This is a genomic window from Deltaproteobacteria bacterium, from assembly GCA_018668695.1.
GTDB lineage: Bacteria > Myxococcota > XYA12-FULL-58-9 > XYA12-FULL-58-9 > JABJBS01 > JABJBS01.
Genome location: JABJBS010000095.1, coordinates 1 through 57,671, shown reverse-complemented (window position 1 = coordinate 57,671; position 57,671 = coordinate 1). Strand labels below are relative to the sequence as shown.

52 protein-coding genes (1 of these 52 running past the window's edge) are annotated in these 57,671 nt (G+C 50.5%); 30 read left to right on the top strand and 22 right to left on the bottom strand.

The annotated features are described in order from the left end of the window. From HOK28_05245 to HOK28_05230, 4 genes are all read right to left on the bottom strand, one after another. Positions 1–1,281, bottom strand: the 5' portion of a protein-coding gene (locus HOK28_05245) for a M20/M25/M40 family metallo-hydrolase (protein ID MBT6432476.1). It extends 132 nt beyond the left edge of the window; 1,281 of the gene's 1,413 nt are visible here — the first part of the coding sequence; the start codon lies at positions 1,279–1,281; the stop codon falls past the left edge of the window. Then, positions 1,281–3,332 (bottom strand): ATP-dependent DNA helicase, encoded by a 2,052-nt coding sequence (locus tag HOK28_05240; GenBank protein ID MBT6432475.1) that lies wholly within the window; start codon positions 3,330–3,332, stop codon positions 1,281–1,283. The genes HOK28_05245 and HOK28_05240 overlap by 1 nt, the downstream gene beginning before the upstream one ends. Positions 3,333–3,367: 35 nt before the next feature. Further along, complete coding sequence (locus tag HOK28_05235) at positions 3,368–5,473, bottom strand: ABC transporter substrate-binding protein (protein MBT6432474.1); 2,106 nt, start codon at positions 5,471–5,473, stop codon at positions 3,368–3,370. 77 nt (positions 5,474–5,550) lie between these two features. Further along, complete coding sequence (locus HOK28_05230; GenBank protein MBT6432473.1) at positions 5,551–6,909, bottom strand: hypothetical protein; 1,359 nt, start codon at positions 6,907–6,909, stop codon at positions 5,551–5,553. Here HOK28_05230 and HOK28_05225 point away from each other — a divergent pair. The 3 genes from HOK28_05225 to HOK28_05215 all read left to right on the top strand — a co-directional run bounded on the left by HOK28_05225 (position 6,904) and on the right by HOK28_05215 (position 10,348). Then, entirely contained in the window at positions 6,904–8,103 is a 1,200-nt protein-coding gene (locus HOK28_05225) for a thiolase family protein (protein MBT6432472.1), read from the top strand. The genes HOK28_05230 and HOK28_05225 overlap by 6 nt on opposite strands. A gap of 156 nt (positions 8,104–8,259) precedes the next feature. Next, on the top strand, positions 8,260–8,565 hold the full coding sequence (locus tag HOK28_05220) for an STAS domain-containing protein (protein MBT6432471.1): 306 nt from the start codon (positions 8,260–8,262) through the stop codon (positions 8,563–8,565). A 46-nt stretch (positions 8,566–8,611) separates the two neighbouring features. Next, positions 8,612–10,348 (top strand): fused response regulator/phosphatase, encoded by a 1,737-nt coding sequence (locus HOK28_05215; protein ID MBT6432470.1) that lies wholly within the window; start codon positions 8,612–8,614, stop codon positions 10,346–10,348. On the opposite strand, the gene HOK28_05210 is transcribed toward HOK28_05215, so the two are convergent. Continuing rightward, the gene (locus tag HOK28_05210; protein MBT6432469.1) at positions 10,349–11,293 is read right to left on the bottom strand and encodes a DUF1460 domain-containing protein; all 945 of its coding nucleotides are present in this window, start codon (positions 11,291–11,293) and stop codon (positions 10,349–10,351) included. A 48-nt stretch (positions 11,294–11,341) separates the two neighbouring features. On the opposite strand from HOK28_05210, the gene tsaD reads away from it, so the two are divergent. The 5 genes from tsaD to rpsI all read left to right on the top strand — a co-directional run bounded on the left by tsaD (position 11,342) and on the right by rpsI (position 14,935). Further along, complete coding sequence (gene tsaD, locus HOK28_05205) at positions 11,342–12,367, top strand: tRNA (adenosine(37)-N6)-threonylcarbamoyltransferase complex transferase subunit TsaD (GenBank protein MBT6432468.1); 1,026 nt, start codon at positions 11,342–11,344, stop codon at positions 12,365–12,367. Then, the gene (gene rsmA / locus HOK28_05200; GenBank protein MBT6432467.1) at positions 12,360–13,214 is read left to right on the top strand and encodes a ribosomal RNA small subunit methyltransferase A; all 855 of its coding nucleotides are present in this window, start codon (positions 12,360–12,362) and stop codon (positions 13,212–13,214) included. Before tsaD ends, rsmA begins: the two co-directional genes overlap by 8 nt. A 74-nt stretch (positions 13,215–13,288) precedes the next feature. Continuing rightward, the gene (locus HOK28_05195) at positions 13,289–13,912 is read left to right on the top strand and encodes an RlmE family RNA methyltransferase (GenBank protein MBT6432466.1); all 624 of its coding nucleotides are present in this window, start codon (positions 13,289–13,291) and stop codon (positions 13,910–13,912) included. A gap of 164 nt (positions 13,913–14,076) precedes the next feature. After that, positions 14,077–14,505: a 50S ribosomal protein L13 gene (rplM, locus tag HOK28_05190; GenBank protein MBT6432465.1), complete on the top strand. Its 429-nt coding sequence runs from the start codon at positions 14,077–14,079 to the stop codon at positions 14,503–14,505. Between the two features lie 31 nt (positions 14,506–14,536). Continuing rightward, positions 14,537–14,935 carry a 30S ribosomal protein S9 gene (rpsI, locus tag HOK28_05185; protein ID MBT6432464.1) on the top strand — a complete coding sequence of 133 codons (399 nt, stop codon included), beginning with the start codon at positions 14,537–14,539 and terminating at the stop codon, positions 14,933–14,935. Between the two features lie 94 nt (positions 14,936–15,029). On the opposite strand, the gene HOK28_05180 is transcribed toward rpsI, so the two are convergent. Continuing rightward, positions 15,030–15,839 carry a Nif3-like dinuclear metal center hexameric protein gene (locus tag HOK28_05180; GenBank protein MBT6432463.1) on the bottom strand — a complete coding sequence of 270 codons (810 nt, stop codon included), beginning with the start codon at positions 15,837–15,839 and terminating at the stop codon, positions 15,030–15,032. Between the two features lie 280 nt (positions 15,840–16,119). Here HOK28_05180 and HOK28_05175 point away from each other — a divergent pair, with 280 nt between their 5' ends. Both HOK28_05175 and HOK28_05170 read left to right on the top strand, forming a co-directional pair. After that, positions 16,120–17,544 carry a hypothetical protein gene (locus HOK28_05175; GenBank protein MBT6432462.1) on the top strand — a complete coding sequence of 475 codons (1,425 nt, stop codon included), beginning with the start codon at positions 16,120–16,122 and terminating at the stop codon, positions 17,542–17,544. Between the two features lie 66 nt (positions 17,545–17,610). Further along, positions 17,611–18,258, top strand: coding sequence for a hypothetical protein (locus HOK28_05170; GenBank protein MBT6432461.1), 648 nt, complete (start codon positions 17,611–17,613; stop codon positions 18,256–18,258). On the opposite strand, the gene galK is transcribed toward HOK28_05170, so the two are convergent. Both galK and HOK28_05160 read right to left on the bottom strand, forming a co-directional pair. Next, on the bottom strand, positions 18,248–19,411 hold the full coding sequence (gene galK, locus HOK28_05165) for a galactokinase (protein ID MBT6432460.1): 1,164 nt from the start codon (positions 19,409–19,411) through the stop codon (positions 18,248–18,250). The genes HOK28_05170 and galK overlap by 11 nt on opposite strands. Continuing rightward, positions 19,401–20,810, bottom strand: coding sequence for a family 1 glycosylhydrolase (locus HOK28_05160; GenBank protein MBT6432459.1), 1,410 nt, complete (start codon positions 20,808–20,810; stop codon positions 19,401–19,403). The genes galK and HOK28_05160 overlap by 11 nt, the downstream gene beginning before the upstream one ends. Positions 20,811–20,948: 138 nt before the next feature. Between HOK28_05160 and HOK28_05155 the strand changes: the two genes are divergently transcribed. Then, positions 20,949–21,227, top strand: a complete 279-nt coding sequence (locus HOK28_05155) for a hypothetical protein (GenBank protein ID MBT6432458.1) — start codon at positions 20,949–20,951, stop codon at positions 21,225–21,227. Here the strand turns inward: HOK28_05155 and HOK28_05150 are convergent. The 3 genes from HOK28_05150 to sctV all read right to left on the bottom strand — a co-directional run bounded on the left by HOK28_05150 (position 21,224) and on the right by sctV (position 24,803). Next, the gene (locus HOK28_05150) at positions 21,224–21,889 is read right to left on the bottom strand and encodes a class I SAM-dependent methyltransferase (GenBank protein MBT6432457.1); all 666 of its coding nucleotides are present in this window, start codon (positions 21,887–21,889) and stop codon (positions 21,224–21,226) included. The genes HOK28_05155 and HOK28_05150 overlap by 4 nt on opposite strands. Then, on the bottom strand, positions 21,886–22,365 hold the full coding sequence (locus HOK28_05145; protein MBT6432456.1) for a peptidyl-prolyl cis-trans isomerase: 480 nt from the start codon (positions 22,363–22,365) through the stop codon (positions 21,886–21,888). Before HOK28_05145 ends, HOK28_05150 begins: the two co-directional genes overlap by 4 nt. Positions 22,366–22,652: 287 nt before the next feature. Beyond that, entirely contained in the window at positions 22,653–24,803 is a 2,151-nt protein-coding gene (gene sctV / locus HOK28_05140) for a type III secretion system export apparatus subunit SctV (protein MBT6432455.1), read from the bottom strand. A 35-nt stretch (positions 24,804–24,838) separates the two neighbouring features. On the opposite strand from sctV, the gene HOK28_05135 reads away from it, so the two are divergent. From HOK28_05135 to HOK28_05125, 3 genes are all read left to right on the top strand, one after another. Further along, entirely contained in the window at positions 24,839–25,024 is a 186-nt protein-coding gene (locus HOK28_05135) for a hypothetical protein (GenBank protein MBT6432454.1), read from the top strand. A 67-nt stretch (positions 25,025–25,091) separates the two neighbouring features. Beyond that, positions 25,092–25,856, top strand: coding sequence for a Stp1/IreP family PP2C-type Ser/Thr phosphatase (locus tag HOK28_05130; protein MBT6432453.1), 765 nt, complete (start codon positions 25,092–25,094; stop codon positions 25,854–25,856). A 188-nt stretch (positions 25,857–26,044) separates the two neighbouring features. Continuing rightward, positions 26,045–26,425 carry a response regulator gene (locus tag HOK28_05125; GenBank protein ID MBT6432452.1) on the top strand — a complete coding sequence of 127 codons (381 nt, stop codon included), beginning with the start codon at positions 26,045–26,047 and terminating at the stop codon, positions 26,423–26,425. Here HOK28_05125 and truA read toward each other — a convergent pair. From truA to HOK28_05105, 4 genes are all read right to left on the bottom strand, one after another. After that, positions 26,422–27,213: a tRNA pseudouridine(38-40) synthase TruA gene (truA, locus tag HOK28_05120; protein ID MBT6432451.1), complete on the bottom strand. Its 792-nt coding sequence runs from the start codon at positions 27,211–27,213 to the stop codon at positions 26,422–26,424. The genes HOK28_05125 and truA overlap by 4 nt on opposite strands. A gap of 21 nt (positions 27,214–27,234) precedes the next feature. Then, positions 27,235–28,044 (bottom strand): hypothetical protein, encoded by an 810-nt coding sequence (locus HOK28_05115; GenBank protein MBT6432450.1) that lies wholly within the window; start codon positions 28,042–28,044, stop codon positions 27,235–27,237. Continuing rightward, complete coding sequence (locus HOK28_05110; GenBank protein ID MBT6432449.1) at positions 28,041–29,045, bottom strand: hypothetical protein; 1,005 nt, start codon at positions 29,043–29,045, stop codon at positions 28,041–28,043. The genes HOK28_05115 and HOK28_05110 overlap by 4 nt, the downstream gene beginning before the upstream one ends. Before the next feature lie 178 nt (positions 29,046–29,223). Further along, positions 29,224–30,246 carry an aspartate-semialdehyde dehydrogenase gene (locus HOK28_05105; protein MBT6432448.1) on the bottom strand — a complete coding sequence of 341 codons (1,023 nt, stop codon included), beginning with the start codon at positions 30,244–30,246 and terminating at the stop codon, positions 29,224–29,226. Between the two features lie 196 nt (positions 30,247–30,442). Here HOK28_05105 and HOK28_05100 point away from each other — a divergent pair, with 196 nt between their 5' ends. The 5 genes from HOK28_05100 to HOK28_05080 all read left to right on the top strand — a co-directional run bounded on the left by HOK28_05100 (position 30,443) and on the right by HOK28_05080 (position 38,032). Continuing rightward, positions 30,443–32,419, top strand: coding sequence for a hypothetical protein (locus HOK28_05100; protein MBT6432447.1), 1,977 nt, complete (start codon positions 30,443–30,445; stop codon positions 32,417–32,419). Between the two features lie 132 nt (positions 32,420–32,551). Next, the gene (locus HOK28_05095; protein MBT6432446.1) at positions 32,552–34,084 is read left to right on the top strand and encodes a peptidoglycan DD-metalloendopeptidase family protein; all 1,533 of its coding nucleotides are present in this window, start codon (positions 32,552–32,554) and stop codon (positions 34,082–34,084) included. A gap of 51 nt (positions 34,085–34,135) precedes the next feature. Beyond that, a complete protein-coding gene (gene nagZ, locus HOK28_05090) occupies positions 34,136–35,839 on the top strand; it encodes a beta-N-acetylhexosaminidase (GenBank protein MBT6432445.1) in 1,704 nt (567 codons plus the stop codon). A 28-nt stretch (positions 35,840–35,867) separates the two neighbouring features. Beyond that, entirely contained in the window at positions 35,868–36,968 is a 1,101-nt protein-coding gene (locus tag HOK28_05085) for a YjgP/YjgQ family permease (protein ID MBT6432444.1), read from the top strand. Further along, positions 36,965–38,032 carry an LptF/LptG family permease gene (locus tag HOK28_05080; GenBank protein MBT6432443.1) on the top strand — a complete coding sequence of 356 codons (1,068 nt, stop codon included), beginning with the start codon at positions 36,965–36,967 and terminating at the stop codon, positions 38,030–38,032. The genes HOK28_05085 and HOK28_05080 overlap by 4 nt, the downstream gene beginning before the upstream one ends. Here the strand turns inward: HOK28_05080 and gap are convergent. The 3 genes from gap to HOK28_05065 all read right to left on the bottom strand — a co-directional run bounded on the left by gap (position 38,029) and on the right by HOK28_05065 (position 41,993). Then, positions 38,029–39,039: a type I glyceraldehyde-3-phosphate dehydrogenase gene (gene gap / locus HOK28_05075; GenBank protein MBT6432442.1), complete on the bottom strand. Its 1,011-nt coding sequence runs from the start codon at positions 39,037–39,039 to the stop codon at positions 38,029–38,031. The genes HOK28_05080 and gap overlap by 4 nt on opposite strands. Further along, positions 39,036–40,049 carry an aldehyde dehydrogenase gene (locus HOK28_05070; GenBank protein ID MBT6432441.1) on the bottom strand — a complete coding sequence of 338 codons (1,014 nt, stop codon included), beginning with the start codon at positions 40,047–40,049 and terminating at the stop codon, positions 39,036–39,038. Before HOK28_05070 ends, gap begins: the two co-directional genes overlap by 4 nt. 126 nt (positions 40,050–40,175) lie before the next feature. Beyond that, complete coding sequence (locus tag HOK28_05065) at positions 40,176–41,993, bottom strand: bifunctional metallophosphatase/5'-nucleotidase (protein ID MBT6432440.1); 1,818 nt, start codon at positions 41,991–41,993, stop codon at positions 40,176–40,178. Between the two features lie 517 nt (positions 41,994–42,510). Between HOK28_05065 and HOK28_05060 the strand changes: the two genes are divergently transcribed. From HOK28_05060 to HOK28_05050, 3 genes are all read left to right on the top strand, one after another. Next, a complete protein-coding gene (locus HOK28_05060; GenBank protein MBT6432439.1) occupies positions 42,511–43,296 on the top strand; it encodes a Fic family protein in 786 nt (261 codons plus the stop codon). Positions 43,297–43,562: 266 nt separating this feature from the next. Beyond that, positions 43,563–44,213 carry a GTP cyclohydrolase II gene (gene ribA, locus HOK28_05055; protein MBT6432438.1) on the top strand — a complete coding sequence of 217 codons (651 nt, stop codon included), beginning with the start codon at positions 43,563–43,565 and terminating at the stop codon, positions 44,211–44,213. Positions 44,214–44,228: 15 nt separating this feature from the next. Beyond that, positions 44,229–45,374: a cysteine desulfurase gene (locus HOK28_05050; GenBank protein MBT6432437.1), complete on the top strand. Its 1,146-nt coding sequence runs from the start codon at positions 44,229–44,231 to the stop codon at positions 45,372–45,374. Positions 45,375–45,589: 215 nt separating this feature from the next. On the opposite strand, the gene dacB is transcribed toward HOK28_05050, so the two are convergent. From dacB to HOK28_05030, 4 genes are all read right to left on the bottom strand, one after another. Beyond that, a complete protein-coding gene (gene dacB / locus HOK28_05045; GenBank protein ID MBT6432436.1) occupies positions 45,590–47,125 on the bottom strand; it encodes a D-alanyl-D-alanine carboxypeptidase/D-alanyl-D-alanine-endopeptidase in 1,536 nt (511 codons plus the stop codon). Positions 47,126–47,504: 379 nt separating this feature from the next. Continuing rightward, entirely contained in the window at positions 47,505–48,248 is a 744-nt protein-coding gene (locus tag HOK28_05040) for a hypothetical protein (GenBank protein MBT6432435.1), read from the bottom strand. A 133-nt stretch (positions 48,249–48,381) separates the two neighbouring features. Continuing rightward, a complete protein-coding gene (locus tag HOK28_05035) occupies positions 48,382–49,566 on the bottom strand; it encodes a response regulator (protein MBT6432434.1) in 1,185 nt (394 codons plus the stop codon). After that, the gene (locus tag HOK28_05030; GenBank protein MBT6432433.1) at positions 49,563–50,678 is read right to left on the bottom strand and encodes a response regulator; all 1,116 of its coding nucleotides are present in this window, start codon (positions 50,676–50,678) and stop codon (positions 49,563–49,565) included. Before HOK28_05030 ends, HOK28_05035 begins: the two co-directional genes overlap by 4 nt. Positions 50,679–50,779: 101 nt before the next feature. On the opposite strand from HOK28_05030, the gene HOK28_05025 reads away from it, so the two are divergent. The 8 genes from HOK28_05025 to HOK28_04990 all read left to right on the top strand — a co-directional run. Further along, positions 50,780–51,571 (top strand): HAD-IIB family hydrolase, encoded by a 792-nt coding sequence (locus tag HOK28_05025; GenBank protein MBT6432432.1) that lies wholly within the window; start codon positions 50,780–50,782, stop codon positions 51,569–51,571. Positions 51,572–51,821: 250 nt separating this feature from the next. Next, positions 51,822–52,574, top strand: coding sequence for a YebC/PmpR family DNA-binding transcriptional regulator (locus HOK28_05020; GenBank protein MBT6432431.1), 753 nt, complete (start codon positions 51,822–51,824; stop codon positions 52,572–52,574). 17 nt (positions 52,575–52,591) lie between these two features. Beyond that, complete coding sequence (ruvC, locus tag HOK28_05015; protein MBT6432430.1) at positions 52,592–53,134, top strand: crossover junction endodeoxyribonuclease RuvC; 543 nt, start codon at positions 52,592–52,594, stop codon at positions 53,132–53,134. Continuing rightward, the gene (gene ruvA, locus HOK28_05010) at positions 53,131–53,739 is read left to right on the top strand and encodes a Holliday junction branch migration protein RuvA (GenBank protein MBT6432429.1); all 609 of its coding nucleotides are present in this window, start codon (positions 53,131–53,133) and stop codon (positions 53,737–53,739) included. The genes ruvC and ruvA overlap by 4 nt, the downstream gene beginning before the upstream one ends. A 184-nt stretch (positions 53,740–53,923) precedes the next feature. Beyond that, positions 53,924–54,385, top strand: coding sequence for a ribosome maturation factor RimP (locus HOK28_05005; GenBank protein ID MBT6432428.1), 462 nt, complete (start codon positions 53,924–53,926; stop codon positions 54,383–54,385). A gap of 51 nt (positions 54,386–54,436) precedes the next feature. Continuing rightward, a complete protein-coding gene (gene nusA, locus HOK28_05000; protein MBT6432427.1) occupies positions 54,437–56,233 on the top strand; it encodes a transcription termination/antitermination protein NusA in 1,797 nt (598 codons plus the stop codon). 24 nt (positions 56,234–56,257) lie between these two features. After that, complete coding sequence (locus HOK28_04995) at positions 56,258–56,896, top strand: DUF448 domain-containing protein (protein MBT6432426.1); 639 nt, start codon at positions 56,258–56,260, stop codon at positions 56,894–56,896. Positions 56,897–56,946: 50 nt separating this feature from the next. After that, positions 56,947–57,671, top strand: a 725-nt coding sequence (locus HOK28_04990; protein ID MBT6432425.1) for a hypothetical protein, incomplete at its 3' end; no start/stop codon positions are given.

The following is a 57,671-nucleotide window of genomic DNA, read 5'->3' as shown; positions in this document are numbered from 1 at the left end:
TATTTTATCACTCAATGTACTGAAGTGGCGGCTGTCGGTGGCTCCAACCAAGATACTTGGTGCGACCATCGCGTCTGGGTAAATCTTCTTAATACTATCTTCGATGCGGGTAAAAGCTTTGCAGTCGGCGCAGGAGGTAGGAGATGGATTCTCACCTCGTGATTCACTGTAGGGTTTCACGCTCACCCGTTCATCGGCGATGGTTTCTTTGACGTGTACAAGCACGCTCTCCACGGTGTCGCCTGGTAAAATTCGAAAATTGATAACTGCTTTGGCGCGGTTGGGAAGCACATTGTCTTGAGGGCTTCCTTTGAGCATCGTGACGGCGGTGGTGGTGCGGGTGAGGGCGTTGGTGTTGCTTTTCTGACCGAGCTTTCCAAGAACAAGTGAGCCGGTGATTGCGAGGTTTTGGAAAACAGCCTTTTTATACCACGGCATATATTCTCCAACCCGGTGAATCATCATCTCAACAGGGCCGGTTAATCGCTGGGGCATGGGGTTGTCTTCTAGGGCGACTACCGCCCGCGCGATGATACCGGCTGCGGTTTGTGCAGGAGGCATGGAAGAGTGACCACCTGGGTGAGCTGCCTCAATCTCAACACTTAAAAAACCTTTTTCGGCGAGCCCTACAAGTGCCAGCGGTTTGTCCAGCCCGGGAAACATTTGATGGGTGATGACGAGGCCTTCATCGAGGAGCCAGTCGAGCTTGATGCCTTGGTCCTGAAGGGCTTTGACCATGGCAGGTGCGCCTTTACCCAGCACTTCTTCATCGTGGCTGAACCCGAAGTAAAGTGTTTGCTCTGGAACAAACCCTTGTTGAAGAAGATGTTCAGCCGCTTCAAATAGGGCTATCAGCCCAAATTTAAAATCCATAGTGCCTCGGCCCCAAATGGAATTCTCGGAAATAACGCCGCTAAAGGGCGGATGCTTCCAATCGCGTAAAGTCGCTTCGTCAACGGGCACAACATCTTGATGCGCTAAAAACATCGCCGGCGGGCGGGAGAGGTCTTTACCTGGCCAGCGATAGAGCAGGGAGTAGTCCGCGACGACAGAACGCGACATGGCTTGATGCACGAGCGGATAGGTTTGCTCGAGGTATTGATGAAATGCGGTGAAGGCCTTGGGGTCAAGGGGGCCCTGCATGGTGGAAACAGTCTCGAATTTAATGGCTTGGCTAAGATGTGTTGCACTTTGCTCTACATTGACTTCGGGATTTTGGGCAGCTTGGGTGAGAGAAGCGGAAAGTAAAACGAGGAGGGCGGTGTTTATTCTTAAGCTCATCACTGAGGTTCCATCTCTTTGAGGTAATCTTGTGCTTTTTCTATGTCCCGCAGCACTTGAGTTTCGGGTAAGGAACGAAGCAGCACTTTGCCATAACCTTTTTCAGTCATACGTGGATCCAGGATGGCGACGAGGCCGGAATCCGATTGCTTACGAATCAGGCGGCCAAAACCTTGGCGGAGCATAATGGCAGCGTGCGGAAGTTGGTAACTCTTAAAAGGCGATTGTCCTTGGCTCTTGATGTAATCGATTCGAGCGCCAACCAGTGGATCTTGGGGAGAGGCAAAAGGAATCCTGTCGATGATAACAAGCCGCAGCGCAGAGCCGGGTACATCGACCCCTTGCCAAAAGCTCATGGTCGCAACCAGCACCGCATGACCATCTTTACGAAAAGTCTCGAGTAATTCGCTTCTTGGAGCACTGCCTTGTTTGAGGATTCTCAAGCCTGTTTTGGGTTGGAGCTCTCGGCTCATCGTTTCAAGCATGCTGTAACTTGTGCATAAAACGAAGGCACCGCCGCCGGCAGCCGCGATGAGCTCTGCAGCAACATCGACTGCTTGATTTGAGAACCGTGGGCTGTTGGGATTGTCCATGCCATTAGGGAAATAGAGCCGCATTTGCTCGGTATAATTGAACGGAGAGTTCACGAGGACTTCTGCGGTATCAGTGAGCCCGATGCGGTTTTTATAGGAATCGAAGCTTTTCTCTACAGCCAGAGTCGCGGACACATAAATTGCAGGGACAGAACCCAACATGTAACGCATCAGCGGTGCAACGTCTAAAGGTCGAGCGACGACGCGTTTGCCGTTTTGACCAACATCGGCGTAGCGTACGAAGGGCACCAGTGGACGCATCGATTCTCTTGGCTCTGCGTAGTAGAGGTCATCATCGGGTGTGAGCGTGCGGGCATGGTCGAGTTGGCTTTCAATCTCACTTAAGATTCCCGCGCGGCCAGGTTGATGGAGCACAAAGGCCAGCTCTAGAACTAAGCTTGCTGTTCGTTTTCCAAGATGCAGCGTCTCTTCGCGGTCTGTGTTGGATAAATCGTTCTCAATTTGACACAGTAGACCATCGACTTCTTGGAAGCGGGTTAGTATCTCTTGGTTGATGTTCTCTTTACGGAGAGTCATCCGGCCGCTGCGCTTATCAAAAGGAAGGGCGTGAAAGAGTTGTCTGCCTCTGATTTCAAGTTGGTTGACGTTTTGTGTAACCCGGGCGTAACACCCGTCACTGTCCTGGACTGTCTTAAAAATGTCGCGGCAAAGCATGATGATTCGCCGTTCGGAAACTTCAAATCCAAAGTGCTGTGAGGCAACTTCATCCAAATCATGAGCCTCATCAAAGATGACAATGTCATGTGGAGGAATAAGCTCAACGTTGCGCTCACCAGCATTGGCTCTTAAGCTGGCATCGGCAAAATAAAGATGGTGGTTCACGATGACGAGCTGAGCTTGTTGGGCATTTCTTCGCATTTGCGTAACGAAACACTGCTCAAATTCCGAACAGCTTCTGCCGAGACATTGGTCTGAGGTCGCTGAAACTTCACGCCAGATTTCAGAGTTGTCGGGTAGCCCTTGTAGCTCTGCCCGGTCACCGGTGGTGGTCGTTTCGCGCCAGTTGTTTATTTTGTCGAAGGCTCTTTTGCGCCCGGTGCCAGGAAGAAGCCCTTGGCGGCTGAAGGCATTCATTCGGTAGTGGCATAGGTAATTGGAACGGCCTTTCATCACTTGAACATCAAAGGGCGCGCCAACAGCTTTTTCTAAAAGGGGAATTTCCCTTTCGAGAATCTGTTCCTGTAGATTACGCGTACCGGTTGAAAGAACGACTCTTAGGCCAGAGGAAAGGGCTGGGACCAAATAGGCCAGTGTTTTTCCTGTCCCTGTCCCAGCTTCAGCGATGAGATCCTTGCCGCGCTCGATGGAGCGCCCCACTTCTTGTGCTACCTGGATTTGTTCGGGTCTAGATTCATAGGAGTCAATGACCGACGCAAGAGGTCCCTCGTTACCGAAGAAGGCTTCAAGCATTTCTGGCTGGAGGCCTTTGGTATTCATTGAAACGTCCTAAAGCAGGAGGAGCAGGCTCGAGATTAATTCTCTGGTTTAGGCACAGGTTTTTCAAAAAGCTGAATGGTGTTGTTCTTTAAGGTCAGTACGAAAAGCTCTTTGACCGCCTCTCCCTTATCGTCAAACTCCAGATTGCCCATGACACCTTTAAATCCGGTGTGTCCCAGTAAGGCTTTGCGTAAATCTTCGCGGCTCTTCAGTGGAGTTTTAGGAAGCTCTAAGATGGCGCGCACGATTCCTGCAGTATCGAAGGCTTGTGCATCACTTAACTGCGGCGACTTACCAAAGACTTCTCGAAATGCCGAGTCGAAGTCACGCACTTTCGGTGCCGGGTGATCCCGGTAATAACCATCTACGAAAATCGCGTTTTCACAATACTTCTGACACTTTTGACTCAGGTAGGGGTGGTTCCAGGTCGACGCACCCAGGAGTGTGATCGGTTTGATATCCTTGTAGCCCGTGGCACGTTTGATTCGTTTTAGCTCACGGTCATTGCGGGTCACCACAATGTCTTCAAAAGCCAGTGCCGGTGCAATTAGACCGAGGCGCTTGGCGCTGTCTGGGATGACAATGGCGTCGAAGTCGGTGATGGGCGGGAGATTTTTCTGCATCTTTTCGATGGCAGCGGCTTCGCGATGCGAGGGTAATTTTTTGGCTCGAATTTCTTTGAGCTTGTCGCGGTAATCTTGGCGTGAAGTCCGGTACCAGCGTCCCACAAGCTTACGAACAGGCTCTGTGAAGGTGGTTTGGTCGTGGTCATAGCTTTCTACACCGCGAATCTCACCTTGTCGTTCATCTACTTCACTCCAAAATGCTTTGACGAACGCCGCGCCGTAAGGTGTGCGTGGATGTAAAAGCGCAAAGCGAGTCATGTCCATTTCTTCAAAGGCAAATTTAGCCAAACTTCGCGCTTGAGTTTCAATGGTTAGAGCAGCACGAAATACGTAGCTGCCCATGTCTCCGCCAACTTTGTAAGAAAGAGAGATGATGGGGATACTTAGCTCTTCTGCTTTTTGCGCCGCAGCCAAAGAAGGCTTGGTCACAATCGGACCGATGATTCCAACCACATGATCTACGAGGACGAGTTCTTCAACAGCGCTGGCGGCCGCGGTCGGGTCGCCCTTGCTATCTTTTACAACGAGTTCAAGTGCAGAGTCTTGGAAAGCAAGTTTGATAGACTCTAGAGCCTGCTTACCGTACTGACCAAAGCGTCCTGAGAGTGGTAGAAGAACACCTATTTTGTTTACTTGAACTATGAAGCGGTTTTTCAAGCGCTCATAAAACGATGAAGCTTCTTTGCCGTAAAGGGTTTGCGGGTAACGGGCAATGAGCTCTTTGAGCATGGCTTCTGAACGCTCGTAGTCGCGGGTATGGTAAAAAACTTTTGCGAGCTTAAAGCCGAGCATGGGGTGAATGAAGGACCAGCGGGTGTCAGCACCGTACGTTGTCCACATGCTTTCGATCTCGGTAAAGCTAAGGCGGCTTGAAACCACAGTACGGGCAAGTGTTTCGACGGCCTCTTTATCTAGATTGGAGAGGGTGGGAATCGCGCGAAGGTCAACGCAGACGCGAAGAGCCTCTGCAGGTCGTGCAATTTCTCGCAGGCTTCGGATGTAGAGTTTACCGAGTTCTACAAGTTTGTTGTTGTCCGTGGCACTGGCGTAAAGGGCGCCGAGCATTCCAGCTGCATCTTCATAGCGACGCACGGATACGAGAGCATGGGCGTAGAGTTCGCGTGCCGCATCTATTTTTGAAAAGTCAGGTCGGTAAAAAAGAAGCTTCTCGAGCTTTTCAATGATGATGGTTGGGTGGTTGTCTTCCCGGGCTTGTTGGGCCTGCTCAAATAAAGCGTGCGCTGCAGCAGTCGTTCCCGGCCAATTTTGGATCAACTGTTCTTGTGTTTTGGTTGCTTGAGCAATTTGCCCTTGAGCGCGCTGCGACCGGGATTGAGCCAGGAGTTTGTCGGCGTCGGTTTCCTCTTGTGCACTTGGCGGCGGCGGGGCTTCCACAAGCGAGCCGTCGGGGGCCACGAGAATAGGAGTGGGAGGAACGGGCGCGCAGGCGTTAAGCACGAGCAAGCTTGTCGTGATGACGATGAGTCGGGCGGTATTAAGAATCGGTGTCTGCATAAACCTCAAGCCTTCGATCTGGTTGCACGGCTATATATACGTACCCTGCCAGAGCAACAAGACTGCTGAGCCTCGGTTTATTCCGGTTTCGGCTCTTCAAGTAAGCCGGTGATGACTGCTTCAAGTACTCCGATGGCCCCGATGGCCCAGAGTGAATAGCCGGAAATGTTGGTTTGGGTCTTGGCCCAATCGGTTTCGGGGTCGTTTTTATCGTAACGAACACGGGAGTGGATATTCCATGCAAGCAACCCGGTTTCGAGGGTTGCCCAGGCAATCCCCCAGCCAATGCGGCCTTGCGAGAACTGACCCACTCCACCCGGTAAGAGCCAAAGAGCACTGAATGTATTGAAGGTTTCTGAAGTATTGGAACTCTGAAAGCCCGGTGAGGCGGGTGCGGGCGCCGCAAGTTTTACGGTCAAGCCGTGGCGATTGATGAGAGTTTTACGCAGTACTTTCCCCGCAGTATCAACTGAAATGACCTCATAAAGTTCATTGCCCTCAGGAGCGGGGCGGATGCCGTCGAGGGTGCTTGTTCCAAGCCGCTGCGCAAATTTTCCAAGGAGTACTTCGCATAATTGAGTGCAGGCAAGATGGGGGTGCGGGAGAACGCGAAGAGCTCGGTCCAGGGGCGGATCAAACGTGACGGCTAAGGGGGTCGAACTGAGCGAGATGGGTCGCACCAACATGGGAGCGCCCGCTTGATGAATCCAGAGTTTATATTTGCCCGGCATCAGCCGATAGACGGTCTCACCCTTGAGAGGGCCGAGCAGTTTTCCGTCGGCGTAGAGGGTTCCGGGCATTGAACCCTGAAAGGTTAGAGGGACTAAGGGACTGTTGTTATTGTGTTTTAGCTGCTTTTTAAAAAAGTCGACGACCGTGGGCGGGTGGCGTTTACGATCAATTGCGATATCCGGAAATCGGCGGAGGTTTTCCCTTGCGAGTTCTACAGCTTGGAGTTTTTGCCCTTCGGCAAGGAGGCTGGCCACGGCATCATGCCCCATCCTGGCTCTGAGTTGGACTTGCTCGAGGTTGAGCATGGCACTGGCTTCGTAGCTTTGCGCTACTTCCAGGCGCAGCGCTTGTGCAGTTTCGATTTCGAAGCGCGCATCTTTTTCGAGGGCCTCGTTGAGAGATTTAAGCCAGCTTTGAGAGGAGGAGCTTTTCGAGGGCTTATCGGTGCCAACTAGAATTCGGGTGAGCGTTTTAGCGCTGAGTTGTGATGGGTGCTGCTGAGCAAACCCTTGAGCTGCTTCCCGAAGCTCTGGTGCGCTGCCCAGCGGCACCGGGTAGGCATGAGCTGGAAGGCTGAGTCCGAACGTTAGAATAAATAATATGGTGCGTGGCATAGTTAGATTGTCGCTTGGTTTATAGTTGGAGTCACGTACCGACTCGGCGTTGACCTTGCAAGCAAAAGGGTTCAGAAGGTTTTTATGCATGAAGTAGTGATCGTAGAAGCATTGAGGACCCCCATTGCACGTATTCGTGGGGAATTGGCGACCGTTCGACCCGATGATTTACTCGCAACGGCAATCGCCGCGGCAGTAGACCGCTCAGGCCTTGAGCCGAGTGATATTCAGGAGGTTTTTGCCGGGTGCGCAAACCAAGCTGGCGAGGACAATCGCAATGTGGCCAGGATGGCAACGCTTCTCGCCGGATTGCCGCAGAGTGTTCCGGCGATTACGGTCAATCGGCTTTGTGCATCAGGCTTAGATGCCGTCATTGCAGCCACCCGAGCCATTCAAGTTGGTGACCGCCAGACAGTCATCGCGGGCGGCGTCGAGAGTATGACACGAGCGCCTTATGCTCTGGCCAAACCAGCGCAGGGCTTTGGAACCGGAAATCCTGCAGTTTTTGACACTTCCTTGGGTTGGCGCTTTCCAAATCCGAAAATGGAGGCGCTTTTCCCGCTTGAAGGCATGGGCCAGACGGCCGAAAACTTAGTTGAAGAGTATAAAATTAGCCGTGAAGCGCAGGACCTATTCGCTTATCAGAGTCATCAAAAGGCGATAGCGGCGTGGGAAGCTGGCCGATTTGACGCCGAAGTGGTCCCGGTTGAAATAAAATTACGTAAATCATCTCATCTCTTCAAGAAAGATGAGGGTCCCCGGGCCGATTCATCCTTGGAAAAGCTAGCCACTTTACGCGCAGCTTTTAAGAAAGGTGGGTCTGTTACGGCCGGCAATAGCTCGACTTTGAACGATGGGGCGTCAGCATTGGTGCTTATGGACCGAGAAATCGCAGAAAAACGTGATTTGAAGATCATGGGGCGGATTGTGGCCTGTGCAAGCGCCGGCGTGAATCCACGAACGATGGGAATTGGGCCGGTTCCTGCCACCCAAGAAGCTTTGAGCCGAGCCGGTTGGAAAATAAGTGACTTAGATCTTGTGGAGCTCAACGAAGCCTTTGCTGCTCAAAGTCTCGCGGTAATGGGTCAGCTGGGGCTTTCTAGCGATATTGTGAACGTTAATGGTGGAGCGATCGCACTGGGACACCCCTTAGGCTGCAGTGGTGCCCGCATCCTAACGACTTTGATTCACGAGATGAGCCGCCGTGACGCGCGCAAAGGGCTTGCCACGCTATGCGTAGGTGTGGGCCAAGGAGTGAGCGTTTTGGTGGAAAAATTAGGTTAAATCGACGGTTCTAGAGGCGATTTGACCCCCCATTTCACACAATTGCTGAAAGCAGGATTTGCAACTGCCTTCTAGAGTGTGGCAAAAATAGGGTATTGGTTCGCGAAGAACCTGCCTTAATTATTTTAAGGACTTAGGCACTTGGGAGGGCCTTCCATGGCTGTTACATCCGAGCTGGCGAGCGACGGCGCTCAACTGACGATTAAAATTTCAGGTCGTTTTGATTTTAGTTCCCATCAGGAATTTAGAAAAGCATATGAGGCGGTGTCGCAGTCGAATTTGGCGTACGTCATCGACATGGCATCTGCTGAATATCTAGATAGCTCTGCCTTGGGTATGCTGCTGCTTATGCGAGAGCATGCTGGCGGTGACCAAGCAGATATTCGCATCGTGAATTGTAGACCACAGATTAAGAACATTCTTAAAGTGGCCAACTTCGCGAAGCTCTTCAAGGTCGAATAAATTCGTTTCTGGGTTGGTGTATTAGACACTGACTTTCGGGGGTACGATGACCGGCGAGCCTGAGATATTACCAATAGAGTCCGAAGGACCTATCAAGGTTTTGCTTGTCGATGATGATCGCATCAACCGAGTTCTACTCAATGCAATCTTAAAACGAGAAGGCTATGCCGTTTTAGAAGCCAATGATGGCCAAGAAGCGGTGGACATCTTCGATAGCGAGAAACCAGATCTCGTATTGATGGATGTCATGATGCCGGTGATGGATGGCTATGAAGCCACCAAGCTCATCAAATCTCGTGGCGCTGAGCGATTCGTTCCTGTCATTTTTCTAACCGCTGTGACCGATGAAAAGGCTTTGGCCAAATGTGTTGAGTGCGGCGGTGATGACTTCCTCGTGAAGCCCTACAACCGAGTTATCCTAAAAGCGAAGATCGACGCGATGCTTCGAATCCGCTCGGTTTATGCAACCATGCGTTATCAGCGCGATGAGATTGCGGGTCACCAAAGTCGTTTGGAGCACGAGCATCAGGTAGCAGAGCGGGTCTTTGCTAAGATTATCCCGAAGGGGTGTTTGGACCTCGACAATATTCGTTACATGCTCTCGCCTGTTTCCATTTTTAATGGCGACTTACTTCTGGCAACCCGTACACCCTCTGGATCGCTTTACGTTATGCTGGGTGATTTCACAGGACACGGTCTACCGGCTGCAGTTGGAGCGATTCCGGTTGCTGAAGTTTTTTACGGTATGGCGAGTAAAGGTTTCTCATTGGCGGCCATCGTTACGGAGATCAACCGTAAGCTACGGGCCTCATTACCAACCGAAGTCTTTTTTGCGGCATGTTTCCTCGACTTTAAAGCTGGCGGCGAAAGTGTGTTTGCTTGGAATGGCGGCGTGCCGGATGCATTGATTTACAAGCCAGGCACCGGGCTGCGTAGCCGGATTCCATCTCATAGTATCCCGCTGGGTGTGATGGATAATCTACAATGCCAGCCGGTTCGTTTGAATATCAGCGAAGACGAAAGAATCTATATTTATTCCGACGGCGTGATTGAAGCCTCCAACCCCGATGGTGAAATGTTTGGTCAGGAAGGCTTAGAGAAGCTCTTCACGGCCGAGGGTGATCCCGACGACCTCTTTGATGAGATTGGTAAGAGCGTTAACGCTTGGCGAAAAGGTGGCGAGCAGGCCGACGATACGACTTTGATCGAGATCCGTTGTGAACAACCAGATCCTGAGCAGTTTGCGGCAGAGCCTGCCAAAGAAACGCGTAAAAGCTTGCCGATGGTTTGGCAATCTAGCTTGGAACTGTCCGGTGATACACTGCGCATCGTCGACCCAATTCCGGTTTTGATGCATGTTGTAACCGAGCTGCAAGGCCTCGATGGTTACCGCGAGCCTCTTTATACCGTTTTGGCTGAGCTCTTTAATAACGCCCTAGAACACGGTCTCTTAGGACTGGAGTCGAGCCTGAAACAGAACGTTGAAGGTTTCAGTCAGTACTACGCCATGCGTCAGCAACGCTTGGCTGAGCTTAGAGAGGGTAGCATCCGATTTGATTTCGAGCATGTACCGTTTGAGGAAGGTGGTCGCTTAACGATTAAAGTGACCGATACCGGACCAGGGTTTGACCACGAAGGTACACTTTCGGGGCTCGCTACGAATTATTCTCACAGCGGCCGAGGCATCGCGCTGGTGAAGACAATCTGTGAAAACGTTTCCTATTATGGGAATGGTAACAGCGTCATTGCTGAATTTATCTGGGGCGAAAGCGCAGATAGTTAATTACGGTGCCAGTGGCCTCGCCACCACAATCCCTTTTCGTTTTTTCTGAGCCAGCATGTATTCCGCGATAGAACCGGGCGTAAACACCACCCGTTTATGGTGACTCGACGCATGAAGATAATGTGGCTTGTTGTCGTCGCCAAATGAAACCAGTCCTGTGTGACTGATCAAGAGGCCTTTGGTGTGGGTAATCACGCCAATCACATCGCCTTCTTTAAGTTGAGCTTGTAGATTTTCAACTTGTGTTGAGGGAATCCAAAAAAGCTCGGACTCGTTGAGATTGTCTTCTAAACTTTTAATTTGTTCGAAAATCAGTGGGTCAGAGAGCGCGGGGTATTTTTTAGGGTGTGCGGTCATAATTGAGAATTTTCGATAAACCCTCTCGCCTCCGAGAGAGTCTGTCATCCAGGCCAGGCGCTCACGGCGCGAGTTGTCCTCTAACCAGTCATAAAAGTAGTGAAGACGTGAGGCATAGCCCCCCATGCGTCCATCTCGGTAACGGGTGGCTGCAATTTCATCTCGATAGCACCGCGGGTTGGGGGTACCCATCCAAAGGCAGCGGGCCAGAGACATGCTGGTTTCTACCAAAGAGACACACTGAAATGTTTCCAAAGTTGTGTCGAGGATTTCAGGGCCGGAGGATTGTTCGGGGTTTAAATATGGCTTGTGGAGGTGGTGCCGAGCTGCCCGAGTGATAAGCTCTCCAAAAGATTCGTTGGCACGGATGGGACCGACCGACCTGAACCATTGTTGAATATCTTTTTTGGCTTTGCGAGGAAGGGGATCGAGCTTGGGCATGTCTGAGGCTGACTTTTCTTCGTCAAAACCTCCAATAGGGCCCTTTTTGAGCGGTTCTGTAGGCAACATGGGTTCACGGTGAGGTTCTTGCGGCGTGCAATTTAGCGAAAAGAGTGCCGCAATCAGTATCCAATGGTGCCGGTGCATACGGTTCCATATTGCACATTGTGGGTTGTTTCTAGTACGCGGGGCATCATGAAAGTTTTAGGCATTGAAACCAGCTGCGATGAAACGGCGGCAGCGGTCGTGGAAGACGGTCCGAAAATTCTGACCAATATCATCCACTCTCAGGTTAAAACCCACGCTCAGTTCGGGGGTGTTGTACCGGAAATCGCTTCACGAGAGCACATTCATAAGATCGTAGAAGTCGTCGAACAGGCCGTAGAGCCCCTGGGCGGGATGAGCGAAATCGATGGGGTAGCCGTGACCACAGGCCCAGGTTTGGTCGGATGCCTCTTGGTGGGCGCTCAGGTAGCCAAAGGCATTGCGATGGCACGTGGGATCCCGATGGTCGGTGTAAATCACCTAGAGGGGCATATTTCTGCAGCATTGCTGGCGCAAGAAGCCCCAAGTTATCCCCATGTGGCTTTGGTTGTGAGCGGCGGCCACACTCATCTCTACCATGTGCAATCCTTTGGCTCGTATGAGCTTCTGGGAGGCACGCGGGATGATGCGGCGGGTGAGGCATTTGATAAAGTGGCTAAGGTGCTTGGGCTGGGATACCCAGGCGGTATCCACGTGGATAGGCTGGCGCAAGACGGCAACCCGAAGGCGATTTCTTTGCCTCGCGGTATGAATACAACAAAACATTTCGATTTTTCTTTCTCCGGGCTTAAAACCGCTGGAATCAATTATATTCGGGAGCACGGTGGAGCCTTGGAAGGCCAAGAACTTAATGATTTCTGTGCATCCTTGCAGGAAGCGATAGCTGACATTCTTACGAAAAAAGCAGTGGCTGCGGCCAAACGTTGTGGTGTTGAAGGCATCGTGGTGGCTGGAGGTGTGGCGGCCAACTCTCGAGTGCGAGCACTTTTAGAAGAGCGGTGTCACAACAATAAGATGTGGGCGTTTTTGCCTCCCCGGGTTTTATGCACGGATAATGCGGCGATGATTGCTGCTGCCGGTTGGACTCGATTGCAAAATGGTGAAACCACACCTTGGAGCACAGAAGTACGCAGCCGCTGGCCCTTGGGTGACCTTGAGGTACCAAGTCATGACTGAGTCGCCGCCGAAGCCTAAGGATGTGTTGGCCCTTGCCGGCCTCAAACCTAAAAAAAGTTGGGGTCAAAACTTCCTAACTGACCAGAACATCTTGGCTATTATTGCAGGGCACGCACTGAACAAGCGTGAGATTCGCGTTGTGGAGCTTGGTCCGGGTACCGGCGCTCTTACTTGGCACCTGCTCAAACAAGGCGGGCAAGTTCTGGCGATTGAACGAGACCGTGAAATCGCTCCGGTTTTACGACAAGTTTTTGAGTGGGCCGATGGACTTGAAGTACGCGAGGAAGATGCGGCCAAGCTTGATTATGCCGCCCTTCGTGAGGAAATCGGTCACCCGCTGACGGTTGTGGGGAATCTACCGTACCAAATATCGAGCCGAATTTTGGTATCGGTCACTCAGGCTTACGAGCATGTCGAACGCATTGTGGTGATGATTCAAAAAGAAGTCGCCGAGCGGTTGGTGGCTGAGCCGGGGAATAAAACGTACGGCTTGCTCAGTGTGTTGGTGCAGCGAAGTTTCAACGGGAAAATTGCTCGTCATGTGCCGCCGCAGGCTTTTCATCCCCCGCCTAAGGTTGACTCCAGCGTTGTGGTCTTGACTCGAAAAGAGCAAGAACCGGGCGGACCGAGCGGCAAAAGCTTCGAAGATGTCGTGAAGGCAGCGTTTTCTACGCGTCGAAAAACCTTACGTAATACTTTGAGCCGTGGGCTTGGTTTGGCAGCGGATGAAGTGGTGGCGATGCTGGAATCGATCTCCATTGATCCGGGCTTGCGGGCGGAGAGGCTGACGGTAGAGCAGTTTGTGGCTATCGCAGAGTGTTATGAAAATCGTGGAGCGCAGAGTTGATGCTCAGATTCCATTTGCGGCGGTTCCCTGTGGTCAGCTGGGAGACAACGTGTTAGGCGCGGTCCTCATAAGTTATGGCAAAATCACACCAACGAAAATCAGGGCGTAATAAGCGAGCCCAAGACCATTTTGCTCGGCGCGCCAAGCGTGAGGGAAATGCTGCGCGCTCCTACTACAAACTCGAAGAAATCGATAAAAAGTCCAATATCATTCGACCTGGAACCCGGGTTTTAGATTTGGGCTGCTCTCCAGGCTCTTGGATGCAGTACACGTCGCGCCGAGTAGGCGATAAGGGTCAAGTGCTCGGTTACGATCTCAAGCCCGTTGAAACGACCCTCCCGGCCAACGCGGAAGCCCGCGTGGGTGATATTTATGAGATATCGCTCGAGGAACTCGGTGGACTCTTTCACGTCATAGTCTCAGATATGGCTCCGTCAACTACGGGTAACCGTGCCACAGATCATCTACGAAGTGCTGCTTTGGTCGAAAGAGCTCTCGATATAGCGGATAATTTCCTCAAAACCGGGGGCGCTGTGGTGGCGAAATTACTCGAAGGTGGGGAAATTGAGGCGTTGGTGAAGCGCATGCGGGCAAGTTATTTGAAGGTTGAAAGGCATCGACCGAAGGCAACTCGTAAGGAAAGCACCGAGGTTTTTTTGGTCGGGATCGGGAAAAAGCCCCAAGAATCAGTAGAATGATCGGTGTTTTGGATCGTGAGAGACGAAGAGGGCATGTTCTTGGCTGGATAATCTTGACAAGAATCACTGGGTTACATAGAAGCGCCGCTCTGTAATTGAACCTCGCCGTGCCAGACTCTGGTTCGTGCTCGAGGAATGGGTTCCAAAAAGCCCGAGGTATAGTGATGAAAACAAAAAGCTTTGCGAAGCATGAAATTGATCGAAGCTGGTTCGTAGTTGATGCTGACGACCAGGTATTGGGCCGGATGGCCAGTGAAATTGCCAAGATTCTTCGTGGCAAGCACAAGCCTACTTTTACTGCACATGCAGATACCGGTGACTTCGTCGTCGTTCTCAATGCTGAAAAAGTTAAGCTTACTGGCAAAAAAGAAACCGACAAGCGTTATCGTCACCACACTGGTTGGGTTGGCGGCCTTAGAAGTGTTTCTGCTGCTGAGCTTCGTGCTAAGCATCCAGAAGACCTCGTGAAGAAGGCTGTTTGGGGAATGCTGCCAAAAGGTCCTTTGGGACGTGAGATGTTCAGCAAGCTCAAAGTATACGTTGGATCTGAGCATCCACACACAGCTCAAAACCCACAGGAACTCTCTTTCTAAGAGACACTGATCGAAACAAGGAATGAAGGTAATGGCTGAAGAATTAGTACAATGGTACGGAACAGGACGTCGTAAGTCGAGCACAGCTCGTGTTTGGTTGCGTCCCGGCGACGGCAAAATCACGATTAACAAGCGTCCAATCGACGACTACTTCGGACGTGAAACTCTGAAGATGGTTCTTCGCCAACCACTTGAGTTGGTCGAGCAGCTTGGCAAGATGGACCTCGTTGTGAATGTTTCTGGTGGCGGTCTTAGCGGCCAAGCTGGTGCAATTCGTCACGGTCTTTCACGTGCACTCCTTGAAATGAACGGCGACCTTCGCGCAAGCCTCAAGAAAGCCGGCTTTCTTCGCCGTGACTCTCGTAAGGTTGAGCGTCAGAAACCAGGTCAGCCTGGTGCTCGTAAGCGCTTCCAGTTTAGCAAGCGCTAATCAGCACGTATCCCAATCGGATATTCAAAAAGGACCGCTTCTGCGGTCCTTTTTTTTGCCTCAATGTGTATTGAATACTGCTGAAGCGAGAATTTTAAACAATCACCAGTGGATCGGCGTCCAAGGCCGATACGTGAGTTTTTACACCGGTCGCCTCACTTACTCTTGATGCTAAAATGGGCAGGTAGCCCCGCTCGGTATTGGTATGGTCGGTAAGAATCACAGATGTACCGGCCGCGAGTTTTCCAAGTACATCGTGATGGCGCATCTCTCCAGTGATGAGCAGGTCGGTGAATCGTACTTTCGTAAACAAAGAGCCGCCCGCTCCTGGGCAGACTGACACGCGTTTGATGGCTTTACCTTCTGCATGACGAGTTGCTGAAGCGAGACGAAGGTTTTCTAAACGAAGAAAAGCTTTGATGCGCTTAACCATTTCCGGCAGCGTCACGGGTTCTTTCAGCCGCCCGGTACGCCCCATACCGACTTCTAAATTTTCTACTGCAGCTGGACATGCCTCAATGATTTCTCGTTCTTTCATTTCCCCAGCACCATCTAGGAGCCAATCGCAGAGTCCGTCTTTGGCCGCATCCAAAGCGGTGTGAGGTGACCAAACCGAGATGCCCGCCTCAATGATACGAATCATTAAGTGCTGGCCAGGGGAGCGCCGTGTGAGGCGTTTGAGGCCGCCAAAAATAGGAGGATGGTAAGCCACGATGACGTCTGCCTTTGCACCGATGGCTTCGTCGAGCACAGGGTGTGTGAGGTCGATGCAGAAAAAGACCGTCTCGATTTTACGATTAGGTGTTCCTTCAACCAGGAGTCCTACGTTGTCCCAGTCTGCTGCGAGCTGAGTGGGGGCGATGGCTTTGAGGGCCGAAATCAGGGATGTCAGGTCAGTGCTCATACAGATCATTTATTCAAACTCTGAGGCTAGGTCGAGCAACGTTGGTTTCTTATTGGTCTGACTTAAGGATACCAGAGGGGTTTTTGGGTCTGAACTTCACTGGATCAAGTCCCTGACTCCCAAAGTACATTTTAAAAATCGTGAGCTTGGGCACTTCAAGTTGACTGTCTAGGCTGCTTCTGGTTTCTGGGGGTGCGCACAATTGGTTATAGGTTTTGTTGCCAAGTCCCGGCGGTGAAACACAGTGTGTGCGGGGAAATCGATATTGGAGAGTTTTGGTATGCGATTTAAGACGAATCAGCTTCGCCTCTGTGCCTTGTTTGCAGTGCTCAGTATGATGCCAACCAGCGCGCTTGCTGCCGCATTTTGGAACTTGGACCAGGGCGTGAGTAGCTACGGCCGAGCTGGAGCCAACCTTGTGCAGCCCGGTGACCCAAGCGCTGTTTATTTAAACCCTGCGGCCCTTGCCGGCCTTGATGGCTTTCAGCTTGTTCTGGGCGCCAACATGATTAAAGACTTTCGCACTTTTCAGCGTGTTCCGGTTGAAGGTCAGGGACCGCAAGATCCGTGGGACGAAGTAAAGAACGAATCAGACCCAATCCCCAGCCCAAACTTATTTCTATCCTATAACTTTGCAGGCCTCGGCCTTGAAGGTCTCACTATGGGATTTGGTTTGTGGGGTCCACCTCGCGCGGATATGGTTTTCGATCCGGAAGGCTCTCAGCGTTATTCCTTGGTGAAGAGTTTGAATGTTCAAGCGCACTACGCCTTGGCCCTCGCATACGATACGGGCTGGAATAAGCTTCGTTTTGGGGCAGCCTTTATGGGCGTTTACATGAAGATTGACCAAACGCTTGACCTCAATGCGAGCATCGCTTGTGGCGGCCAAATGGAAAACCAGAAGTGTGATATTCAGACCCAGCTGGATGCTTCTCAGCCATTTATTCCCAGTGCCATTTTCGGAATGTCGGTCGAGCTTGTGGAAGGTTTAGAGCTGGCGCTTAGTTATCAGATGGAATTTGATGTGAGTGCAGATGGTGTTGCTGAGTTGACACCTGGTCGAAACTTTGAGGGTTTGGTGGAATTTGAAGGCGATGCAATCAATGTTTCCCTCAATCTCCCGGGACTTGCCCGTGCAGGTCTACGGTACACCGATACCAAAAATCTTTATGATATTGAATTGGCGTTTGTTTATGAAAACTGGAGCCGTAATAAAACCATCCGTTTTGACGCTACGCAGATCAATGTCGTTTCGGATCTATTGCCGGAAGCCGGTGCCGTAGGGATCATTGAACTTACGCCTAACTGGCGAGACACCTACAGCTTACGTTTAGGCGGTTCTTGGGAAGCAATTCCTGAGCTTCTTACCGCTCGCGCGGGTGTTTACTACGAGAGAAGTGCAGTGGATGACACTTGGGTGAACATGGGCAACTTTGATGCTGATAAAATCGGAACCACGCTGGGTGCTCGTATCGAAATCCCTGGCGGCTTTTGGGCCGATCTCGCCTTTGGGCATGTTCACTTCTTTCCAAGAACTGTATCCAACACAGGTACATTATCGGATGATCCCATCGTTCCCAACGCAGGGGACCCTGAACTGGGCGAAGACGGAACACCGGAAGAACAGTGGCCAATCGCCGATGGTTCTTACAGCAGCCGTATGATTGTCTTTATGGCTGCTATCGGCTTCAAGTGGGATGTTTAATATTTACCCATGATGAGAAATTTCACTCAAATAGTTCTGATGACTCTGGCAATGATGAGTTGGCCTTTGTTGTCAGCACAGGCCACAGAGCTATTTACACCGCACCCACATCCAGAGCAGCTTAAGCCCTATCAAGGTGCTCCCGAACTTCTTAAATTGACGCCTGATGAGGAAGTTCTCCTTAAAGAGGGCAGTGCGGTGTCGCGTCAGTCTGAGACCAATGAGAGTGGCTCAGGGGTTGCTGTTCAATACATCGCAGCCCCATCAAGCCTTATTTGGGACACTATTCTTCGCTATGACAAATACAAAGATTGGGTGAAGAACGTTGATGAGTGCAAGGTTTACCGCAGTGTGGGTAACCAGCTCTTTGTTGCGATGGACTTATCGTTTTGGTGGATCAACTCGAAACTCTACACCGTAAATACCCTTGATAAGACGCAAGGCTATATGAGCTGGGAGCTTGACCGAGGCCGGACCAGTGATGTGATCGATCTTATTGGGTATTGGCGAATTGAAGAAGTTTCTCAAGACCCCATCGTGACGCGGGTAGAGTATGCGACTGAAATGGTCGTGGGCCGTTTCCCTGATTTCATTGTGAACTTCTTGACCCGGGACTCTTTGACCAATGGTACAGAGTGGGTGAAAGAGAGAGCGGAAGAAGAGTGGGGCCGTAGAGAAGCGGTTAAGAAGAGCGATAAGAAGCTTAAAGAGTAAGGCTCGCAGCGCCGGTTACAAGTTTTGCAATCAACGCAGATGGCTTGAGCAGAGGGTAGCGCGTTCCATATTGAGTCAGTGTTTCATCAATAAACTTTTTCGCTTTCGCTGTCTCCACGAGATTCAGGGTCGAACCTCCAAAACCTCCGCCCATCATTCGAGCGCCGATGCAGCCATCTTGGCTGGTAGCGATTTCAACCATGGCGTTGAGTTCATCGCAGCTTACTTCGTAATCGTCCCGGAGACTCCGGTGAGATTCATCCAATAGCTTACCAAGACCTTCGGCATCGTTTTGGATACATGTCATGGCCTGCTCCACGCGGCGGTTTTCTTGAACCACGTGCCGGATTCGCTTGCTTAAATTATCGCTGCCTTGAACAAGCTCAGCGCCCACGTCGCGCATCGTTTGAATGTGTGGATGCTCGCTCTTTAATCTATCGAGAGCTTCCCTGCACTCGTGGACACGCGTCTGGTATGCGCTTTCAGCAAGCTCACGGCTTTTACCGGTGTGAATCGCAACCCAGCAATAGCCAGGCAGATTGTAGCTTGTAGGGCTTACGGTGAGAGACTGAAAATCCACAGCAAGAACTTGGTTGGCAACAGACATTTGCGAGCCAATTTGGTCGAGCAATCCGCAGAGAACGCCAAGGTATTCATGCTCAACACGCTGGCTGGATTTAACCATCGTCCAAGGATCAAGCTGGACTTTGTGGTGTTCTGCAAGCGCGCCAAGCCACGCCAAGACCAAGGCTGCAGATGAGGAAAGCCCGCTGCCGGCCGGTATATCGCCGATGAGTAAGACGTCCATACCACTGAGCGGGTGACCTAAATCTTGAAATACACGTAGGGCACCGACCATGTAACGGTGCCAATGCTTCGTGGGTTTCAAGTCGTGAAGTGTGGCGAGCTCTATTTCAAAATGTTCCTGGTAGTTGTGACTTTGAAAATGAATTTTCCCGTCACCTCTACTGGCTACGGCCATCGCGACATAGCGATTGACCGCGGCGGGAAGAGCGAGGCCGTCGTTGTAGTCGGTGTGCTCGCCAATGATATTGATGCGACCAGGTGCCCAGCTAAGTGCTGTTGCTGGCCTGTCAAAATGAGACAAGAAATACTTGGCTCCTTCATCGGCAATATCGGGCTTACTTAACATGCGGCTTAAGCCCATGCTTTTCGACGATTTGCTGATAAGCTTTGGCGCCTTCTCTTAGAGTGCGCTCTTGCGTTTCAAAGTTGATGGCATAAAGACCAAAGCGCATACTGTAGCCTTCGGCCCACTCAAAATTGTCGAGCAGTGACCAATAATAATAACCTCTTACATCACAACCATCTTTAATCGCTTGGCTCATGGCGTAGACATAACGTTTGATGAATGTTTCTCGGCGGTCATCTTTTGCGTCGGGGATTCCGTTTTCGGTTACCAAAATAGGACGACCAATCGTGTTGATGCGCTTGAGAGCTCTGTAAAAGCCTTCTCCGTAGGTTGTGTAGGGGAAGTCGGTAAGTTCTTGGCCTGGGCGCTTTAGCGGCTTAAACGGCGGCTTTTGGGGGGACAGTGGGCTCATGAGAAGGTTTGAGTAATAGTTCAGGCCGATAAAGTCGGTCGCGCCTTGAGCGTCTTCGAATTTTTCTTGGATAAACACAACGCCAGGAACATAAATTCTAAAAAGACCGTCTCTCAAGAAGCGGATAATGCTTTCATTGTAGAGGTGGTCGAGAAGCCGGCACAGTGCCCAGTGCACGAGGCTCCAGCGGCGATAGGGGTCAAATTGAAAAATGTTTTTGACCAAACCAATCTGCGCTTTTTCTCCGCCCGGCATGCTCTTAAGCTTTTTATAAACACGAAGATGTGAGCGCATGAGGTTCTGCAGGACGCGGCTCATTCTCTTGAGGCTGCGAATCCCTGGAGGAAAGACCCCAAGTCCCCAGCCCATAGATGCAAAGGGGCCAGGCTCGTTGTGGGTACACCAGTACTTTACTTTGTGACCGTATTCGGAAAACGCCTTCTCACTGAAGCGCAGGAAGTGCTCGATATTTTCTTCATGCTCAAAGCTGCCCATATCTTCAAACCACAAAGGGTGGGTGAAGTGGTGCAGTGTGACCATGGGGCGAATACCCTTCTCGCGGCATGTATCAATCACGCGGTGGTAGTGAGCGATGGCTTCTTCGTTGTAATCACCCGGTGTAGGCTCAATACGATTCCAAGAGAGCGAGAAACGGTAGGAAGTAAGTCCTAAGTCTTTAATGCGCTGAATGTCTTCTTTGTAGCGCGTGTAGTGCTCACAGGCTTTACCGCTTTGATCGTTGTTGTGAATATGGGGGCTACCATCGGCATGCGTTCCCTCTTCCCAGCGGCTCCAATTGTTTACGTTGTCGCCTTCAACTTGGTGGGACGCCGTGGCGGTTCCCCAAATGAAGTTCTCGGGGAAGCTCAAGTCGTTTAAATTCTTCTTATCCCAATCCCAGAGGGTCTCTGGATGGCGACGGTGCAGCCGATAGGTCACTAGGGCATAAACGAGGGCGATTACTGCTAAGAGAACGAGGAAATACAAGGTCTACTCTCCGGTTGATTCTAATCTTCTAAGTGGTGGTCTTTGATTCGTCAACATGATCTTATCGTTCTAAGTTGTTTCTAATGCGGTATCAGGGGTAAGAGAAATTGTGAAACAGTTCGTGAAAATAGGCCGCCGATGGTCATTGTAGTAGGCATCTTGAATTGCGCCCTGGTGCGCTGGTCGCTTTATCTGGACCGCTCAACAGAGGGCGGGGCATATCTGAAGGTGATCTGGCCGGTATTGGGGCTTACATGGCTTTTTAGTTTAGTTATGGCCTTGGTACCCAAGCTCGAGATCATGGAAATCGATAGCCACGTGGGTTGGGAGCTGGTTTCTGTTACGGGAACGGCGGTTGTTGTTTATTGGCTTTTGCGGCTGCAGATAGGAATTTGGGCCAAAAAGATTGATCTTTAACCGGCGGATTTTTGGGCGTGGATTAGCCACTGGTAGGTGCGAGCTTCGCGCTCAAAATTTGCGTGGTCGATCCCAAGTATATTTCTTAAGCTGTTAAATTGCCCCACCACGCGCTTCATCTGCGGGTGCTCAACCTCAATGCTTTCTACTCGCTCTAGAACGAAGCCTGCTCCTTCAAAAAGGGCGATGGCTTCTTTAAGCGTGAAGAAGCGAAGGTGTGTACGGTCAAGAATTCCATGATCTTCGTAAGTGAATTGGCCGGCAAGTAAGTCAGCCAATACGGTCCAGTGGTTGATGTTGGGCAGGCTGCAGATCACTTGGCCGCCAGGCTTGAGGTATTCACGCAGCTGATTCAGAGATGCCCAAGGATCACGTAAATGTTCGAGCACATCGCCCAGCACAAGCTTGTCGAAAGATTGTGATGGTAAATCTAAAGAGTCGGTTTCGATATTGGCCAAGAGCGCAAGGTCTAAAACCTTTGAAGCCTTTGAATGAGCATCCTCGGTGATTTCAACCCCGGTCCAGTGAACCTGAGTATTTTGTTTGATAGCTGCTCCGAGTTGACCTGCGGCACATCCAATCTCAAGAACTTTTTTGTTTTCTAAATCCGTAAGCGCGGCCAGTAGATGAGGATTTACCCGTTCGTAATAATCTTCGCTCATGGAGCAAGCGTCCGTGTCACGGAGGTGATGACAACAGGAGAAAAGGGTTCGTCGTTTCCATCCGTATCCACAGCAGCAATGGCATCCACCACATCCAGGCCTTCAAGCACCACTCCAAAGACTGCGTAGCCAGGGTTACTGGAATCTGAGTAGTTCAAAAAGCTGTTGTTGGTGTGGTTGATAAAGAATTGGCTGGTGGCGCTGTTGGGGTCGTTGGTGCGAGCCATGGCAAGCGTTCCGCGGTCGTTGCTTAACCCATTATCCGATTCAATATTGATGCTTGAGCGTGTGCTCTTTTGGCTGCCTGATTCTTTGTAGCCGCCGCCTTGAATCATAAATCCACTGATGATGCGGTGAAAAACAGTGGCGCCGTCGCCGTCTCTACCGTCGTAAAACCCATCATCTGCATACTGCTCGAAATTGGCGGTGGTAATAGGAGCGTTCACAGGATCGAGCTCTATTTTAATGGTCCCCATACTGGTGACGATGGTGAACTGATTGGCGAGGGTTTCAGCTCCATTGTCGGACCCATTGTCGGACCCATTGTCGGACCCATTGTCGGACCCATTGCCGGACTCATTGCCGGACTCATTGCCGGACCCATTGTCTATCTGCACTTCAACTCCACAGGCACTTAAGGCAAGAGCGAAAAATACAGTGGTGAATACTTTGTAGAAATTTGGCATCAGGCTCTCCGAGCTAAAGTGAGTCTGGACCATAACGTCTAATCTTTGAGGATGCCAAGAGGCAGGGAATGCTTCTTTTAGTCGAGGCTAATACGCGCGATAGGTTGAATGTTCATATCGGGCGAAAGCTCTTGATAGGAAAGTACAGCCAGGTGTGGGAACTCAAGTTCTACCAGCTTACGAAAATAACGACGGATTTCCATCGTGGTGAGAATCACGGGGTTTTGAGCTGTGGGTGGTAAGTTACCAACCTCGTTGCGAACTGCGGTGAGTATTTCCTGCGTAATTTCTGGTTCCAATGCGAGGTAAGAGCCGCTTTGAGTATGCTGAATCGACGCACGCACTGTTTCTTCAATTTGAGGATCGAGAAGATAAACGACCAGGGTATTACCGCCGCGGGTGTACTTGTGCGAGATATAGCGTTTGAGTGCGTTGCGTACATACTCCGTGAGCATGACCGTATCGCTTTCAACTTGTCCCCATTCGGCAAGTGCCTGCAGTACGGAACGTAGATCGCGTATTGAGATCTCCTCTTCAACCAGCCGGCGCATGATATCCGTAAGCTGAAAAGGCGATACCGCTTTTGGAACAACTTCTTTAACGAGAGCGGGAAAGGCCTGCTCAAGCTGTTCAAGCATATTTTGAACTTCCTGGATGCCGAGAAACTCTGCCGAATTCTTTCGCAGAATACTTGAGAGGTGCAAGACCATATAGCCAGCAGCATCCCAGGTAGTCAGGCCAGCTTGCTCAGCGATGCCCGCATATTGCTGGGGTATCCACGCGCACTCAGAGCCATTGGCAGGGTTCACAGCAGGTTCACCATCAATATTGAGAAGCGTAAGCCGGTCGACGGTATCGTTGACGAGTACTTTTTCTAAACCCACGCTGCCCGAGACCATTGGAACTTCATTGATGAGAATAATATAGGTGCCATGGGCCAGATCGGTTTCGTTGCCACGCACTCGAATCCCTGGAAACTTTACGCCCAGTTCATAAAAGAGTCCGTCGCGCATCATCGGAATCATTTCACCGAGAAACTTATTACCGCCGCTGGCGTCTTCAACCAGTGGAATTAAGTCGGCTGCAACTTCGAGTGCAATCGGCGTGACGACCGGAAGCATTTGCTGGGCCTGTCCCTCTTGCTTTTTGGCGGCTTGAATCTGTTTTTGCCGGGTTTCTTCGCCCATCGCTTGGACTTCGTTGGCCGGCATATCCTCTCCCCCAGCCTCGCTGGTGGCTTGGGAGCGGAGCAACACGTAGGCGAGACCCCCGACGAGAAAGGCCATGATGAAGAAGGGGACCGTGGGCAGACCAGGAATCAAACCAACGCCGAGAAGCAAACTTGCGGCAATGGCAAATGCTTTAGGCTGAGCGAGAACTTGTGTTGAGATATCCTTACCAAGGTTTGAATCTTCGTCTTCACTGGCCACGCGCGTAACAATTAAGCCTGCAGTCATGGAGCCAAGCAGCGCAGGGATCTGGGAAACAAGACCATCACCAATGGTTAAGATACCGTAAACTTGGATGGCTTCGAACGCGGTGAAATCCATCATCGTCATCCCGATGATAATACCGGCAACCAGGTTAATGATGGTGATGATGAGGCCGGCAATGGAGTCGCCTTTAACAAACTTCATCGCGCCGTCCATGGAACCAAAGAGTTGGCTTTCACGGCTTAGCTCACTGCGGCGGCGTCTTGCTTCGTCTAGGTCGAACGCACCTGCACGCAGATCCGCATCAATGGACATTTGCTTACCGGGCATTGCATCGAGGGTAAACCGAGCAGCAACCTCAGCAACACGCTCGGAGCCTTTTGCGATAACGAGAAATTGGACGATGGTGATAATCAAGAAGATGACCGCACCAACAACAAAGTTACCGGCTACAACAAATTGTCCAAACGACTCAATCACGTCACCAGCATCGGCATCGAGAAGGATAAGCCGTGTGCTGGAGATGTTTAGGGCGAGTCTAAAGAGCGTGGTAATCAGAATAATAGTTGGGTAGGCAGCAAGTTTCAGGGCGCTTGAGATGTAGATTGAGATCAACATCATCACGACGTTAATCGTGATGTTTACCACCAAGAGTAAGTCGAGCATGGGGGTGGGCAGCGGGATGATCATCATACCGATGATGCTCACCACACCAGCGGCTAGAAAAATGTCTGCGTAACGTCTGCTTAGTTCAGCAAAGTCGCCCTTCAGGGCTCCGTCGAGTACTTGCCTCATAGGGGGCGAATCTCCGGGTTTAAGTGGGTCGGTCCTTGAATGAGCTTAGTAAAAAAACGGCCGATGTTCCAGAAATGACTGAGGAAATTGGTAACATCGAGAAAATACGCCTCAATATCGTATCGACTTCGGATTTGTGCAAGAATCTACCTGTCCGAGGGGAACCTTGGAACGGAGGTAGCTTGGTGCCCGGCTTGATTGAGCAGGTCTTGGCATGCTAGCTCTGACGAAACGAACGCAAGAACGGGAAGTTGCGTTGTGACTGAACCAGATTCTCAGGGTATCCGTATGAAGATTCGCTATGCCGGCAGCACCCACGTGGGTATGAAGCGTACGCATAACGAAGATAATTTCTTTCTCCTCGGAGAAGAAAATCTTTACGTCGTGGCAGACGGTATGGGCGGACATGCTTCGGGAGAGGTTGCGTCTAAAATAGCGGTAGAAACACTGGCCAACTTTTTCATCGACACTTCGCGAGACAAAGAAGTCACTTGGCCCTACAAAGAAGACCGTTCACTTAATTACGATCAAAATCGTCTGATAACAGGCATCAAGCTCGCCAACCGTCAGGTATTCGAGACTTCACAGCACGACGCGCGTTTGCGTGGCATGGGAACCACGTTGGTGGGTCTCTTGGTCGCTGAAAGCGGAGTTTATGTGGGCCACGTTGGTGATTCACGTGCTTACCTGATTCATGACGGACAGATTCAGCAAGTGACCGAGGACCATTCGTTGCTCAACGATTACATGAAGGTTCATCAGCTCACCGAAGAAGAGATCGAAAATTTTCCTCACAAGAACGTGATTGTTCGCGCTCTTGGGATGAAAGATGCGGTGGATGTGGATATCCATCGTGAAGAGCCGCGACCAGGCACTGCTTTTGTCATGTGTTCCGATGGACTCAGCGGTATGATCCAGGATGCGGAAATCTTAGAGATTTATAATCAATCTAACGGTGACTTGGAAAAAGGCTGCCAGAGCCTAATCGCCAAAGCCAATGCCAATGGCGGCAATGATAACGTCACCGTGGTGATCGTAAGTTTCGAAGACTAGAGCCGCCGCTCTTTTTCTCTCCATTCAAATAATCGTATCTTATTCATAACTTGCAGTTTCGCGTGCTTGGCTTCGCCCCCGCGCACTGAAAGCGGTACCGAGTGAAAACTTGGAGATCTCTGCTGCGTGATTGAAATCTTTCACCGATGGGTGCAGAGTGTCGGCCAACAGAGCTTTTGGGGGAAGATATGACCTATCAGGTGCTCGTGGTCGAGGATGAGCCCGACCTACAAATTATTTATCGCGATGTCCTGAGCAAAGAAGGCTTTGATGTTCATCTTGCCGGGGATGGTGAAGAAGCTTTTCATCGTTTTCAGAATGAGCATTTTGATTTGATGGTTGTTGATTTTCTACTTCCGAAAATGGACGGCGTCGAGTTCTTGGAGCAAGTGGATAAGCTTGGGGGACGCCCAGCAATTTTCGCGAGCGCGGTCATGCGAGATGAAGTCACCATTCAGCACCTCAAAAATATGGGTGTTCGATGGTTCTTAGAAAAGCCATTTCGGCTAAGTGCACTTCGTTTGATTTTGGAAGAGGCGCGTGAGCTCTTAGATAAGCGTGCAGCTTAGGCTTCGATTATTTCTGGGTAGATAACTTCTAAAAGTGTAAGTCCGCCCGGTGGGGCAGTGATGCCAGCGAACGCTCTGTCTTTTTTCTCAAGTGCTTCTTCAATATTTTTGAGAGTAAATTTACCGAGCGCTGTTTCAACGATGGTACCCGCTAGAATTCTGCACATATGGCGGCAAAAGGCATTCGCGTGAAAAACGATGTCCACGTAATAGCCCACCGGGGGGCGCTCTACCTTTTTAATGTCGATGCTGTAGATCTCACGAATGGCATGAGCGGCATCGCAATGGGCTGAGCGAAATGCATTGAAGTCATGTTGCCCCAGTAGAAGGTTGGACGCTTGCTTGAGAAGGTTCATATCCACGGGGCTTAAAAGCCACCAGGCGCGTTGTCTATCCAGCGCGGCAGGCTGCGGCCCATGGTAGACTCGGTATCGGTAACGCTTAGAAACAGAATTGAACCGTGAGCTAAAGCTTAGAGGGACTTCTACAGATTGGTGAACGGAAATGTCTTTAGGCAAAAAATTATTGATGCCCCGAGCAAATTTCCAGTCGACGATATTGGTACGCGCCGTGAAGTTAGCCACTTGACCAATGGCATGAACACCTGTGTCGGTTCGGCCAGCGGCATGCAGGGTGGGGGCATAACCCAGTATGTTACTCAGGGCACTTTCGATGCAACCTTGGATGGTGGGCTGGGCATTTTGGCGTTGCCAGCCACAATATGCACTGCCGTTATATTCAACGAGTAAGCGAAAGTTGCGTTCTGGGGGGTCAGATGAATCAGCCATGGCGGGGCCATAAAGGACTGTTTAAAGAAAGTCCATGCCCAGGCCGAGTGTCCAGCCAGATGAAGACATATCTAAGCGATTGGGTTGTTTAAAGCCGTCGCCTTGCGCCCAATTCCATTCAAAGAAGAGGTAGCTTGCGGCAATGCCATTTTTACGTGCTCGTGTGGCAGTCATCGGCTCCAAAAAGCTGAGATCCAGCATCACGCCAACACTGCCATTGAGACCCGGTGTGCCACCTGAACCATTGATCGTATTGCTTGTACCGTCTTCTTCTTCACGGGTACTTGTGGCGATTTCTCCCTCGGTGGTTGCCCACCAAAAATGATAATCGATGCCAAGCTTTGCATAGAAGTCGAGCGGAACACTCCATTCACGGTTGAGGTAATCAATTCGGTAAGCAACCTCAAGGCTCAGAGGTATGATCATAAGCTGAGTATTGCTGTTGCCTTCGGTGGAGCTTGCGGCAATGGCGTCGAGGCCCTGGCCATAGCACTGAATGTAATTTCCATCAGCATCCGAACAGAGCCGAGTTTTACCCGTGGTTTTCCAGTAACCCACGCTTGCACCCACACCCAAAAGCCCGAAGCCCTTCCATAGGTAGTGGTGTGTTGCGAATGTCGTCATGACGGGCTCAGAGTCACCGTACATTAAATCGTAGAATGCTTGCTTCGTAGCATTTTGGGAGATTTTAGGCTTGTAGGGTGTAAACCTTAATTCCATCCGCCAACTTTGAAGTAAGTCGTCTGTTTCCTTGTTTGCCAAGGCAGAGGTACTTGTAGAAACAATGCTGAGCATTAAAGCCACAAGAGTGATGATAGCGCGTTTGCTCATCGATTAAGTCCTCCACGGCGGCGACGCCAGAGAATTCCAAGACCCGCCAACCACCAAAGGGCTGGAGGAGCTGCGCTGCAGTGACCGTCTTTGAGATCTCCTGGATAGCATTCAATAAAGTCGCACTCGTCTTGAGATTGAGCAACGGTGACTTCAGAGGCTTCGCTTTCGTTGCCTGCTTCATCGACCGCAACAACACAGAACTCGTAAATCAAACCATTATCAACGCGGTAGTTAAGCGTTTCCGAGCTGGTAGCCGTTGGGCTGTATTCTGTGGCCTCAACGTCCCAGTCAGAGCAATCGATACTTTTCACGGCACCTTGCTCTTGGATGTAGAGCTTCCAAGTGGCCAGTTGTGGATCTTCATCGCTGACCGAGACCTTGATATCCACAGCCCCATCGAGTGCCGTGATACTGTCAACAGTAGGTGTGGAAGGAGCAGCGGTGTCGATGACAAAATTGACGGCCGTCCATGCTTCCGCAGTGCTGCTGATGGTTACGTCGTTATCAACGGTTGAGGCGACGCTATCGATGGCGACGCAAAGAGTGAGCTCTGTGTAGTCTACGTCGGTAGTACATGCGTCGGTGTCAATCCGAGCAAAGATCTCTTGGTAGGTCAGGGTGGCAGAGCTTACACCCTCAGGGAAATTTAATCCCAGAGAGGATGAAACCAATGGAGTGCCGCCATCTTGCGAGATGAGTTCGCCGTTTAAGACCGCACCTTGAACAACCTGGTTGCTTTCTTCAGCGCTCGGCGTGGTACATTCCCCGGAGTCTGAAGTCTCCCACCAAATATACAGCTTGTCGTTTTCCGCGATAATCGGAGTAAGCGAGTCGGTGCTGACTGCAAATGAAGCGCTGCTTGCTAGCGCGCTCTCTTCGCAGTGACTGGTCGTTAGATAGGTGTCTGTTTCGGTGTCCACCGTGAGTACTAAGGTGGCACCCGCTGGGGGCGATGTTGTTGCACCCAGAGCGAATCCTAGAATTAATAATGCGTTCATTATGCTACCAATATCTCTTGCAACCGTTGCCGCAGTGCTTCATGCAAGGTTTAAACCCTGCAGTCAGACACTAATGACTGGGTTCCCGGTAATCAAGTTACCCGCGGGGTGTAGTCTTACTGGGCCAGCGATGCAACCGCTGAACAAAGCCAACTATTCCGGGCGAAAACTTAATTTCTTAGTCTAAATGGTGCTGGGAGAGAATTTCAGCCACTTGAACCGCATTGGTGGCGGCCCCTTTGCGTAGGTTGTCGGCCACACACCAAAATGCCAAGCTGTTCGGTGCCGAAGGATCCTTGCGAATTCGACCTACGCAGGTCGCATCGGAGCCAGAGATCTCTATCTGAGTGGGGTAGAGGTTCTTAGCTGGTTCATCTTGGACAAAGAGTCCGCGACCTTCACGCAAAGCCTTGCTGGCTTGTTCCACTGTGATTTCGTTTTCAAATTCGGCGGTCACTGATTCAGCGTGGCCGTTGAATACGGGTACTCGGACGCATGTTGGGCAAACACCGAGTTCGGGGAGATCCATAATCTTCCGAGTTTCGAAGATCATCTTATGCTCTTCTTTGGTGTAACCGTCGTCTTGGAATACGTCGATGTGGGGCAAGCAGTTAAAAGCGATGGTGTGTGGAAAGATTTCGGGCTCCGGCTCAAGGCCGTTGAAGAGCTTGGAAACTTGGGTCGAAAGTTCGTCCATGGCCGCTTTACCGCCGCCACTAACCGCTTGGTAAGTAGAAACAATAACTCTCTTGAGCCCCGCAAGATCGTGTAGGGGCTTGAGCGCGACGACCATTTGAATCGTGGAACAGTTGGGGTTGGCGATGATTCCTTTTTGCTTATAACCGCCGATAGCTTCTGGATTGACCTCTGGAACGACCAGGGGAACTTCCGGGTCCATGCGCCAAGCTGAGCTGTTGTCGATAACCACTGCGCCTTTTTCGGCAGCGAGGGGTGCCAGCTCTAAACTTACCGACCCGCCGGCAGAAAATAAAGCAATATCAACACCTTCGAAGGCTTCAGCACAGGCCACACCCACGGTGTATTCTTTGTCTTGGAAGGTTATTTTCTCCCCAGCCGTCCGCGGAGATGCCAGCGGAACCAGCTCTGAGACTGGGAAAGTGCGCTCTTCAAGAACGTTTATCATTTCACGGCCCACAACTCCGGTGGCGCCAACAACTGCTACTTTATATGCCTTAGTCATGTTCGCTATCTGCCGCAGGAAATTCGGTTGGTCAATGACTGGATGAACCTGGATGAGTATTCCGCGAACTCTTTGAACGGGAGACATCATTCTCACCATTTACGCAGCCTGGCTGGGTTGGTAGCGTGCCAAACCGTAAGCAATCCTGGTCCGCCGCACGAGCCAGGGGTACCGTTGTTTACAAAGTGGGTAGGTGATGCAAAGCAATATGAAATGGATTCCGATTATTATCGTTCTTTCAGGGACCTTAGGAGCTTGCTCCAAAGACGATCTGGCCTCGCGTATCTGCGAGCCTGGCTTGTTTGAGTGCACCGAATCCGGTGCCCGTACATGTGACTTAAAAGGGACGAGTTGGTACGACACACCGTGTACCGAAGGCGAGATTTGCGTCGATGGTGTCAACGGTGATCCTGATGAGTGCCGTGAACAGCTTTGTGAACCAGGCGCGCGAGTGTGCGGAGCCGATCACCTCTATGTTTACCAATGCGACGATACTGGAACCTCACTTTGCTATTCCCACAGCTGCTCTGATCCTCCGATGGACGGCGTTTGCTATGACGGCGACTGTGTTGCCGTCTGTGATGAGGGTCAAAAGAGCTACTTAGGTTGCGAATACTTCTCAGTCGATCTCGACAATGCCAACGTGCCATGTGGCACGGATGAGTTTGGAAACATTAAATACTGTGATGCGGCCAACAGTCAGTACGCGGTTGTTTTATCTAACCCAGATGTTGCTCAGTCGGCTTATGTGTTGATCAGTAAGGGACCGATGTCGGTTCCGGATGCTCCCAACGAATGCGATAGCCCTAACTTGCCTGATAATTATGTTGATGCTGCGGTGATTCCGCCCAAAGGCATCAAAATCTTTGAATTGCCGGCACGTAATATTAACGGCACCGAAAAAGACATGAAGGCTTATCGTATTGTATCGAATATTCCGGTCACGAGTTATCAGTTTAACCCACTTGAAAATGAAGATGTCTTTTCCAACGATGCTTCATTGCTCTTACCAACAACCACTGCAAGCCAAGATTATCTCGTTATGACGCGTGAGCAGACTTTTGAAGATTTAAAGGGTTTTGTGACCGTTGTCGGAATCAATGATGAACCTACTACCGTTGGCGTGACGGTGACGAGCCGTACATTTCCTGGGCCCGGTATTCCGGCTCTGGAGCCCGGTGAGCAGTTCACAACGGAGTTAAACAAGTATGAGGTCCTAAATATCGAGACGAATTTTATCGGTGGTGACCTCACCGGTAGCCGCGTCCAGTCCGACAAACCAGTTTTGGTTTTTGCTGGAAGTGAAGCCTCGAATTCGCCCAACACTACCCGTTGCGATTTAGAGAGCAACACATGTGTGGCTGATTCTGAAATTGAGTGCGGCGCACCTTACTGTGCAAATCATCCCAACCCCTCACAGTGTTCACCTCACGAACCTTGTGCAATTTCTGAGCTGATTACTTGCTGCGCCGATCACTTGGAGCAGCAACTTTTCCCGGTATCCACATGGGGTAAGAACTACATTGCCATCCGCAGTATGCCTCGGGGCGCCGAGAAGGATAGTTGGCGTGTTCTTGCAGCCGAAGATGGCACTGAAGTTACTTTCTCACCGGCATCCGTGGGTACGGCCCGAAACTTGGACAGCGGCGAGTGGTTTGAAATTGAGTCGAATGCTGATTTCTTTATCAACAGCAACAAGCCAATTTTAGTAGGTCAATTCTTAGCAGCCGAGCAAGCACCAGACCCAGGTCGCCATGATTACGACGCCGGTATTGGCGATCCTGCATTTATTTTAGCAGTGCCTGTTCAGCAATTTAGGGACTCGTACGTGTTCCTTGCACCCGATAAATACGAGGAAGATTACGTGTCGATTGCTATCCAATCTGGCATGGAGGCACGCCTGGATGGAAACTCCTTGGCAGACATCCCACAAGAGTTTGTGACCGACCTGGAGGGCACCGATTGGAAGGCCGTCCGTATGCCTATAACTGATGGATTTCATTCACTAAGTTGCGTTAACCCGCATCATTGTTGCAACGATAATGAACTCGATGATGGCGATGTGGATTGCGACACGGCGGGCATCGTTTGTGGCTGCAGTGTGATGGTTCATGGTTATGATTCTTATGTCTCTTATGGCTACCCCGGTGGCCTGAATCTCGAAGATCTTTAAGGCCGCCAAAGGCCCAATCGGTCACAGGTCAACTCGTTAGATTTATTGACGTCTTTCATGCTCGTGTTAAAAATCAATACTTAGGTGCGTGCTTGTATGCACAAGTAGTTGAAGTCGTAGCAGAGAGACAAAGTGGCTAAAGACGTAACATATCGAAAGTACCGGGCTGAAAAGCGGCCTTCAAAGCAACCGTGGCCTATGCCGTCCATGACGCATTTTCCGTGGGTAGCTTTGCTGATTGCTATCAATATAGCGGTGGTGGTTTATTACGGAGACCCGCGCGAGATGGTTGCTCAGGCAAGCGCTCTCGATACAAGAGTCACCGAAACTCCAGTTGTTGCTCCTCGTAAGCAGCCCGAAGCCGCGCCCGTTCAAGTGGCGCAGGTAACTCAACCTTCTGCTGACATCACCGCCCCAAAAGAAACGACTGAAGCTCCTCAAGCTAAGGTTGCCCCAGTCCAGCCGATTCAACCACCCGCCGAGAGTACTGTTTCTGCGCTGGCCCGCTTGGCTGGGAGCTACAACCCCGCAGCGGGTCTCAAGCCGAGTTCGGAAATTACAGACAATCTGCGCGTTACACTCAAGCGCGGACAAATGCCTTTCGATGCTTTACTCGAAGTAGGTCTCGACCGTTCACAAGTATCCGGTGCGTTTAATAGCCTGGGTAAGCTGGTGGATTTTCGGCGTATCCGTCCTGGCCATCATTTTACGGCCTGGATTACCGCTGAAGGTGATTTGCGCCGGCTCGATATCTATCAGGGTGTTTTGGCTAGCTATCAAGCTCGGCTTAATGATGGCGTATGGTCGGCAAACCAAGTGTCCGTAGAAAAGGAAACTTTGGTTTCTGCGGTTGAGGGTGAGGTTACCATCTCGTTATGGGATGCGCTGATTAAATCTGGCGAGAAAGCAGCGCTCGTATCGCTCTTCGTTGAAATCTTCGCCTGGGACATCGACTTTTTCTCAGACGTTCGACAGGGTGCAAAGTTTCGCATCTTAGTCGAAAAGCAGCACGGTAACGGAGAGTTTATCGGCTACGGAAATATTTTAGCGGCTGAGTTCGTTCAAGGAGATGAAGTTCACCAGGCTTTTGCCCATGTTGGTGAGAAAGATCTCGTGAGTTATTTCGATAAGAATGGTCACTCCATGCGTAAGCAGCTTCTCAAGGCGCCGGTTAAATATGCGAATGTTACCAGTGGTTTTGGTAAGCGGCGTCACCCGATTCTTGGTTATACCAGAAGTCATAATGGGGTTGATTATGGTGTGGCTCGTGGCACGCCAATCTGGAGCGTCGGTGATGGACGGGTTGTAAGAGCTGGACGAAACGGCGGCTACGGAAACTTTATATCTATCCGTCATGCCAATGGCTGGGTCTCGCAGTATGCACACCTGCACAAGATTCACGTTCGAGTGGGTCAGCGAGTGCTTCAAAAAGAAATCATCGGACTTGTTGACTCTACAGGGATGTCCACAGGGCCGCACCTGCATTACGAACTTAAAAAAGATGGTCGCTTTATGAACCCGCAAAAACAAAAGTTTGCGAAGGGTAAATCACTCAAAGGTGAGGCGCTTGAAAAATTCAAGAAGAACATTCCTGAGTTTCTGAGAAAAATGAGCCGACAAGCTGTGGCTGACAATAAAGCCCGCTTCGAACCTTGGGAAGGTTAGAGCATGAGGCACGGGTGGATGAAAACAGGGCTTACGTTGGCAGTATTGCTGATGTCTACCAGTTTATCCGCTAAGCCCCTCTTACCCGAAACAAATCAAGATCTAGAAACCATCATCGATGCGATGAGTATTGAGGAGAAAGTGGGTCAGCTCCTGTTGATCGGCTTTTCTGGCAAACAAGTAACACCTCATATCAGACGCTGGGTCGGCGAGCGCAAAGTTGGCGGTGTTGCGATTTTTGCTCGTAATATTGAATCCACTGAACAGATAGCCCGCTTTACCCGCGGCATTCAGTCTCTTACCAGCCGCTCCGTTCCAGCTTTTATCTCTTTGGATCAAGAAGGTGGTAACGTTATTCGCCTCAAGGACGGTGCCACGGTTTTACCCGGCAATATGGCTTTAGGTGCTACCCGCTCGACTGCATTATCCTACGTGGCTGGCCAAGCACTTGGAACAGACTTGAGGCGGCTCGGATTCAATATGAACCTTGCCCCTGTTTTGGATGTAAACTCAAACCCACGTAACCCGGTGATTGGCATTCGCTCGTACGGAGAGAAACCTGAACTCGTAGGAGCTTTGGGGACCTGGTTTGTAAGAGGCCAACAAGAAGCAGGTGTAACCGGTGTTGCGAAGCACTTTCCGGGCCATGGTGATACTCAATCTGATTCCCATTTTGCAATGCCATCGATTCCAACCAATATCGAGCGGTTACGAAATCTCGAGCTGGTACCATTTGAACGCGCTATTGCGGCGGGGCTTGATGCCGTTATGACAGCTCACATCGCTTTGCCCAAAGTAGCCGAAGAACCCAATTTACCCGCAACGCTTTCTTATAAGATTCTCACTGAAGAGCTGCGAGAGCGGATGGGTTTTGAAGGGATTGTGATTACCGATGGTCTGGAAATGCAGGGTATCGTTGAGCAATATGGAGCTGGAACCGCGGCAGTTCGAGCGATCTTGGCCGGTGCGGATATGGCCATGATCTTATGGACAAACAGTAAAAAAGAAGAGGTCTATAGGGCGCTCATTCAGGCAGTAAAGCGTGGAACCATCACCATGGACCGTCTGGACCAATCAGTACGTAGAATTTTGCGAGTGAAGTTAAAGCGCGAACTTTTCAAGCGTGACCTTCCCTCACTGCGCTCGGTGCTACGAGATGGCAACCGAAATAAAGTTCACCGACGCGTGGCAGAGCGCATTGCCACCGAATCGATTACGCTGGTCCGAAATCATGGCGACGTGTTGCCATTGCGGTCCGTACGTTACCGGAAAGTTGTGGTGATGAGCCCCTCAGGTGAGTTTGCCAATACCATGGCAAAGCCAAAGTTCACGAAGGTCTTTCGTGTGCCGTATCGTCCAAGCCGAGCTCGGCGCAGCGCAGAGGTTAAGCGAATGGTTCGTGAAGGCAAAAATGCGGATGCTTTGGTCATGGTTGCGGTCAATCGATACCACATAACAATGATCAAAGAGGTCACGCGGCAGCTTCCTCACGTACCCGTGACGGTTGTGAGTTTTGCATCGCCTTATTATCTGGAGAGTATGCCCGACGTAGATGGTTACGTTTGTACCTACAGCTACCAAAAAGCAGCTCAGCGAGCCGCCGCCAAAGCAATTCTCGGCAAATCTGCAATGACGGGTCGATTGCCGGTTACGATTCCTGGATTTTATGAATATGGCCACCGAGCCAATCACCCCATGACTTTAAGTCGTCAGTTCCCACAATTAAGTCTTCATGAGGCCGCACTTCTTCGATAGGTTCCGGTCATCTTTTGAGAGCTGGAATATGATACGCGCCATCGACAAATATCTATTTAAGGAAATAACCATTCCGCTTTTTGTAGGTTTGGGGCTTTTCTTTATCATTGTCGCATTTGGGCAGCTGATGAAGATTTCCGACTCCGTGACTGGAATCGGTATTACCGGCAGTGAATTATTAGAAGCGTTGGCTTATTCAATTCCACCAATGTTGGGCATCTTGATTCCGGTAAGTATGCTCTTTGCAACCTTGTTTGCTGTTGGTCGCATGGCGACAGATTCTGAGATTGTAGCTTGGTGTGCGTCAGGTGGCTCTCCATTTGCCCTTTACCGGATGCCTTTGATGCTTGGTACATTCTTGATGATGGTTTGTATGGTTGCGACCACATTAGGTGAGCCATGGGGCGTAAAAGGTCTTAGAGAGTTGATGGCGCGAAGTGCCCAACGAGCATTGGCACAAGGAACGACGCCAGGGCAATTTACGGAATGGGTCTCTGGCGTCGTGTTTTACGCGGAAGCACGTGATGGAGATAGGCTGCAAAAAGTGTTCTTCACCGACCGGCGTGATAGCGCACAAGCTATCGCTGTTTCTGCAAAAGAGGGTCGAGTGCTTCAAGGTGCCAGTGCGAGTGAGATTCTATTTGAGCTGCAAGATGGCAACATTTGGATTCAAGACCAAGCGGCTGGACGACAAAGAATGCTTAAGTTCGGTGAGACCGTTTATCGCCTGAACGTCGGCAATTTGGTTGGTAACAAAGCACGAACACTCCAAGCCGTTCAGGGTAAGACTCTGGGGGAACTTCAGGCGGTCATCGAAGACCCGGCTCAAAAAAAGAAGCATGCTCTTCACAGTATCATTTTGCATCGTAAGTTTGCGTTACCAATCGCTACGATTATTTTTGCTTTGTTGGCGGTGCCCCTTGGGTGTCGACGAGAGCCAGGCGCAAGAGCGAGAAGCTTTTTGGTGAGTGCATTGATTGTGGGAGGATATTATTACATCGGCCGCGCAGCAGAGCTTCAGGCTCGGCATGCAGATTTCCCGGTTCTTTTAGCGCCATGGCTTGCCAACCTCATGGGGCTCGGTGCGCTGATTGTATTCTCTTGGCGTTTTCGGAGTAAAGCCACATGAGAATCAGCGTCTACATCGCAAAGCTTTATGCTCAGTGCGTTTTGATGTGCATCCTTGTGCTTGTGACTTTGGTTTTGTGCGCGACCTTGATGGAAAGCGCGGGCAACCTTTCCGGTATGGCCAATGGTTTATGGATTGCGGTTCAGCTCTCAGCCCTTGGCAGCATTGAGTATGCTTACCAGGTCTTACCGGTGGCGGGGTTACTTGGGGCACTGATTACTGGAACAATTTTATCACGACGCGGAGAGCTCTTGGCTCTACAGGCCAGTGGCATGAGTGTCTGGAGGCAGGCAGTACCCTTTGTTCTGGTTGCCACGCTCTTTTCCGCCGGTGGACTTTGGGTAGGCGAGGTGGCCTTGCCAATTGCTCAAGCAGAAATTGATAGTTTACGGCTTTCTCAAATGCGTCGCAGCAGCGCGCTGAACCGATACTTTACGCGTAAGCTGCAATGGTTTCATCAGGGCAACTGGATGATGTACCTGCCTGTTTCCGGCCGAACGGCAGAGTCGTTTCGGGAGCCGATTCTTTACCGGATTGAAAATGGGTTGGTAGCGGAAGTGCTGCATGGGCATTATTTGCGTTACGAAAACCATCGCTGGTTTCTAGAGGATGTTGAGCGATTTTTGCCAAGCAGTGGTAGCTCGGAAAAGATGGAACGAACCGAAATCGCCCTTTCTTTATCAGCTCAAGATCTCTTGGAAGTGGCGGGTAATCCGCGTCATATGCAGTCGAGCGAGATTCAGCGTTTGATTGAGCGAAGACAAGTATCAGGGGCAGAGACAACCGCCCATGCTCTAGAGTGGCATGGCCGCAAAGCCTACCCAATGGGGGTGTTGTGGATGTGTTTACTGGCACTTCCGTGGGCACTCAAGCCTGGACGAGGCCGGTCTATGGCCATGAATATTGGCGCCGGTGTCGTGGCCATTGGAGTTTTACTGAGTGTTACCCATATTTTTAGAATGCTCTCGCTGGGGCATTCTGTAGCACCCTGGCTAGGGGCGTGGGGCATGGGAATTTTAAGTTTCCCATGTTTACCCCTGAGTGCTTGGCTGGCTAGAGATTAAGCGTTGTCAATCTCGTGCATTTTTAGAATCAAATCGACGCAGCGGTTCGAGTATCCCCACTCATTGTCATACCAAGACATAACACGCGCATATCCATCAGCTCTTGCTTGAGTAAGCAGGCTGTCAAAGATGGAAGAGTGCGGGTTACCGATGATGTCACTGGAAACGACTGGAACCGTTGAGTACTCAAGAACTCCTTCTAGAGACCCATGAGCGGCGCTGCGAAGTGCTTCGTTGATTTCATCTCGGCTTGGCTTTTTGTTGAGTTTCACGGTGAGGTCAACAATAGAACCATCTGGAATCGGGACCCGTGCAGCCATTCCATCAAGCTTGCCTGCAAGTTCAGGTAGAACTTTACCGACGGCAATTGCTGCGCCTGTTGTAGTCGGGATGATATTCTCTGCAGCTGCGCGGCTACGACGAAAATCTGCGTGCGGGACATCCGCAAGGCGTTGATCATTCGTATAGGCGTGCACGGTGGTCATTAACCCAGACTCGACGCCAAACGTGTCGTTCAGCACATGAGCCACCGGTGCTAAACAGTTGGTGGTGCATGATGCATTCGAAATGATTCGATGCTCTTTTTTCAAGATATGGTCGTTAACCTTGTAGACAACCATGGCATCGATTTCATCTTTAGGTGGCACAGTGAGTAGAACTCTTTTGGCTCCCGCATCGAGATGTTTCTCAAGTTGTTTGCGTTGCCTGAACACGCCTGTTGATTCAACGACGACATCAACCCCGAGCTCTCCCCATTTAGCTTTAGCCGGGTCTCGCTCTTTGGTCATCAGTATTTTTTGGGCACCAACATGAAGGTACTCTTCATCATATGTGACATCTTTTTCAAAGGTGCCCATGATGGTGTCGTATTTCAGAAGGTAAGCCAGCGCTTCATTATGAAAAAGGTCGTTGATGGCAACGACTTCCATGTCGTCGCGTCTGGAAAGAATACGGAAAACACTTCGACCGATTCTGCCAAATCCATTGATCGCGATTTTGATTGTCATTTTAAAGCTCCTGACGCCGCGAGGTGTTCGATCAAGTCAACTGCTTGGTGACAGTAACCCCATCCATTATCAAACCAGCTGATTGTCTTGAGAAGGTTGTCACCGAGCACTTGTGTCCCTTTAGAATCAAAGGTGCACGAATATGGGCTGGTGATTACATCAGAAGATACGATGGGATCAGTGGTGTATTCGATGAGGTCAGGGTAGATATCCACCGCTGCAGTTCGAACAACTTCGTTGATACTTTCAACGGTGACTTTTTTGGTGGTGTACACCGTCATGTCAACGAGAGAGCCATTGGGCACGGGTACATTCAGTGCGAGTGCATCAATCTTGTTCGCAAGGTTCGGAAAGAGTTGTTCTAAAATAGGACCAGCAACTGTTTCTACTGGGATGATATTTTCACCCGCAGCTCTTGAGCTTCGTAAATTATCTGCAGGAACATCCGCCAAGCTTTGAGCATTGGTGTAGGCATGAATGGTGGTCATGCAAAGACGTTCTATCCCAAAGGCTTTATCCAAGATTCCAACAATGGGAGCAGCGCAGTGAGTGGTTATCGATGAGTTGTAAATCAATTGGTCATCGGGCTTGAGGCTACTTTGGTTGATTCCCATGACGATGGTGCTGTCGGGCTCATCTTCAGGCATGGTGCAAAGCACTACCTTCTTCGCACCTTGCTCGATGTGCTTCATGAGATCGGTGCGAGAGCGAGGCCGGGCAGTTGCATCAATGACAACGTCGACGTCGTATTCTGCCCAGTTAACATCACCAGGATCACGGGCACTTAACATTTTGATCTGTGTGCCCAGGGTGTAGAGGTGACCGTCTTTTATGCTAAGCTCGTAAGGAAAGCGTCCTAAAATTGTGTCGTAGCGTAGCAGATATTCAAGTCCATCATGGTTTGCGATATCGCTGATAACGGCTATCTCGATGTCTTCTCGGTCGAGCAGAATTCGAAAAAGATTTCTCCCGATTCGCCCAAATCCCATCAATCCCACTCGGATGGTCATGGCTTCTCCCATTTTCTTTTTTTACTGTTAAAACGAAGATTTTATTCTACTTTAAAGTCGACGATTGTCCAGCTTTAATATCGGTCTTGGCGGCAAGCTTTAGGTGACACGAATTAAGGTAAGGCTTCACGGAGTTTCGGGTGCGATGACCGGGGTGGGTATACTTTGGTTAGCTGGAATTGCTTGGGGCGGGGCTGGAAGTTCCGCTATTGGCATCGGGAATTCTTGTTTTAGGAAATTCACGAACGCATCCAACAAAAGAATAGGTTCAATCGTGATGGATGCTTGGGGGATGTTTGCAAGAATGGTGGCCAGACCTTGCCCACCTGTTGCAAGAAAGTCATTGGTGGCTACTTTATAGACTCGAGAGATTTCAACGGGTGTACCACTGGGGTGCAATAAGCTTAATGTGTTGGTCTCATCCATTAAGACTCGCAAACCCGCGATGTGCGGTGGTTTACCGTGTTGACGTTTGGCGATGTGTAGCACCATGGCATAAAGCTGGGCTCCTGTGAGCTGCATGGAAGTCACTTGATTCCCAAAAGGTAGAACGCGGTACGCTTCTCCGTAGTTGGTCGTACCGGCTGGTAAGTCAGCACGGACACCACCTCGATTTTGAATTCCAACATCTGCGTTTACAGATCGGCGAATCGCTTCAGCGACCGCATCACCTAACAAGATTCCCGAGGTCGCCTTCCTTAAGAAAGCTTTGGGCAGCTCGGCGCCGATAAGTGCAGAGCGTGTGAGGCTTACTTCATCGATAAAAGGTTGAACGGCTTGTTGTACTGCGGGGTCAATTGAGACGGCTTGCCCTTGATACTGGGCGGGCTTGGTTTCAGTCGGTTCGTCACGCATGGTGCAGCTGCCATCGCTCCAAGTTGTGAGGCAGGTGTCTACGGCAGGAGCAATTTTGCTCTTTAACCGGTCCAGCTTACCTGCAGAATCAAGGCAAGCTTTGACCCAGGTGAATTTACGTCCGCGGTGAGCGGCTTCGATGGTTGCGGTTGAGCCAATCCAGTGACCCACGACAGCATGGGTATGACCACCCACTGCTACATCGACAAGTCCCGAAGGCAGAGATTGAAGCAGAGAGAAAAGTTCGCCTCGCCCATCGCAGCTACTGAGGTCTTTAGGATCTGTGGTGTCGGGGCAAGCATCGCCCATGTGAGAGACCAGGATTACAAGTTGGGCTCCGTTGTCTCGTAACCGGTTGGCCTCGCGGATGAGAATAGGCTGGGGGTTGAGAAATTGTAGCGTAGCGACATTTTGGGGACGGGTGGTCAGCGGCGTACTCGGCGTGGCCAGTCCGATGATGCCCACTTGGATGCCGCTTACATCAATCATAGTCGAAGGCATTGTATTCACCCATGTGATGGGCGTCTTGGAGGCGCGTTGGCTGATGTTGGCTGCAAGAAACGGAAAATTAGCTTCTGTGATGCGTTTTTTAACTACGCCGAGTCTGTCTGGATCACCGGGCAGTAGAGGACCAAAATCAAACTCGTGGTTTCCAATTGCGGCTGCGGTAAAACCGAGAGCATTCAGGGCTTTGACCATCACGCCACCCTTGGACACGTTGGCGGTTAGAGTGCCGTGCAAGAGGTCTCCTCCATCGAGGAGGATAAGCTTATCTCCAAACTCTTTTCTGAGGATGTTGATGTAGCCGCTTACTGCAAGCAAACCGCCTCGTTCTACTTTTTGATTACCGACTTCGATGATTTGCGGCTCAACGGCTCCGTGCAAATCGTTGGTTCCGACGACAGCAATGCAGGTTTGCTCGGAGGGCTCCGTTTTAGGTGGAGTCTCTGAGAGCGTTTCAGAGGTGGCGTTTGCATGGCTAAAACTTAATAAGGCCAATAACGGCAACGCGGTCTGGAAAAACTGCCAGATAGGGTCACGTGAGAAGTTCATCCGGCCGATTTTTACACTACCTTTTTGGTGAATCAAGCTTCCTGCTGATGCTTTCTATCGGCGGGTTCTAGAAAGCTGGTACCGAAACACCGCTGGCCCAAGGTGGGAGATTGGCGGGGTGAATTGTTGGGGGGATTGGGACTTCAGGGCGGTAACACCATGAAGGCCCAAATAGACCGACCGCGGCTTTGAAATGACTTAACGAGTCACAAATTCATAACACAGCGCATATTGTTGAAAGGCATAAGTCTGAAGGCAGCTCAACGCACGGTTTTGTCCAACTGGTTGATTACGTGTGTAGCAAAATGCAAAAGATCGCGATGTTAAAGTTCTTGCAAGAACTAAGCGATCCTTATTTGCAAAATGTCTAAGCGACTGGAATGATTCATTAAACCACATCGATAGGGGAAGTGGTTTGACGACATACATGGTCTTAATGAAATTCGTTTTGACAGGTTGGATTTAGGGGGCTAAACTCCAACCAGCTGTTTTTATTAATTATTTTCATTTTGATAACTATGGTTATTTTGGGGAAATTTGAGGGGTAATAAACATGGATTGGAATCAGTTTGATCCGGAGGGCGCGATTCGTCAGCGCTATCTGGATATCGATGAACTCACCGACGAAGCACGAGACAAAATCGGCTTGATCGGATGGTCCTGGGACGAGTTCCTAGGGATGTATGATATTTCGTGGATCTACCACGAAAACGGTTTGGAAGGCGTCGTTCTTGCCTATCCAGAGATTAGAAGTGCCGTAGATAATAAAGTTGTGAGTGATGTAAGTCTTTTGCCTACTTATCGAGATGTTAAGGGCCAGAAGAGTTGCATTGATATGGTGAGAGAGAAGTCGTTGACCAAAAGGGGTACGGTCACCATTAAGTTCTTGAAGAGCCTTCACGGTATTTTGATCAACAATCCGGAAATGACGGGCGTGTACCGAAAGGACATCCCAATTCACCGGACGTATTTTCACGAGATTGCTCAGCCTACGGAAATTGAACAACGCTTGACCAAGGTATTGGACTATATCAACGGAAAACGCGATCGGGATGTGCATCCTATCGAGTTTGCCGCCAATGCTCACCACCGGTTCATGCGTGTGTTTCCATTTTCAAAGCACAGCGGCATGATTGGACGTTTGATGCTGAATTATTGCCTGACGCGTTCGGGCTATATTCCAGCGGTTATTCACGCAACGGATCGTCAGCGCTATTATGAAGCGTTGCGCGGTGAAGAGCGCGGATACAGAGAGTTTCTCTGTGAGACCATGGAAAATGGGTTGGAAAACACCATCCGATTTCTCCGATCTCACGAAAAGATTGCCGCTCGCGGTTGATCTTTGAATGAATCTTTTGGTGAGCCCCTTGTGGGCTTGCCAAAAGATTCCTACCTTACCTGTTAGAAGTTGTTCAGTATTTTCTGGGCAGCGGTCCCGATTTCATAATTCATTTTTGAGCGTTGCGGATATAATATCCGTATGCTACGGCCCATAGGCCAGCGGGTTATTCCGCCGCCGGCGTCCGTGATGACCGATTCGAGCCAGTAGATCTGACCCCAAGCAGGAGGCTATTTATAAAGATGTCGTCCCAATCAGTATTAGCCATGGATTCAACTTCAAGCCCTCGCGTAGGCACTAAGGTTTCTGCGGGTAACACCACCGTGGAACTCTACTCGACAGCCAAGCTACCAACCCGGCATGGCGACTTCTCAGTTTATGTTTTTCGAAACAATATCGACGACTTAGAGCATGTTGCTCTGGTTCGCGGCGACAATCTCTCGAAAGCCGAAAACGTACCTGTTCGGGTTCACTCTGAATGCCTAACCGGCGATGTACTCGGCTCACTGCGCTGCGATTGCCGCGACCAGCTCGAGGTTGCCTTGGACCTTTTGGGTTCTGAGGACAAAGGAATTCTTGTTTATATGAGACAAGAAGGACGCGGCATCGGACTCGGAAACAAAATCAAAGCCTATGCACTTCAGCAGCAAGAGGGCCTCGATACCGTCGATGCAAACAAGCATCTGGGTTTTGACGACGATCTTCGCGATTACACTGTATCGGGCTTGATTATCAAGTTTTTCGAACTGAACTCGATTATCCTGGCGACGAATAACCCCTTAAAAGTCAAGGGTTTAGAAAATGTCGGCGTCAAGGTGGCCAAACGATTGCCGGTTATTACGCAGCTTAACCCACACAATGTGGATTATCTACGCACCAAAGCCCGCAAGTCGGGTCACCTTTTACCTCTCTCTTAGAATCAGCAAAGCCTCATGAACGCCACCGGTATCTATCTGGATTGGAATGCCGATGCTCCGGTTAGCGAGCATGCATGGCAGGCCTACGTCGAGGCATCCCAGCATTTTGGTAATCCTTCCTCAGCTCACGGGCCCGGTCGAGCGGCGCGAGCAGTTCTTGAAAATGCGAGAACCGCGGTAGGCCATGCTTTTGGTATGCCTGCGGATTCTGTGATTTTTACCAGCGGCGGTACCGAGTCCGATGCGCTGGCACTTTTGGGCTTTCTAGAAGAGGCCAAGCAAGGCTCAGTGGTCGTTGCCGGCATTGAACACCCCGCGGTAATTAAAAACCTTGAGGAGCTTTGCGAGCGAAACGGCCTTCAGTTGATTCACGCGGAAGTGGGCGCATCAGGCATCATCGACGTTGACCAGGTTGAGAGTGCGATGAGCAGCGATACGCTTTTAGTTTCGGTGATGATGGCGAGCAACGAAACAGGCATCATTCAACCCATCCAAGAAATAGCGGCAATTTGCCGAGCCCGCGGTGTGGTGATGCATACGGATGCCGTTCAGGCAGTGGGGAGAATGCCAGTCTCGATGCCAGAGCTTGGTGTGCACATGATGACCATCTCAGGTCATAAATTTGGTGCCTTAAGTGGTACAGGCGCTCTTCTGGTCGAGGACGGTATTGTACTCAAGCCGCAGCTAACCGGCGGAGGTCAGGAGCAAGGTCTACGCGGCGGTACTGAGAATGTTGCAGGTGCGGCCTGTATGGCGGCAGCGTTAGAGATGCTTCCATCTCAGCAAGTGCTGGATACCTGCGAGCAAAAACGAGAACGGTTCGAAGCAGCGATTCTTAAAAGCTGCGCTGACGTGGTTGTCTTGGGGGCAGAGCAGCCGAGGCTGGTCAACACATCGTGTATTCGATTTAAGGGGTGTCCGGGGGATGCAATTTTGATGGCTTTAGACATCGAAGGCATTTTCGTGAGTACAGGAAGCGCGTGCTCTTCGGGTTCCGTTTTGCCATCTCCCGCATTGCTTGCCATGGGCATCGATGAAGAAGCCGCTCGTGAATGCGTCCGGTTCTCATTTCCCCCTGAGCTTGAAGACGTTGAGTTTGAGACCGCCTTGGAAAAAGTGATTACGGTCGTAGAGCGAATGCGCACTTTCGGTAAACTCTGACATAGATGTCAGAGCGACTTAGCTTTCTCGGCCTTGCTGGCCCTAATTCCTTAATGTCTTCCGTACCTAAACCCTTGGCATACATTGTGCTCCGTTCCTCTTCTAAACTGGAGTAGGGAGTAAGCAATGAGTCGCCGTGCTGATATATTGATGGGAATGGCTCTTTTGGGAATGATGGCTGCAGCATTTTGGATTTAGAATGCTTTGGGGCGGTTTTAATTCGTATGCTTGAGTTGTGCCTGCTTTTTGGATGATGCAGTGACCTTGGAGAGTGCCTCGCCGATAGCATCTTGCATTTTCCAAATGGGTTGAATGCCTTGTTGAAAATGATTCACCAACACGGAGAACGCTAAAAGCTCCCCAGATTGAGTTGTAACATAGCCCGAAAGGGCACTGGCAATACTCAGCGTTCCGGTTTTGGCTCTTAGAACGAGGTTCGCACTTCCCTCTTGCATTCGGCTTTGCAAAGTACCAACACCGCCAGCTACGGCCATTGAGTTTAAAAATTCAATCTCGTGTTTGGGCTCTCGCGCCATAAAGCAAAGAAGTTCCGTGACATGCTTACTGGTCACTCGATTAACGTCGTGAAGGCCGCTGGCATTTTTAATCACGGGTAGAGGAGCTGACACCTTTACTCGCTCTTTGAGAAATTTTTGAATCGCCTCTTCACCTTTGTCCCAGCTACCAGGTGCACCTGATACTTCCGCGCCCAGCGCTCTGGCGAGTTGACCGGCCATAAAGTTGTTTGAGTATTTGTTTACCTTCTCCATAAGATCTGCAAGTCGCGGGGATGTCATTGAAACCATCGGCTCAGGCAGCGCTGCTTGCTCTGCGCCGTCGGGGGTCGCTGAACTTTGAGGTGTGGCTGGTGGAGCAGGGTTAAGCTGACCGAGGAGAACATCTCCTTGAACTTTGATTCCGATGCTGCTGAGCATGGCTTTAAAGACGGAACCGGCATGCAGTCCCGGATGATGGATGCGGCGCCAGTAGCCCCGGGGCTTATCGGTTTGAAGAATATAACCCTCAACCTTCACGACATTCTTACCGTCTTTCTCAACGACCTCTACATTGAGACGCGTGCGTGTCCGCTCACTGGTGGTGACCGTTCCTTCGACGGTGATATTGTCGGAGCTCGGCTCAATAGCGATGCGAGCAGGCTGCCCAGCAACCGTGGGCAGAATGTGAACCAAAACTGCATTAAAGCCCACCGAAAGAGCACCAGCTGGAGCCATATAGGCTGACGACGATGAATCTTGCTCCTGGCCGGCTGCAATGGCGGATCCACCGAAATAGCTTTCGTCGACGATGATGTCTCCATCGATTTGGGTAACTCCCGAATATTTAAGCCGGTTTGCGAAGTACCAAAACCTCTCGGGAACGAGCCACGGATCGCCGTATCCCTTAAGATGAATATTGCCCGCGATGATTCCGGCGCTTGGAGCCGGTCCATAAATTTCAGTTTTAAAACGGTAATCAGGGCCCAGTTCATCGAGCGCTGCGGCAGTGGTAAAGAGCTTGATGGTCGATGCCGGCACCCGAAGTTCGTTTTCATCCTTGGCATAAAGCACTTTTCCATCGCTCACTCTCACAACGTGGAGACTGATTTGAGCGTCGGCAACCTCGGGCTCTTGAAGGAGTGAATCGAGCTCTGACGGTAGATTGTCCATCGTTAGGATAGGCGGCGTAGGGGAAATCCCCTCAGCTTCGGCTTGGGTCGCGATAAGGGCAATCAAGGATAGGATTTGCAGCATGGCAGATGTTACACAATGTTAGGTGTTCAAGCTATCTAATTGCTCTGAGCGCTAAAAAAGTCCCGAAAACCACAATGTGCTGTAATTGTTATTCTTTTTATATGTTTTTGGGGTGGGTTAAGAATGGAAATCAAAAAAAAAGCCGGACTTATTGGCGAACCAACAAGCCCGGCTTGATATCTTTACGGTTTGATCAGCTCAACAGGGATGGGGGGGGGGAGGGATATCCAGGCCCCTGTTGAACCGGCCTAACCGCTTAGACCGACCGTTCGAGTAGATATTAGGGGAGTCTGGATGCAGACGCAAGAACTATTTTGGGGTTTTACCCTACAAAGTGATCCGTTTTGGGGGATTTCCCCCTCGTGGAAGTACTTGTCGCCTACCAGCGACCTCTTCTTTGGGCCTTGGTTGCGCGTCCACCGCCCATTTGGGTCTGCTGGTACTGCTTGGGAGGGTTTTCTAAGTGGAATTGGTACCACTGCTCTTTGTACTGCTTCATTTTGATTTTTTTGCCATTTTGAAGCTGATTGAGCGCGTCTTTGATTTTGGGGTCGTCTTTGGTTTTCTTTAAAGCTTCAATAAAAATACTTTGAGCGGCATCACGTTCACCGATTTGGCAGAGAAGGTAGGCATAGAGGTTCCAGGCCAAGGTTTGCTTTTTCGCTTTCTTTACAACCGTTTGCATCGTTTCACGCATTTGGTCGTGTTTTTTCTTCTTGTAATAGATGACTGCTAGCATCGCGCCGCCCATCCAGTGGCCAAACTGAAGCGACTTCTCTAGGTAGGGCATAGACTTGTTGAACTGCTTTTGCAGAAAGTACATGACGCCAATCTGATTATCGATTTGTGAAGCGACTCCAAACTGAACAGGAGCATGAACCCGAGCGGTTTCCATGGTCTTGATGGCCAGCTCGAATTTGGGCGGCATCGACTGTAAGTAGCTGGCAGCAGTGGTGAAAATCTTCTCAATTTCTTTGAAAGTCTTTCGGGCGAGGACAAAATAAGTCGCCAAAACCACGATAAACGCGGGCACCATCGATTCACCGAAGCGAAGTACGTTGGGAAAGTAAAGAATTGCGAAGGCTAAAAACCCTGCTCCGAAAGCATATAAGAGGTTGCGCATACTAGTGTCTCCAAGCGATTCGACCGGGGAATAGCAGTGCAGCAGTGCCAAGTAAACCATGTGGCCACCTGCTTTGAGGCTAAGTTATGAGCTCTTGGAGTTTGGGCGGAGTGCCCTGGGAACTTCGCTTCAATTAGAGAAGCACGCTGACTTTAAATGGCTCTTCGAGGCCAACATCGTCTGCAAATCGTTTGAGACGTTCGAGCATGGTGAAGTTCACCTCGCTGCCGGATGAGATCAGAGAGACGCCAGCCTTGGAGAGCACGGCTTGCTCGAACAACATACCGGTGCTCAGCTCTGCCAAGGTAACGTAGCGTTCGACCCGCGGCGCTTCTGGTATTTCGAGCTGGGCGATGCAAGCGAGAAGCCTGGGATCGTAAGCATCCGCATCGGCTTGAAGTTGTGCTTCAGCATCTGGCCGGTCGAGACCTTCAAAGAGAAGCTGGTCAAAATCAATGGCAATCCGGAGCATTTGCCCGCCAACCGTGGTGCGATCCTCGAGGCGTATGTCGTGGGTGAGCTCTTCGGTTACGCAATCATCCATCTGTCGAGCAACCATCTCAGCAATGGATTCCATACGAGGAACGCCTTTGAGTAGGTCTCGGGTAAGAGCTGGATGACTTTGGAATAGCTCTAATTCATCGTCCTCTAAAGGGTGTCCACTTCCGACTTTGTTGAGGGTGTCGGGGTGTAAGGTGACACAGCCGAGTTGCGAGAGCATGGCTGCGACTTCAAACTCCCAAACATCGCTTAATTCTAGGTCTTGAGCCATTGCCTCCACGAGCCTTTGGACTCTGCATCCACGGCTAAAAGCAACCGGGTTAATCAGTCCGAGTACCTCGGTGAGAACCTGAACGCTGCCGCGCAAGGTTTCCATGAGAACGTTACGTTGAACCTGCTTTTTCTGGTACTGCCCTACCGCTTCATCAAGAATCTCTTTCAGTTTTTTAACCGGACAAGGTTTGGTTAAATACCGAAAGATTTTACCTTCATTGACCACGGAAATCGCAGCTTCAAGATCAGCGTGGCCTGTTAGCAAAATCCGAATACTATCGGGTGAAACTTGCCGTGCCTGTTTTAGGAATTGGGCACCATCCATGCCAGGCATGCGCATATCCGAGATAATGATGGGAAACGTTTCTTCGTTTTCCATTAAATCAAGCGCTTCTTGACCACTTTTCGCAGTTGTAATTTTAAAGCTCTTGCGCAGGTTACTGGCAATCCCTTCGAGAATGAATTCTTCATCGTCAACGCAAAGAATTCTCGGCTTGGGTTCTTTTTTTCTACGTGATGATGATGAAGTTGTAGCGTCGCTCATAGTGTATCTCTGTTGCTTCGACTTTTTATTCGAGTTGTCCACTCTTCCACTTCGGCGACCAAGCCAAGTGATTTCAAGTAGTCTACATCAAGCTCGACTTCTCTTGATTGTCGATTCAACCACACTTTTCGGCTGGCATAAATGGCTTGCTCAACTTCGAGTGTATTTCCAGCGGGTTGGTGGTGAAGATTATCGCTTAGTTGTGTGAGTTTTTCCGGTAAGCCCCAAAGCTGAAGTAAGAATTGGCTAAGTCCAGCCTCCAGTTGGGAGCCAGGGTTTAAGTCTTCACCCATCTGAACCATGGCCAAGGGACCGAGAGCTATGAGCATCGCCGCTGTTGTGCCGGGGCCGCCTTCCGCTCCTTCACCCAGAAGTACTGCTAGGTGTTGGCTGAAGTGTTGGGCCGTCGCGGTTACATCGTTAAATTGCTGCAATGCATCGGGTTGAGTTGGCAAGGTGACATTGAATATCTCAGGGTGGTGAGCCAAGCGTTTAAGCATCGGCATGCCCAAATAATGAATAGCTTGCCCCACATCGGATACGACTTGTGGCCGCCCGAAAAAAGAAGAACTAACAATTTGGAGAAGGCGCGCGCTCAACCCAATATCTGATGCCACGAGACGTTGAATAGCATCTCCAGACTCCTCCGGGTGTTCGAGCAGTTCTTGCAAGGTGCTTAAGTTCTGCGCGGAGGTCAGCGGCGCGCCTAATCGGTTGGCTGATTGGGCTACCGCCGGGTTGTTTAGGTGCTCGATTCCAGAGACAAGATTTTCGATGATGCGTTGAAGGATGATTGGGTCGCAGGGTTTGCTCATGTATTGATGTGCGACGGGCAAAGCCTGGAGAATTGTTTCCTCTTCACTGTAGCCCGATAGCATGATGCGGGCCGTTCCGGGGTGTGTTTCCCTAACGCGTTTCAAAAGCTCTGCACCTGATAGCCCTGGCATACGCATATCGGTGATGACGATATCAAAGGTCTCGATATCGAGCTTTTCGAGGGCTTCGTCAGCTCCCACTGCAAACGACATGGCCCACTTTTTACGAAAACGACGCAAGAGGTTTTGAAGTCCCTCCAGTATGAGCGGTTCGTCGTCCACAAAAAGAATTTTCATCGAATTCTTACAACTTTCTCGGAGCCATTGAGCCGGCCTCTGCCCCTATAATATACCCTTGAGAAGAGTCTGACGCCAAAACTATTACTTAGAGGTCAAAAGTGCTGCCGATTACACAAATGAGTTCGAGTGTGGCCAAGGGAATCCGGGCCGTTTTCAGTGATATCGACGATACGATGACGACGGATGGTAAGGTGACCGCGCGCGCTTACGATGCGATGTGGCGACTGAAAGAAGCCGGTATCGAATTTGTGCCGGTCACGGGTCGGCCTGCTGGATGGTGTGACTGCATTGCCCGTCAGTGGCCAGTGAGTGGTGTTATTGGCGAAAATGGAGCTTTGGCGTTTTATGAAGAAGACGGAGCGCTCCACCGGATCTACCACCCCGATTCGGCGCAAGATGCGCAATCGCGTTTGAAGCCAATTCGTGAAGCTGTTTTGAAAGAAGTCGAGGGAAGCCGGGTATCCAAGGATCAGTTCGGGCGACTTTTTGATTTGGCGATAGACTTTTGTGAAGAGCCTCCAGATCTGGGTTTGGATGCTGCCCGAGAAATTCAGACAATTTTTGAGAGGTTTGGAGCGGTCGCCAAAATCTCTTCTATTCACGTAAATGGCTGGTTTGGCCAGTATGACAAGCTGCAAATGGTTCGACATTTTGCAAACGCGAGGTGGAATCAGAGTATCGATGAGGCACCCGGTGCGTATTTATTTTGTGGTGATTCGCCAAACGATGAACCGATGTTCGAGTTTTTTGAAAATGCATGTGGAGTGGCCAACTTAAACAATTTTACTTCTCAGATGGAATACCTCCCAAAATTTGTGAGTGCTGCGCCCGGAGGCGAGGGCTTTGCACAAATCATTGAGACCTTTCTAACGTTGCGCCAGGGCGATTAAGCTCTGTCGCATTATGGTATATTTCAAGGTGTGAAGCTTTGGGCTAACGCCGCTGAGTACAACCAAGTTCAGACAAGTGCACGATTAAACAATTTGGTTTATCGAAGTCGCATTATTCTTTTCAACGATATCATGAGCTTGCATTGCCCAGGGCTGAAGTGTCGGATGGATTGGCGATAGTCGCGGATAGAATCGTAAAGTGCCCAGGCGGCTTATCTAAGCTCACCTGGTAGATGGAGAACGAGAAAACATGGCGGGTCACAGTAAATGGTCAAACATTAAGCGCCGCAAGGGAGCAGTGGATGCAGCTCGCGGCAAGTTGTTTACCAAACTTGTGAAAGAGATTACCACGGCGGCTCGTCTTGGAGGCGCTGACCCGGACGCAAACCCGCGTTTAAGAGTGGCCATTGTTGCAGCCAAAAGTAATTCAATGCCGGCTGAGAATATTACCCGCGGTATCAAAAAAGGAACCGGCGAACTCGAAGGCATGGTCATCGATGAAATCAACTACGAAGGTTATGGCGCGGGCGGCGTTGCTTTCTTTGTTGAAACGCAAACCGATAACCGCAACCGAACCAGTGCGGAGGTTCGTTCAGCGTTCACCAAGAACGTTGGGAGCATGGGGGCGAGCGGCAGCGTCGCTTGGATGTTTCAGAAGTGTGGGCAATTTACTTTTGATGCATCCTCTTTTAGCGAAGAAGAGATGATGGAAGCAGCACTTGAGGCCGGTGCACAAGATGTCAGACTTGAGGGAGACCATTGGGTTGTGGTCAGCGAACCAACAGATTTCACAGATGTACTCGACGCTTTTGATAAAGCCGGACTTCAATACAAGAGTGCCGAATTCACGATGGTTGCCGAAAACACAGTGTGTGTCTCGGGAAAAGAGGTTAAGCAAGTACTGCGCTTACTGGATAAGCTTGAAGATTTAGACGATGTGATGAAAGTACACGCTAATTATGAAATAGATGATGCTGAAATGGAGCAACTTTTCAGTGACTGAATCAGAGGAAGTTTAACGTGCGAGTGTTGGGAATTGATCCGGGAAGCCGCTTCACGGGCTGGGGCATCGTTGATGCTCAAGGCAGCCAAATGCGCCTAATCGCCAGCGGTGTTATCGAGGCCGGCGATGGCGAGTTTGTCTCACGGATGGTGGTCATCGGTGATGCGCTGGATGTGATCATCAAACAACACCAACCAGATGAAGCAGCCGTGGAGGCGATTTTTCACTCCAAGAACAGCCAATCCGCTCTAAAGCTTGGGCATGCCCGAGGTGTGGCACTTCTAAGTATTGGCCGCGCCGGATTAGTGTTGGGAGAATACCCACCCGCCACAGTGAAGCAGTCGGTGGCCGGTCATGGGCGGGCTTCTAAAGAACAGGTGCAAAAAATGGTGCAAATGTTATTAGGACGCCAAGATTTATACCGCGAGGATGAGAGCGATGCTCTTGCAGTAGCACTTTGTCATATTCAAATGGCGGGCAGCTCTACCAGCCGGCTTTTGGCAAGGATGGAACGTGACGGGGTGAGCAAGCCTAAGGCACGGCGAGGAAGAAAGATATGATTTCGAGTTTACGAGGGGTTTTGATTGAGAAACAGGCCGGGGGCGCCGTGATTGAGTGCGCCGGTGTTGGCTATGGTGTGGCAATGCCTATCTCATCGTTGGTTCGCCTTGGCACCGAGGGTGATGAGGTAAAAGTCCTGGTTGAAACCTCTCTCTCACAAGATGCGCTTCGGTTGTTCGGATTTTTAGAACAAGGTGAGCGTGATGTATTTCGAGTACTCGTCAGTATCAGCGGAGTTGGCCCGAAGTTGGCGTTGGCTGTTCTCTCGGTTTTTAGTGCAGAGGAACTCTGCGACATTGTAGCCCGCGAAGACAAACCGCGTTTGGTGAAAATCCCAGGTGTAGGTGGTAAAAAAGCGGACCGGCTCCTTTTGGAACTCAAGGACCGGCTGCCTAAGTTGATGCTCATGCCTCAAGCCAGTGCGGGTGTCATCGAGGTCTCTGTTGGACCCAAAGATGACTTGGTTGATGCGATGCTTGCTTTGGGGTTCAAAGCGGCGATTGCAGAGAAAGCAGCGAACACCGCTTTGGAGCGTTTACCGGATGAAGCGGACATCGCTACTCTGGTTCGCGAGGCACTGCGCGCGGCAACTCCACGAGCTTGAAAGGCTTTTAGCAATTCCTCAGGCGATCGGGCTGCCCATGATCGAGGTTGACAACAACCAGAGGCAGCTGTATCTAAGCCCCGCATTCACTAAAATTTTCCGGCTTTCACCGGTTAGTTGAGTGGGCTGACACAGCCCGCTTTTTTTTTGGCAAAAAGGCATAAAAGCTAGTTAAAACAGACACATGGCAACAGGTATTACACAAATCGTAGAGCAGGCAATTGAGCCTGTTTTAGAAGCTGAAGGCTTCGAACTCGTAATGCTGGAGTATGTGACTGGCCAAAGAATCCTTCGAATTTTCATCGACAGTGAATCAGGGGTAACCCTAGACCACTGTGCAGATGTAAGTCGTTTGGTGAGTGATATTTTGGATGGTGAAGGGTTGAGCGACCGTATTGATGGTAAATTCCGACTGGAAGTGTCATCACCGGGACTTGATCGGCCACTGGCAAAACCGAAGCATTTTCAACGGTTTGTAGGAAGTCAGGTCAAACTGACCACCAATGAGCCTTTTGATGGACGTCGTAAGTTTGCGGGAGAAATTCTCGAAGCTGACGAGCGGGGTATCCGTATTAGCTGTGAAGCTGAAACCTGGACTTTTGGCTACGACCAAATAGACAGGGCGCGATTGGTACCGCAATTTTAACGTGAGATACCCGGAATTCTTGAGGAATACCGGCAACAAAGAGGCCCCACCATGGACGCTGCAAATCTCAACATGGTTATTGACCAAGTCAGCAAAGACAAAGGTATTGACCGTATGGTCCTCGTACGCGCTCTTGAAGAAGCGATTTTAGCTTCTGCCAAGAAAGCTTTTGGCGCTGAGCGAGCTTTGAATGCTGAATTCAACGAAGAAAAAGGTGCTGTTGACCTCACGCAGGCCATCACAGTTGTTGAAACTGTTGAAGACACTTTCAATCAAATTAGCCTCGAAGAATGTGCTGAGCGAGAGATTGAAGTTGAAGCGGGCGATGAAATGGTCTTCCCGATTTTCTATCTTCAGCAAGATGCTGATGAAGCACTCGAGCAAGATGAAGAATACGGCGATATTCTGCAGCTGAAGACTTACCGACGTAGCTTTGGCCGCATCGCAGCTCAAACTGCAAAGCAGGTTATCATTCAGCGCATTCGTGATGCTGAAAGATACTTGATTTTCAGCGAGTACAAAGACCGAAAAGACGAAATGGTTACGGGTATTGTTCGACGCTTTGAGCGCGGCAATATCATTGTTGACCTCGGACGTGCAGAAGCGATTATTCCGATTCGTGAGCAATGCCCACGTGAATCATACCGCACTGGCGACCGTATTCAGGCTTATGTCATTGATGTTCAGGAGCACTCACGCGGACCACAGATCGTTTTGAGCCGTACGTGTCCTCAACTTCTTGCGAAGCTTTTTGAAATTGAAGTTCCTGAAATTCACGAAGGAATTGTTAAAATCGAAAGTGCAGCCCGTGAGCCAGGCTCTCGTGCAAAGATTGCCGTAAGCTCTAACGACCGTGACGTTGACCCTGTTGGCGCATGCGTCGGTATGAAGGGCTCACGCGTCCAAGCAGTTGTTCAAGAGTTGCGCGGTGAGAAAATCGATATTGTTCCTTACTCAGAAGATCCGGCGACATTTGTATGTAACGCACTTCAGCCAGCTGAAGTAAGCCGCGTTTTAATTGATGAAGGCAGCCATACAATGGAAATCATTGTACCGGATGATCAGCTTTCATTGGCAATCGGCCGTAAGGGACAAAACGTACGTTTAGCAAGTCAGCTTGCTGGATGGCGCTTAGATATTCACTCCGAGTCACGTATCTCAGAAATCAAAGACCGCGCATGGGCAAGCCTCAGCAAGGTGAAGAACTGCGGTGAGTTCTTGATTCAGACTCTTTACAACCACGGTATCCGCTCGGCCGAAGAGCTCCTCGAAGCCAACCATGAGTTCCTGGTTCAGTTCCCTGGAATTGAGGCAGATAACGTGGCTGAGATGCTTCAAAGTGCGCGACAGGTTGCTGCTGACGAAGCAGAAGAACTCAAGCGCCTCAAAGAGCAAGCGGATCACGCAGCTCAAGTTTCGGATGCAGCGAAGGCTCTTCAGGGAATCCTGGGTCTCGATAGCATTGCTCGATTGCGTATGGTTCGCGGTGTGGGTGATAACGCCTTCGAAAAACTCAATGTTGCCGGTTTTGACAGCGTCGAGAAAATTGCAGAATGCGATATTGGAGAGCTTGCTGATACGTGTGAAATCACGGAGCAAAAAGCGAAGCAGTTACGCTTTGGTGCAAACCATCTAATAAACGAAGAAAAAGACATTCATAAGCGTGCTGCGCAGTTCGACATCACTGTTGTTGATGATGTTGTTCAGATTCCGGGCATGGAAGAAGAAGAAGAAGAAGAAGTAGTTGAAGAAACGCCAGAAGCTACTGAAGAAGTAGCTGCAGAAGTAGTTGTTGCTGAAGCAGCAGGAACTACAGAAGCGGATGAGTCCGCGGCGGAATTGGCGTGATAAGGGAGTCTACCAGAAGTGGTTATGGCTATGGCAAAAATAGCTCCCTCGCAAGCCGAGGAGAGAAACCAGAATAGCTCGGTTGAAGAAAACACGCGTCAGTGCGTTGTTTGCCGGGCGGATCTGCCAGCCGCTTCTTTTTTAGCACTTGGCCACATTGGTGATCAGCTTGTCTTTGAGCGGATCGGTGGACAACGTGGGGCTTATGTTTGCCCAACCCGTTCTTGTTTAAACAAATTAAATACATCACATCTATCACGCGCGTTCAGACGCAGCGTGAAAACCGATGGACTGGGTGAGCTTGTACAAGCAGCTCATAGTCTTTCAGGTCGCCGCGTGGGTGAAGTCCTAGGACTTTGTCGTCGCCAAGGTGTGGTTAAAGTTGGAGTCGATGCGCTTAAAGGGGATAATCCCCGCGGCGCAGTTCGTATTGTTGCGTCCGATCTTTCCCAAAACAGTGTGAAACAACTTGGTAAGGCCTCCGTATTTGGCACATCTGAGGAGTTAGGGCATCGTTTGGGGATGAAACGGGTCGGCGCGTTGAGTATTTCTCCGGGGCCAATGGCCAACCGGGTGGCTTTTTGGCTTCGTCTCTGGCAGGACACGTTTCCGACGGACAATCCGTCGCAGAGCGATAGTGCAACAGGTGAAGAACAGGCCTGAGCAAGCCATGGGCACAATATGTGTACCGCTTGTTTTGGGTTGAGGTAGCGATGAGTAAGGTTAGAGTACATGAGCTCGCAAAGGAATTCGGGCTTGAGAACAAAGAAGTCATCCAGCGTTTAAACGCCGCGGATATCGCAGCGAAAACGCACTCGAGTTCAGTGGACGTAGACTCTGCACGCAAGGTTCTTGGTGGCGCTGGAGAAGCGAAGCCGAAGAAGAAGAAACGCGCGGGCATGATGATTGTTCGCAAAAAGACTGCTGTTGCTGAAACTCCAGTCGAAGCTACACCGCCAGAACCAGCTGAAGCCCCAGTGGCAGAAGCGCCGGTTGTTGAGGCCGCTGCTCCTGTTGAGGAAGCCGCTGTCGAAGCCGCTGCTCCTGTAGAAGCACCTGTTGTCGAAGCTGCTGCTCCTGTCGAGGCACCTGTTGTCGAAGCTGCTGCTACTCCGGTCGAAGTTCCTGTAGCTGAACCAGTAGCCGCTCCAGTGGAGGCGCCTGTTGAAAAGCCCGCTGAACCAGTAGCCGCGCCGGTAGAGGCCGCTCCTGTCGAAGCAGCTGCCACACCAGCAAAGCCTGCCGAAACTGAAAAGCCAAAAGAAGCTGCAACGCCAGAAGCGTCCGCACCAGCCGCATCTACAGAGGGTGCCGCACCAGCTGCACCTGCGGTGAAGGCTCCTATTAGAGGACCTAAAGGCGGCGCACGTGTTGTACGTATGATCGATAAAGAAAAGCTGATGGAACGATTGCCTGCACGCCGCGGCGGCGGCGGTGG

Coding starts and splice junctions, on each gene's coding strand:
- rsmA (MBT6432467.1), top strand. CDS start 12,360: ATGACTGAGTCGCCGCCGAAGCCTAAGGATGTGTTGGCCCTTGCCGGC.
- HOK28_05070 (MBT6432441.1), bottom strand. CDS start 40,049: ATGACCATCCGAGTGGGATTGATGGGATTTGGGCGAATCGGGAGAAAT.
- nusA (MBT6432427.1), top strand. CDS start 54,437: ATGGACGCTGCAAATCTCAACATGGTTATTGACCAAGTCAGCAAAGAC.
- HOK28_05085 (MBT6432444.1), top strand. CDS start 35,868: ATGATACGCGCCATCGACAAATATCTATTTAAGGAAATAACCATTCCG.
- HOK28_05060 (MBT6432439.1), top strand. CDS start 42,511: ATGGATTGGAATCAGTTTGATCCGGAGGGCGCGATTCGTCAGCGCTAT.
- HOK28_05180 (MBT6432463.1), bottom strand. CDS start 15,839: ATGAGCACTGACCTGACATCCCTGATTTCGGCCCTCAAAGCCATCGCC.
- HOK28_05230 (MBT6432473.1), bottom strand. CDS start 6,909: ATGCATAAAAACCTTCTGAACCCTTTTGCTTGCAAGGTCAACGCCGAG.
- HOK28_05040 (MBT6432435.1), bottom strand. CDS start 48,248: ATGCGCAACCTCTTATATGCTTTCGGAGCAGGGTTTTTAGCCTTCGCA.
- HOK28_05050 (MBT6432437.1), top strand. CDS start 44,229: ATGAACGCCACCGGTATCTATCTGGATTGGAATGCCGATGCTCCGGTT.
- HOK28_05035 (MBT6432434.1), bottom strand. CDS start 49,566: ATGAGCGACGCTACAACTTCATCATCATCACGTAGAAAAAAAGAACCC.
- rpsI (MBT6432464.1), top strand. CDS start 14,537: ATGGCTGAAGAATTAGTACAATGGTACGGAACAGGACGTCGTAAGTCG.
- HOK28_05235 (MBT6432474.1), bottom strand. CDS start 5,473: ATGCAGACACCGATTCTTAATACCGCCCGACTCATCGTCATCACGACA.
- HOK28_05130 (MBT6432453.1), top strand. CDS start 25,092: ATGAAGATTCGCTATGCCGGCAGCACCCACGTGGGTATGAAGCGTACG.
- HOK28_05005 (MBT6432428.1), top strand. CDS start 53,924: ATGGCAACAGGTATTACACAAATCGTAGAGCAGGCAATTGAGCCTGTT.
- HOK28_05145 (MBT6432456.1), bottom strand. CDS start 22,365: ATGGGGACCATTAAAATAGAGCTCGATCCTGTGAACGCTCCTATTACC.
- HOK28_05080 (MBT6432443.1), top strand. CDS start 36,965: ATGAGAATCAGCGTCTACATCGCAAAGCTTTATGCTCAGTGCGTTTTG.
- HOK28_05115 (MBT6432450.1), bottom strand. CDS start 28,044: ATGAGCAAACGCGCTATCATCACTCTTGTGGCTTTAATGCTCAGCATT.
- HOK28_05105 (MBT6432448.1), bottom strand. CDS start 30,246: ATGACTAAGGCATATAAAGTAGCAGTTGTTGGCGCCACCGGAGTTGTG.
- sctV (MBT6432455.1), bottom strand. CDS start 24,803: ATGAGGCAAGTACTCGACGGAGCCCTGAAGGGCGACTTTGCTGAACTA.
- HOK28_05195 (MBT6432466.1), top strand. CDS start 13,289: ATGGCAAAATCACACCAACGAAAATCAGGGCGTAATAAGCGAGCCCAA.
- tsaD (MBT6432468.1), top strand. CDS start 11,342: ATGAAAGTTTTAGGCATTGAAACCAGCTGCGATGAAACGGCGGCAGCG.
- HOK28_05125 (MBT6432452.1), top strand. CDS start 26,045: ATGACCTATCAGGTGCTCGTGGTCGAGGATGAGCCCGACCTACAAATT.
- rplM (MBT6432465.1), top strand. CDS start 14,077: ATGAAAACAAAAAGCTTTGCGAAGCATGAAATTGATCGAAGCTGGTTC.
- HOK28_05225 (MBT6432472.1), top strand. CDS start 6,904: ATGCATGAAGTAGTGATCGTAGAAGCATTGAGGACCCCCATTGCACGT.
- HOK28_04995 (MBT6432426.1), top strand. CDS start 56,258: ATGGCTATGGCAAAAATAGCTCCCTCGCAAGCCGAGGAGAGAAACCAG.
- ruvA (MBT6432429.1), top strand. CDS start 53,131: ATGATTTCGAGTTTACGAGGGGTTTTGATTGAGAAACAGGCCGGGGGC.
- galK (MBT6432460.1), bottom strand. CDS start 19,411: ATGTTAAGTAAGCCCGATATTGCCGATGAAGGAGCCAAGTATTTCTTG.
- truA (MBT6432451.1), bottom strand. CDS start 27,213: ATGGCTGATTCATCTGACCCCCCAGAACGCAACTTTCGCTTACTCGTT.
- HOK28_05150 (MBT6432457.1), bottom strand. CDS start 21,889: ATGAGCGAAGATTATTACGAACGGGTAAATCCTCATCTACTGGCCGCG.
- HOK28_05175 (MBT6432462.1), top strand. CDS start 16,120: ATGCGATTTAAGACGAATCAGCTTCGCCTCTGTGCCTTGTTTGCAGTG.
- HOK28_05020 (MBT6432431.1), top strand. CDS start 51,822: ATGGCGGGTCACAGTAAATGGTCAAACATTAAGCGCCGCAAGGGAGCA.
- ribA (MBT6432438.1), top strand. CDS start 43,563: ATGGATTCAACTTCAAGCCCTCGCGTAGGCACTAAGGTTTCTGCGGGT.
- HOK28_05210 (MBT6432469.1), bottom strand. CDS start 11,293: ATGCACCGGCACCATTGGATACTGATTGCGGCACTCTTTTCGCTAAAT.
- HOK28_05030 (MBT6432433.1), bottom strand. CDS start 50,678: ATGAAAATTCTTTTTGTGGACGACGAACCGCTCATACTGGAGGGACTT.
- nagZ (MBT6432445.1), top strand. CDS start 34,136: ATGTCTACCAGTTTATCCGCTAAGCCCCTCTTACCCGAAACAAATCAA.
- HOK28_05220 (MBT6432471.1), top strand. CDS start 8,260: ATGGCTGTTACATCCGAGCTGGCGAGCGACGGCGCTCAACTGACGATT.
- HOK28_05215 (MBT6432470.1), top strand. CDS start 8,612: ATGACCGGCGAGCCTGAGATATTACCAATAGAGTCCGAAGGACCTATC.
- dacB (MBT6432436.1), bottom strand. CDS start 47,125: ATGCTGCAAATCCTATCCTTGATTGCCCTTATCGCGACCCAAGCCGAA.
- HOK28_05100 (MBT6432447.1), top strand. CDS start 30,443: ATGCAAAGCAATATGAAATGGATTCCGATTATTATCGTTCTTTCAGGG.
- HOK28_05240 (MBT6432475.1), bottom strand. CDS start 3,332: ATGAATACCAAAGGCCTCCAGCCAGAAATGCTTGAAGCCTTCTTCGGT.
- HOK28_05155 (MBT6432458.1), top strand. CDS start 20,949: ATGGTCATTGTAGTAGGCATCTTGAATTGCGCCCTGGTGCGCTGGTCG.
- gap (MBT6432442.1), bottom strand. CDS start 39,039: ATGACAATCAAAATCGCGATCAATGGATTTGGCAGAATCGGTCGAAGT.
- HOK28_05110 (MBT6432449.1), bottom strand. CDS start 29,045: ATGAACGCATTATTAATTCTAGGATTCGCTCTGGGTGCAACAACATCG.